The sequence below is a fragment of the Polynucleobacter sp. AM-26B4 genome (assembly GCF_018882285.1).
Classification (GTDB): Bacteria; Pseudomonadota; Gammaproteobacteria; order Burkholderiales; family Burkholderiaceae; genus Polynucleobacter.
In genome coordinates this window covers 571888-627817 of the sequence record NZ_JACVOT010000001.1, presented here as the reverse complement: position 1 = coordinate 627817, position 55930 = coordinate 571888, and the positions used below count along the sequence as shown (strand labels likewise).

Genomic DNA, 55930 nt, shown 5'->3' with positions numbered 1-55930 from the left:
AATCAAGCCATCTCGGACCGTGAGGCACAACTACAGGCATTAAGTCAGACTGTTACTGAACGCGATATCAGGATTGAGCACTTAAGTTCCGATATCCAAGGGTTAAATCAAGCCATCTCGGACCGTGAGGCACAACTACAGGCATTAAGTCAGACTGTTACTGAACGCGATATCAGGATTGAGCACTTAAGTTCCGATATCCAAGGGTTAAATCAAGCCATCTCGGACCGTGATGCTGAAATATTCTGGCTCAAAAATGGTTTGAAGAATTCAAGAGATGAAATTTTAGCAATTTTAAATACAAATTCATGGCGAATAACTAAACCATTGAGATTTATAAGGAAGAAATTCTATGATGAGCCAAAAATTTCTATTAGAAATTTTCTCATAGGTAGCGTAAAAAATTTATGGAAACTCATCCCCATATCAGAAACCAAAAAAAACAGTATTAAATATTATTTAAAAAAAGAAGTCTACAACGCTTTTTCAAGGGGGGGGGATGAACTGACTTCATCGCAGTATTGTGAGGACCTATTCCCATTTCAAGATGATACTGTTAGTAGATCTGGTTCTGAATTTATATCAATAAGTAATAAGTCGCCTTTGAATCTAAAGCCAGTAAAGTTAATTTGTTTTTACTTGCCTCAATTCCATGAAATTGAAGAAAATAATTTGTGGTGGGGAAAAGGATTCACAGAATGGTCAAATGTAAAGCCTGCCAAGCCTAACTTTCGTGGACATTATCAACCGCATATCCCTGGGGACTTAGGGTATTACAGTTTGCTTAATACTGATACTCAAAAAAATCAAGTTGAACTAGCAAAGCTTTATGGTGTTGAAGGGTTCTGTTTTTATTTTTATTGGTTTGGAGGAAAGCGCCTGCTTGAAACTCCTACATTAAATTTCCTGAACAATAAAGAATTGGACCTACCATTTTGTCTTTGTTGGGCAAATGAAAATTGGAGTAGGAGATGGGATGGCCTAGATGCGGATATCTTAATTGAGCAATGTCATTCACCCGAGGACGATATTGAGTTCATACAATACTTATCAAAGTATTTGATAGATGATCGTTATATTAGAATTGATGGTAAGCCTCTTATCTTAGTATATAGACCAAGCTTATTGCCTTCTGCATTAGATACAGCAAATAGATGGAGACAGTGGTGCAGGAATTTTGGTATTGGCGAAATCTATTTGGCGTATACCCAGTCATTTGAAAAAGATGATCCAAAGATATTTGGCTTTGATGCGGCTATAGAGTTTCCGCCTAATAATTCAGCTCCACCAAATTTAACTTCAAAAATTCAACCAATTTCAGAATCAAAATTTGCTGGAAATGTCTTTGATTGGAACATTTTTCCAAAAAGAAGTGAAAAGTACTCTGAGCCAGGATATACGTTATTTAGGACTGTTTGCCCTGGTTGGGATAATACAGCTAGAAGGGGGTGCAATAGTACGGTTTTTATAAATAACTCCCCTTCAGCCTTTAAGTATTGGCTTGAAAATGCAATAAAACATACGATTAACACTAAGAAAAATGAAGATGAGCGATTGGTTTTTGTCAATGCATGGAATGAGTGGGCTGAAGGGGCTCACTTGGAGCCAGATCAAAAAAATGGCTACGCCTATCTCCAGGCCGTTCGTGATGCAATGGAGAAAAACGTTACTCCAGTAAGTCACGATTCTCCTAAAAGAATTGTGATAGTTGCCCATGATGGATATCCTCATGGGGCACAATTTTTAGCTCTTAACATTGCCAAATCACTGTCACAAGATTTTGGAATCGAGGTTGATTTAGTATGCCTCGGTGATGGGCCGTTAATACTAGAATATAAAAAATGGGCTACAGTTCATAATTTATCTGGAGAGGACGCTCAAGGCTTAAAGGCAAAAAATCTTGCAAATAAATTGTACGAATTAGGGCATCGAACTGCAATTGTAAATACAACGGTATCTGGAAAATTTCTTGAGACATTATCAGGGGCTGGTATTAATTGCATATCCCTTATTCATGAGTTATCTGGAGTAATTGAGAAGAATAAGCTACAAGACTGTGTAAAGGCGATTACGAGTCATGCAACGAAAATAATATTTCCAGCTCATGAAGTTGCAGATTCTTTTCAGTATTACAGTAGATATTCAGTTGATAAAGCCATTATTCGTCCTCAAGGCCTATATAAGAGAAGAGATGCAAATAGATCTCGCGCTAAGGACCGCGATCAATTAAGAAAAGACCTGGGGGTAGCGTTTACTTGCAAGATAGTACTTGGAGTTGGATACGCTGATTATAGAAAAGGAATAGATTTATTTGTTAAAGCCGGCATAGATACCGCTAAATCTATAGAAGATGTTAAGTGGGTATGGATTGGTCATTGGGACCAAGAAATGCAAATAAAAGTTGATGAATTACTCAGTGCCAATAAATTGTATCGCGATATTTTTATATTCCCGGGGATACAGGATGAAACGGATATTTTTTTTGGAGGTGCAGATGTATTTGCGCTAACCTCAAGAGAGGACCCGTTCCCATCTGTGGTTCTTGAGGCTTTAGATGCTGGCTTGCCAGTTGTAGCGTTTAAAGATGCAGGTGGATTTACTGAGTTGCTTAAGGATTGCGGAGAGCTGGTTGAGCATGGAAATTCAAGCGCTTTTGCTCATGTAGTTACCTCACTTTTACAGAATCCAGAAAAAATCACGGGCTATGCGATTAATGGCTCTAATTTAATTAAAGAGAAATTTTCCTTTCGCCATTATTTATTTGATATTTTAGATCTGGCAGGAATAAAATTTCCACGACTAAGCGTAGTAATTCCAAACTATAACTATGAAAAACATTTGATCAAGCGCATTGAATCAGTAGTTAATCAAAATTACCCAATTTACGAGATATTATTTTTGGATGATTGCTCGGTCGATGGAAGCTTATGTCTTGCTGCTAATCTTTTAAATAAATCTAATATCGATTACAAAATCATTAAGAACGAAAAAAATTCAGGATCAGCTTTCTTGCAATGGAAAAAAGGTTGTGAATTATCATCTGGAGATTATATTTGGATAGCCGAGGCCGATGATTTTAGTGATGAAAATTTTATAAATACTGTAATTCAGCCATTTGAAAATAAAGAAGTAAATTTATGCTATTGCGAGAGCAAGCAAGTTGATGATAATGACAATATTATCGCCGAAAATTATATTGATTATGTTTCTGATATAGATCCTAATAACTGGAAAAAAAGCTATATTAGGGACGGTATTTTCGAAATTGAGAATTATCTGGCAGTAAAAAATACAATTCCCAATGTAAGTGCGGTAATTTTTAAGGGGCAAATAATTAGAGATATCCTTGAAACAGAAATTGACAATATCAAGAAATATAGAGTTGCTGGAGATTGGTATGTTTATACTAAAGTGCTAAGCAAAGGTAAAATCGCTTTCATAGCTGATACATTAAATAGTCATCGAAGACATCAATCTGGACTAACCATCAGTAACTTTAACGAGTCTTTACTATTGGAAATTATGAGTATGCAAAAATATATTATGGAAAAATTTACTGTATCAAAAGAAAAAATAAAAATTGCTGAAGATTACGTGATTTATTTAAAAAATCTTTTTAAAATCTAAATCTATCTATAAAGTTTAGATTTAATAATCGTGATAATGGAGCGATATTAATGATTAATAATAATGAGTGGTTTCGTATAGTCTGCGAAAGCTATGAGGGCAATAATTCTTCGTATGATGAATTGGCGCTCCCTAAATTTCCGCCAGAATCGATTCAAGTTAATACGACAGGCCTTTCAGGTAAGGAAGCATTGCGCGAGGCTTTTATTTTCTATGAGGATTGCACTAAAGCTTTTAATAAAGCAGGAAACGCAATTTCAAGAATTGATAAAATTTTAGATTTTGGTGTTGGGTGGGGTCGAATTGCTAGATTTTTTTAAGAGATATACCGCTGACAAACCTTTATGGCATTGATGTAATGGATGAGTTTGTTGAAATCTGCAAAGATACATTTAACTCCTCAAATTTCTCCATTACCAACCCATTTCCACCGACACAGTTTGAGAATAATTTTTTTGATTATGTAGTTGGTTATTCAGTTTTCTCGCATCTATCTGAACAAGCATGCCTAGAATGGATGAGAGAATTTTATAGAATTGTAAAGCCGGGCGGAATTGTCGCCCTCACAACACGTGGGCGACCTTTTTTTGATTATTGTGAGTCTTTAAAAGGTCAAAATAAGGGTCAGTATGCAGACTCACTGTCAACAATGTTCCCTAGCTTTGACGAAGCCAAAAAATCTTATGATGAAGGTCGGTTTGTCCATTCAAATGCTGACGGGGTAACTGGTAACGGCCAATCGCATGCATATTTTTATGGCGAGACTTTTATTCCTGAGGAGTATGCAAGGTCTGCATATGCAGAGTTATTTACCTTGGAAGAGTTTATATATGACTCTGAAAGACAATCACATCCAATTATGTTTTTCAAACGATTAGGCTAGTTTTGCTATGGAAAATAATCAAAATATATGGTTGGAATCAGTACCCTGGATAGATAGTCAGAATGCTGATATTGATCAGTTTTTGAGGGCTAAAAATTTAAGAAATGACTTCAATTTATATGAAAATTTAATTGAATGGAGGGATAGGGGGGTTGTTGTATTTAAGGATGTGGTCCCATTTGAATTGATAGAGGCCTTAGAATCAGACCTTGAATACTTGATAAAAAATTATATGGATTTTGACCTAATGGCAGAGGTTAAAGCTGTAATTAAGCCGATCAGCGAGTTTTCACCATTCGAGATAGTTGAAAGCAATGTGAAGTTTAATAGCATTCATGGTATTTCAAAAGCGGCTGTTATGCTAAGCCTTAATAGAAGTATCAGTCAATTTCTAGCCTGTGTTTTTGATGCCCCACCTGCTGTTCTCCAATCTTTAACTTTTTTTAAGGGAAGTCAACAGCCAATCCATATTGATTACCCATATGTAAGGACGCAAAAAAAGATTGCTCATCTTGCCGCTAGTTGGATAGCCCTTGAGGATATAGATCTCAATTCTGGGCCATTAATTTATTACCCTGGATCTCATAAAATTGAGATTTCTGGCTTTTATGATTGGGGTAATGGCTCAATAGTAATGGATGCGGATAGTAGAAGGGAGCCCATGGACTTCTCAAGATATCTAGAAAAGAGAGTGGCTTTATTTGGCATTGAGCCAGAAATTTTTTGCCCAAAAAAAGGGGATGCTTTGATATGGCACGGGAATTTAATGCATGCTGGATCAGCTGTTAATGATAAAAACTTAACTAGAAAATCTTATGTAACTCACTATACCTCTCTAGATTCTTACCCTGACGATTTTAAGGTAAGTGACGAAAATAAGTTTGTTCATCAAAATAGCGGTTATTGTTTTGAATATCCTTGGGTTATAAATTCCAAAAAACTACCATCATGGTGATTTGGAAAAATGAGATTTAATATTTCTTGCTTGTGATTAGTCAAAGCCATATATCAAATATTCAGGAGTGCTCTACCATTAATAAAATTAATCACTTAGATTCTATGGACTCCTTGCGCGGCATTGCAGCTCTAATGACGGTATTATTTCATCTAGTAGCATTTGCCGAGTTAACTGCCCCTTCGGGATTTGAGTTTATAGGTTCATATTTCGGGAAGGGCGTACCCCTTTTCTTCTGCTTAAGTGGATTTGTTTTAGCTTACGGTTATTCTAAAAAATTAGAAAAAAGTGGTAGCAATATAATTGACTTTTATCTAAAGAGATTTTTTAGAATTGCGCCATTATTTTATATTGTCTTAATCTGTTGGAGGGGTGTAGGCCATTTTCTTTGGATGTGGTCTGAATCTGCAACAGTATTATTTTTAAATTTTACCTTCTTGTTTGGGTTAGTCCCAACAGCCCATGAAAGCTTAGTAATGGCCAGATGGTCAATCGGGATTGAAATGCTTTTTTATTTAGCATTCCCAATAATTATTATTCTAATGGGGAACATTAAAAAATCTTTAATTATCTTTATTATTTCTCTGATCATGTCGTCAATTGTTTATCAAGTCTACTCTCAATTGGGGATGAATTCTTATGCTTACATGAATGCAATCACACAAGCCCCATTTTTCATAGCTGGTATATTGACCTTCAGGCTATGGGAGTATAGGGACTTTAAAAAATCAAAGTATGCATGGTTGTTATTGTTGCTTGCATTAACTTTAGTTTTTGTTTTGATAACTTCAAGTAAATTTGCAGGCCTATTAGACAGTGAAAAATTATTAGGCTCTGGCAGGAATATATGGGCAATAATTTTTTGCTTAATCATTTATAGCTGTTGCAATATTAAAATTCCATTCTTGACCAGTGGACCAATGGTTTGGATTGGCCAGAGAAGTTATAGTATTTATCTTTTGCATCCTATTATTTTGATTGCAATGGTAAAAAACAATTTGATAAATCTACTAAATAGTCATGAAGTTAACGGCGGTTTTTTTTATGGGGCTATTATTGTATTAGCGGCAACTCTACTAGCAAGTAGCATTACTTTTACTTATGTTGAAAAAATTGGTATAAGTTTTGGTAATAAACTAATTGCAAGAGATTTTAAATTCAAAGATAGTTTGAATTTTTTATATAATAGTTTTTGTTTCGAAAGAAGTGGAATTAAATATCTCAGCAACATCTCAATTGGTGGTGTCAGGATTGAGAGCTACAAATTATTAACGATCTTTTTATCTCTATTTGCATTACTTTATTCTTCTTGGGTTGCCATTAACTACAGTGCTCAACCACTTGTAGATATTCATGCGTTTCGACAGAGTCAAACAGCTCTAACATCATATTGGCTTGCTGTGAATGGATTTTCATTTGCATATGAGACTCCTGTTGCCGGCTATCCATGGTCTATACCATTTGAATTTCCGCTTTATCAATATATGGTATCAATTCTTGCTCTGATTTTTAACGCTTCTATTGAGCAAGTTGGCCGCCTTACAAGTTATCTTTTTCTCTTGAGTTGCATTTGGCCCGTAAGTCGAATATTGCGAATAGTGAATGCTCCCAAATTAACTATTTGGGTATTTAGTGCACTATTCTTATCGACTCCGTTATATATGTACTGGGGGCGTACATTCTTGATAGAGACTACAGCACTCTCATTTTCAATTTTTTCACTTTATTTTGGTCTCGAGATTATTCTTAAGCAGAGCAATAAAAGAAATATAATTTATTTTTTAGTTTTTTCCATACTAGCAATCTTACAAAAGTCAACAACCGAAGGCCCAGTATTACTGTATTTAATTGCATTAATATTCTTTGTGAATTTTTATCGATATCCAATTAAATTAGAATTCCTTAAGGCCTCATTTAAATTGTTGCCTTTGATATTAATTCCACTGTTAGTCGGACTAATCTGGGCTCACTATACTGACTTAGTAAAATCTAAAAATTTATTTGGATCGCAGTTATCTTCAAGCTCACTTTTTATTTGGAATTTTGGATCTATTTCGCAAAAATTTAGTCTTTCAACTTGGGATTTAATTATCTGGGAGAGAGTAATCAAGGGTAATTTTGGTGGTTATTTTGGGCTCTTGATATTGGCCTTGGCTCTTTTAACTCATAAGATTAGTAAAAAATATTCATTAATTTTACTTTCGTCTTTTATTCTATTTTTGTTACCACTGATTATTTTCACGAATTTAAATTATGTGCATGAATACTATCAAGTGGCATCAGTAATTTATTTAATATTTATGGGTTCCGTAATAATCACAGTAAGCCTGCCGCGGTATTTGCATACCAAAATCGTCATTCCTTTTTTAATGATTCCAATAATCACATTTAATTATTACAATTTTTCTAATTATTATGGTAATACTCTTTCTCGACCATTGGAGCAGCAGGACGTTAGGAGTGTTCAGGCCTATCAAATCGGCAAGTTTATAAATAAAAATACTCCTGAGAATTCTGCGATTGTCTTATTTGGACAGGATTGGAGTTCTGAAATAGCTTTTAACTCCAAGAGAAAATCATTTGCGGCTCCAGAGTGGTTTGCTGAATACGCTAAGTTATGGGAATCTCCCGAAAAATATCTTGGTGGAGTTCCCTTGTCAGCTATAGTTGTTTGTCCTAGCGAAAAAAATTTCCCTGATAAAAATGATATTGAACTTAAAACTCAAAATCAAAAATTTTGGAAAAAGGAAAGTGTGAGTGGATGTAGCGTTCTACTTAATCAGAGGCTCATACAGCCCTAATCTGACCTAATGAAAATTATCCTTCCTGGCGGAGCGGGGCTCGTCGGTCAAAATTTAGTAACTCGACTTGTTGATAAAGGCTATTCAGAAATAGTTGTAATTGATAAGCATGAAGTCAATTTGAGGGCCCTAAGGAGGTTGCATCCTTCGGTTCAAATTGAATGTGCTGATGTCTCTAAGTTGGGCGATTGGCAAAAGCATTTTATTGGCGCTGATGTGGTAGTAATGCTTCAGGCTCAAATTGGCGGATTATTTTATCAAGAGTTTGTGGATAACAATGTGTGCTCCACCAGTTTAATTCTTGATTTAGTGCGGTCGAATAATGTTCCCTACTTAGTTCATGTTAGTTCATCTGTAGTCGAATCAGCTGCGGTTGACTTTTATACACATAGCAAAATTGAACAAGAAAAAATTGTACTTGAAAGCGGTATTCCATGTCCCATCTTGCGACCCACCCTAATGTTTGGCTGGTTTGATCGTAAGCACTTAGGATGGTTAGCTCGCCTAATGCGAAAGATTCCTATTTTCCCTATTCCTGGGAGTGGAAAATTTATGCGCCAGCCGCTATATGTTGGTGATTTCTGCGGAGTGATTGTAAGTTGTATAGAGAATAGGGTTCCTTCAGGAATTTTTAATATATCCGGTCACGAAAAAATCGACTACATCGATATGATTCAGATAATTAAACGGGCTACAGGCGCCAAAGCTATTATTCTCAAAATTCCTTATCTACTCTTTTACAGCTTACTTTGGGCTTGGTCTTTATTTGATAGAAATCCGCCATTTACTACTCAGCAATTGCAGGCTTTGGTTGCTAAAGATGAATTTGAGGTGACTAACTGGCCAGAGACCTTTGGTGTTCCGTATACGCCTTTTGAAAAGGCGATTGAGGAAACATTTAATCATCCTGTGTATAGCAACGTAGTGCTCGAATTCTAAAGGGATACTAGCGTGGGAAAGAAAATAGCGGTCTTGGGAGCTGGCCCAATGGGATTGGCGGTTGCGTATCAATTGGCGAGGGATGGCCATCATCCTGTAGTTTATGAGGCTGATGATCGTATTGGTGGAATGACTGCTGCCTTTGATTTCTCCGGCTTAAAAATTGAGCGCTACTATCATTTCCATTGCATCTCAGATCATGCGTTTTTAAAGGTGCTTGATGAGTTGAATCTCTCCGACAAGATGAATTGGGTGTCTACGAAAATGGGTTACTGGTATCTAAATCAATTACAAGATTGGGGAAATCCAATTGCATTACTCAAATTTCGCGGCCTTAGTTTGATGGCTAAGTTTCGCTATGGCTTACATGCTTTTTTTTCCATCAAGCGTGATGATTGGAAGCCATTAGATAAGGTTGATGCTGTCAAGTGGATTCAGCGTTGGGTAGGTCCAGAGGCTTATGAGGTTTTATGGCGTAGATTATTTGATTACAAATTTTATGAGTACACAAGCAACCTCTCGGCAGCGTGGATTTGGAGTCGTATTCGTCGGATAGGGCGATCACGCTACAGCCTCTTTAAGGAAAGGCTAGGTTATCTTGAGGGTGGCTCCGAGACTTTGTTGCAAGGCATGTATTCGGATATTAAAAAAAATGGCGGAGAAGTGCGACTGAAAACCCCAGTAACTAAAGTCATTATTGAAAATGGCTCGGTAAAAGGCGTGGCAACTTTGCATGGTATGGAGCAATTTGATACTGTGATAAGCACAATTCCTTTGCCTTATATACCTAAAGTGATGCCAGATTTGCCAAATGAAATTTTGGCGCAATTTAAGTCTGTGAAAAATATTGCGGTTGTTTGTGTGATTGTAAAGTTGCGTAAACCGTTAACCGACAATTTTTGGCTCAATACAAATGATCCAGAGATGGATATTCCAGGAATAGTTGAGTACTCAAACTTGCGCCCACTAGATCACTCTATTGTGTATGTGCCATTTTATATGCCGGGGGATCATCCCAAATTTTCTGAGCCTGACGACGCTTTTCTTAAAAAAGTTATGGGTTACTTTAAGAAAATTAATCCTGACCTTGTTGATGAGGACTTCTTAGATATCCGAGCTAGTAGATATCGTTATGCTCAACCAATTGGTGTTCCTGGTTACCTAGAAACAATTCCAAATGCCAAACTTCCAGTTAATGGTCTTTGGGTTGCGGATACTTCCTATTACTACCCTGAAGATCGGGGGATTTCTGAGAGTATAGATTTCGGTCGGAAAATGGCTCAGGATGCTGCGAAGTGATTCACCAATTTTTTTCAAAGCAATTTATTAGTTTTTTAATTACAGGTGGAATTGCAGCTACTGTTAACTTTTTATCCCGTATTTTTTATAATCAGTATTTCAGCTTTTCTGCATCGGTAATTTTTGCCTATCTTACGGGTATGGTTGCCGCCTTTATTTTGGCAAAGATGTTTGTTTTTAAATCTAGCACGCAGACAATAAAGCAATCGGCAATTTTCTTTGCCTTAGTTAATGTTCTTGCTGCAGCACAGACTTGGGCGATTAGTATGGGATTAAATTTTTACATTTTGCCCGCACTAGGTTTCCAAAAATATGTGGCTGAAATTGCAAGTGCTGCTGGGATAGCTTTCCCGGTTTTTACAAGCTATCTTGGTCATAAGCGCTGGTCATTTAAGAAACCATCATGAAAATTGGTAAGGCCGCAATTGGATTTTTCTTGCTTACTTGTTTTTATTTAGGCCTCTTGCTTTGGGTTTATGCAAAAAATCATGTCTTAACCCAGATTAATTTGCTAGTTCATGCAATTCCATTTCTTTTAGGCATATCCCTTGTCTCCTATTTATTGCGCTATCTTCGTTGGTATTGGATCTTAGCTCGATCTGGATATCAAGTTAACTGGCTCTATGGATTTATTGCTTATCTTTCTGGCTTTGCATTCACTGCAACACCAGGTAAGGTCGGCGAATTAATTCGGATCCGATACTTTTCACGGGTGGGTGTGCCCGCTAATATTTCATTCGGCGCTTTTATTTACGAGCGAGCTCTTGATCTCATTGTTGTATTGTTATTAGCTTCATTAGTAATTAGTCGTTTTGACCTACTAATTCTTGCGCTTAGTTTTGTGGTAATTTTTATTAGTTTGTTGTTTGGCATTGCTATGAATCCAAGGTTCTTGACTCAATTAAGCACATTTCTTAACAGTTATTCTTGGTCTAGAATTGCAAGGTTGATTATGGTTGTGCGCGACGGACTATCCTCTTGCCGTCTTTGGTGCAAGCCTCTGGATTTGATTATCTCCATAGGTTATGGCGTACTTGCTTGGTCGTTAACTTCCTATGGCTTTATGTGGTTATTAAGTGACCTGGGTCTGTCAATTCAACCATTAGAGGCATTCACAATCTACCCTCTGGCTATGTTAGCGGGGGCCGCCTCCATGCTCCCGGGTGGAGTAGGCTCAACAGAGTTAACGATTATTTTGCTTTTGGGTGTCTATGGGGTCACAGTAAGTATTGCCACGATTGCAGCAATCGGTATTCGTTTTGCAACAATTTGGTTTGCGGTGTTGACCGGCTTTATTTGTATAGGAATTTTAGAAGTATGGAAACCAAAACTAGATAGCCCCAATATCTAACGTAAGTCTTACTTGCCTCACATCTAGATATTCATTTTATTGAAGATAAAGCTCGGTAGATGTTGTACCACCATCACGATAATTTGCCATTTGGCAGGCGTATAAATTACCGTCTTCTTAGACTCAATCCCAGAGATAATAGTCTTTGCAACGTCTTCTGGCGTGGCAAATTTCTCGCTACCTTGCATCGCGGCAGTCATAGGCGTATTGGTTGGGCCTGGTTTAATGAGTGAGACATTAACTCCGGTTCCTGCAAAGCGATGTTGTAACCCTTGTGCGTATCTAGTCACTAAGCCTTTAGCTGCGCCATATACGTAATTTGATTTGCGTCCGCGATCACCTGCGACTGATCCTATGATGGCTATAGATCCCTTATCTAGTTTGGCCATATGCTGCGCAAAGGCTTCCGCATAAAGCGTAGGTGAGATGCCATTAATTTCTAATGTGTTGTAGTTTAATGTCAAATTACTCTGGCAATCCAGTTGCTCTGGAAGAGTTCCATGTGCAATTAAGGCAATGTCGACAGGGGCGAATGCAAATAGAGCATCAACTGTTTTTTGGATGGCAGTTGGTTCAATAAAATCAGTCACCACTATTTCTATTTTGGTGTTTGGTGATCTCACTAATAAGTCGGCTGCAACTACCTCTAATTTTTGTTGAGCCCTGCCAACCAAAATTAATTCTACCGAGCTTTCTTGTGCCCATATTCTTGCGCAATGCTCAGCTATAGATGATGTAGCTCCAATAATGGCAATTCGTTTGGTGTTATTCAATTTAACTTCCTAGGAGACGGCGTGATAGTGATGAGCTAATGCCCGCATCGCGATATTTTAAGAATTCATTTAACTTTGGGTAGCCAGCTTCAAATAATTCGCGAGGCATACGGGCGTCTTTGGCAGGGTATATACGACCTTTTGCCTCCTTGACAATCGCATCTAAGCGGTCCAGGAGCTTGTGGGTAAGGGCGGCATGATTAGGAAAATCTAGCGCCAACGTCACTCCTGGCTGGGGAAAGCTGAGCATACCGATTGATTCTCTATTACCAAAAGTCTTTAATACGGCAAGAAATGATCCTTCGTCAGACTTTTCAATTTCTTTAAGCATTGCTTGAGTGGCGTCATGCCCTACACTTCTGGGTATAACGCTTTGGTATTGAAAGAATCCCTTAGGCCCATACATTCGATTCCACTCTAATAACTTATCTAATGGGTAAAAGAAGGGTTCGTAATGAGCGATGCCAGAGCCTGAATTAAATTTTCGAAGGTTATAGTAGGCGAAATTAAATGGGCGTAAGGTCAGCTTGTTAATTAGAGAAACGGGGGGTATAAAAGGCATTTTTTTCTCAGCCCTCATCCGTGGTGCTTCTTTTAAATCTTTATTTGGGTTGGCGCGCATGAAGATGCCTTGACCTTTATTGGACATGCAATCAATCCATGAAACTGTGTGCTCCCAATTCATTTCAGAGGAGTCAGCCAATTCAAAAAATTCAGATAAATTGGCGTAGGGGATTGTTTCGGTATCCAGCCAGGGGCCAAAAGTAGGGCGCAGTTGAATCTCCGCCTCCGTAATCACACCCGTAAGTCCCAAGCCCCCAATGGTGGCAGCAAACCATTCAACATTCTGTTTGGAGCCGCATTCAATTGCTGTGCCATCAGTTCGAATGAGTCTAATCTGTTGAACATGCTCTCCGAAAGATCCAAGCAGATGGTGATTTTTCCCATGCACATCGTTCGCAATAGCCCCACCTACAGTCACCATTTGACTGCCTGGTGTGACTGGTAATGACCATCCGCGAGGAATAAAAAGTCTTTGAATATCCCTCAAAAGTACACCAGACTCACACCTTAGACGGCCAGAAGATTCATCAAAATGGATGAGATGATTTAGGCCGGTGGTAAGCCAAAGAGGGCCATTTGGATTTAATGCTATATCCCCATAGCTACGCCCCATGCCATGAGCTATTCCAACTCGATCCCCTTGAATTTGATTTGCAACGCTATATTTGTTATACAAGGGGATAACATGATGATCTTCATGGCTTAGGCGCCCCCAAGAGGATATTGATTTCATTTAAGTATCAGATCTTTAAATATGATCGAAAAGGGCGAGTTTTTAAGGTCAGCAAGCATTTTGAATATTTTAAGGGCTTAAGGCCACCATTTATTAGGTGATGCTCAAATATATATCGATATTGAAATTAATGCGAAAATAAGCCCTATGTTAGTTATATATTCATTCGGATATCTCTCGACCCCATCTTATGCAAATTTCGACAACTACTTATAGCCTAAAGGATCGCATTATTGGGCTTATAAAGTTAATAAGACCAAAGCAATGGCTGAAGAATGGTTTTGTTTTTGCTCCCTTGATATTTTCAGGAGAATTGTTGAAACCGGATGCTCTTGAGCATACTCTTATAGCCACATTCTTTTTCTGTGTAGCATCTTCAGCTACTTATATTATGAATGATATTCACGATATTGAACTTGATCGTCGTCATCCTAAAAAGTCAAAGTCCCGTCCCTTAGCTTCCGGACTCGTCTCCAAAAATGCTGCTTTAGTTCTTTTGATAGTTCTATATCTCATTTTGGCTCTTGGCTACGCAGTCATGCCAAAAGTTATTTTGGTAGTTGCGTCATACTTATCTCTCAACTTGGCCTATACCTTTGTCTTAAAACATAAACCAGTCATCGATATCTTTACAATTGCTATCGGCTTTGTTTTACGTGTTATTGCGGGTGCAGCGGCACTTAATTTAGATCCTTCGGCATGGATGTGTGTGACAACTTTGTGTTTAGCTCTCTATTTAGCCGCAGTAAAACGTCGTCAAGAGCTGGCACAAAGTGGATCTGAAGGTCGCAAGGTTCTGGATAAATATTCTGTAGCTTTAGTAGATAGATATGCTGAAATGTCGGCTACTGGGGCTTTACTCTTCTATAGTATGTTTGTTATGTCTACCCGCCCAGGATTAGTTATTACTATCCCTATAGTTTTGTATGGCCTTTTTCGCTATTGGTATATTGTTGAAGTTCTTGATGGTGGAGAGTCCCCAACTGACGTACTATTTGCCGACTGGCAATTAATGGTTGTAGTGGCTCTGTGGGTTGCTGCTTGCGTATGGGTTTTGTCTGGATTCCATTTATGAAAGAGTATTTATATGTAGTGACCCCTTTTCTAGCTTGGTTGGTTGCTGGAATCTTGAAGTTCTTAATCAATAGTTTGAGGACACGTCGTTTTGCTTTTGACTTAATTGGTTATGGTGGTTTACCTAGCAATCACAGTGCTATCGTCTCAAGTATGGCTGCACTCATTGCCCTAAAAGAGGGCGTCAATACACCTGCGTTTGGTGTTGCTATCGCTTTAGCTTTTATTGTCATTTTGGATGCTGGCAGTTTACGCAAGCAGGTTGGTAAGCACGCAGCAGCTATTAATCAATTAAATTCTTTTGTGAAGAGTAATCAAATTGTATTGCGTGAACGCATTGGACATACTCGTATTGAAATACTTGTTGGAATACTGACTGGGACATCTGTAGCTTATCTAATTTTCATCTTCGCTAGTATATTTATCCCTTCTAAATAGCGCATTACGGTGTCAATTTTTGACCAGAGTCCGTTATTCATTGTCATTAGCATACTGCCGCGATAGACTTTAATAAATCTTGGATTGATCTGGCCCGCATAGAATGCTCGCTGATATGGTCAATCACTTCCTTCGGAAGTTTGGCATCTCTCGCTAATCTTTTAAAGATGCGATTAATTTGACTACTTTTTAACTAGCAGGTGGTATTAATTACATTATTAATGCCTCTAAATAGGTAATCATCATCTAATTTTTTTAATTTATTCATGCGATGATGGCATCTGGCAATCTTTCGGATGGGCGAATCCATCGGCCTTGCAATTCTTGATCGATTTTGCTCTTGCAAAGGCGTTTTTTCATTTGGGTTTTATTGTGTAGTCTCTTTAGATAGATATCTATCACTTTTAATTAGACTAGCTCACTTCTTCGACATATTTAGTTTATGAATACTAGATATGACCGCAACAATAACTCGGATGCTGGGAGATTTAAGCCCACTTTGACCAATTCAGCCCAGAACACGGTAGACTATAGGTGTTCAGGTAGTCAAGCTATCCACAGCCTTGTTTATTCTATTATTTCAGGGCATTTTGCTTGTCGTGGCGGTAAAATCAACAATTCTTTTGATATGGTTCACTATGCGTATTTGCTCACAAACCAGTATTACATCTAAATCCGCTATTTACTTGGGCAAGTGGCTCTTATTGGCTTCTGCTTTGCTAGGTTTGACTGCATGCCAAAGCTTCACCAAGTTCAACGAAGATTCCAAAAGCAAATTAGGTAAAGTTTTGAAGCCATATCGTCCAGATATGGTTCAAGGCAACTTTATTTCTAAAGAGCAATTAGAAAGACTCAAGCTTGGTATGGATCGAGAAGAAGTCAAAGTTATTTTGGGTACCCCATTGATCACGAGTGTGATGCACCCAAATCGTTGGGACTACGTGTTTGCATTTAAACGAGGCGACACTCAATTAGTCGAACAGCGTCAAGTGACATTGTTGTTTGAAAAAGATATATTGAAAAAAATTACCGCGGATGATTTGCCTACTGAATACGAGTTGATTGCAGAGATTGACGGTATCAAAGCTTCTCGTCGAGTGCAGCGCAAAGCAGTTGCGCCAGAGCTGGAAAGTCAGCATGCAGCCCCAACAGTGCAAACCGTGCCAAACCCAACGCAAGGCGTTGGAATCCCGCGTGGCGATACCAGAAATTAATCAAGTATTACTTTGTAACTAATGCATCAATAAAGAAACAAAAAGCGTAACAAAAACACAATAAAAATTAGTAGAGATATAAAATGACAACTTTGAAATTTGCCATTGCAGGTGCTTCTGGACGTATGGGGCGCATGTTGATTGAGACAGTCCTTAATAGCCCTGATGCTCAGTTGGTCGGTGCCTTGGATATTCCGGGCAGTTCGCAGCTTGGCCAAGATCCAGCAGCTTTTTTAGGAAAAAATACTGGCATCAAAATCACTGCAGAAGTTAAAGAAGGTTTGAAGGACGCTGATTTTTTAATTGATTTCACAAGACCTGAAGGTACTTTGGCTCACCTAGAGGTGGCGCAAACTTTGGGCGTGAAGATGATCATCGGTACGACTGGATTTACAGATGTACAAAAAGCTGAACTTAAAAAGGCCAGTGAAAAGATCGCGATTGTTTTTGCGCCAAACATGAGTGTGGGGGTTAATGCCACATTCAAGCTATTAGAAGTTGCTGCAAAGATATTGAACTCAGGTTACGACATCGAGATCATCGAAGCTCATCACAAGCACAAGGTGGATGCCCCATCAGGAACTGCGATTGGTATGGGCGAGGTGATCGCGAAGGCTTTGGGTAAAGAGTTGAAGGATTGCGCTGTTTATGCCAGAGAAGGTCACACTGGTGAGCGTGAAGAAGGCACGATTGGTTTTGCCACCATCCGCGGCGGCGATATTGTGGGTGATCACACGGTTATGTTCTGTGGCGATGGTGAGCGCATTGAAATCACGCACAAATCTGCCAGCAGAATGTCTTACGCACAAGGTTCTGTGCGAGCCGGGCGTTTTTTAGCCAATCAATCCAAAGGCCTTTTTGATATGCAAGATGTCTTGGGTTTGAAGCAAATCAAAATTTAATCGATTGCCAAATGATTGATTCGATTTATTCGATGTATTAATTTTTTATTTAATACATTTTTAAGCAATTTTCATTCTTAAGAAAAATACAAGGGTCTTGTTTTGAGTTCAGATGTAACAGCAGTGAGTAAAGATTACGATCACCGTGCCATTGAAGCTGCGGCGAATGCACAGTGGAAATCGGGCGATGTTTATCGCGTGGATGAGCAGGCCAAAGATCAAAAGGGCCAACTCAAGAAAAAATACTACGCTTGCTCAATGCTGCCTTACCCATCTGGAAAGTTGCACATGGGCCATGTGCGTAACTACACCATCAATGATGTGATGACTCGCCAGTTGCGCATGCAAGGCTATAACGTTTTGATGCCAATGGGTTGGGATGCTTTTGGTATGCCAGCTGAAAATGCCGCGCTCAATAACAATGTGCCGCCAGCTGCTTGGACCTACGACAACATCGCTTATATGAAAAAGCAGATGGATGCGATGGGTTTAGCCATTGATTGGTCTAGAGAAATCACCACCTGTAAACCAGATTACTATCGCTGGAATCAATGGCTCTTTTTGAAGATGTTGGAAAAGGGTGTGGCGTATCGCAAGACTCAGGTTGTGAATTGGGATCCGATTGATCAAACAGTCTTGGCCAACGAACAAGTGATTGATGGTCGTGGCTGGCGTTCAGGTGCTTTGGTTGAAAAACGAGAAATCCCTGGTTACTACTTGAACATCACAGCCTATGCTGAAGAGTTGTTAACTGGTTTGGAAGGTTTGGGTTGGCCTGAGCGCGTAAAGTTGATGCAGCAAAACTGGATCGGTAAGAGTTTTGGTGTGCGTTTTGCCTTTACTCATCAAATCAAAGATGACGCTGGTCAGTTGATCCAAGATGGAAAAATGTTTGTCTTCACCACCCGCGCTGATACGGTGATGGGCGTGACTTTCTGTGCAGTGGCTGCAGAACATCCTTTGGCGTTGCACGCTTCAAAAAATAACCCTGCTTTGGCAGCCTTCATTGAGAAATGCAAACAAGGCAGCGTGATTGAGGCGGATTTGGCGACTCAAGAAAAAGAGGGTATGCCCACTGGCTTGAAAGTCACTCATCCTTTGACTGGTGAAGAGGTTGATGTTTGGGTGGGCAATTATGTTTTGATGAGCTATGGCGATGGCGCCGTGATGGGTGTGCCAGCTCATGATGAACGTGACTTTGCATTCGCCTTAAAGTACAAGATTGCTATCAAGCCAGTGATGGCAATCGATGGTCAAACATTTAATGCCAGTGCTTGGCAAGATTGGTATGCCGATAAAGAAACTGTTAAGGCTGTTAACAGTGGCAAATATGATGGCTTGAGCCACTCTGAAGCGGTGCATGCAGTGGCCAAAGATTTGGCCGCCTTGAATTTAGGAGAATTGAAAACCACCTATCGCTTGCGCGATTGGGGTATTTCTCGTCAACGCTATTGGGGCACACCGATTCCAATCATTCATTGCGAGTCTTGCGGTGAAGTGCCTGTGCCTGAAAAAGATTTACCGGTTGTTTTGCCTGAGGATTGCGTTCCAGATGGATCAGGCAATCCGCTCAATAAGCGTGAAGACTTTTTAAAGTGCTCTTGCCCTAAGTGTGGCAAGCCAGCTCGTCGTGAAACTGACACCATGGATACTTTTGTTGATTCAAGCTGGTATTTCATGCGCTATACATCACCAGGTGCGAATGCCATGGTGGATGAGCGCAATGATTACTGGATGCCGATGGATCAATACATTGGTGGTATTGAGCACGCAATTCTTCATTTGCTCTATGCGCGCTTCTGGACAAAAGTGATGCGTGATTTAGGTTTGGTGAAGTTTGATGAGCCATTCAGCAACTTGCTCACGCAAGGCATGGTCTTGAATGACACGTATTACATCGATGAGCCGAATGGTCGTAAAACTTGGATCAATCCTGATGATGTGTTGGTTGAAACAGATGACAAAGGTCGTCCGCTATCAGCCAAACATAAAACATCTGGCAAAGCTGTGAATATTGGTGGCGTCGAGAAGATGGCCAAGAGTAAAAATAACGGTATAGATCCTCAGTCATTGATTGATCAATACGGTGCAGATACGGCTCGCTTGTTCACGATGTTTGCTGCTCCTCCTGAGCAACAATTGGAATGGTCCAGTTCTGGTGTTGAGGGGGCTTCGCGCTTCTTGCGTCGCTTATGGTCATATGGTGCTGCTCATGCAGCAACGGTTCACGCAGTTAATCAGAAAGCCAGTGACAAACTTTCAGCGAATTTGACTGAAGCAGATCAAGCTTTGCGTCTTGAAATCCACAGTGTTCTTAAGCAAGCGAATTTTGACTACCAACGCAAGCAATACAACACGGTGGTTTCTGCCACCATGAAAATGCTCAATGCTTTGGAGCAAGCAAAGACGATCAGTCCTGAAGTGCGTCGTGAAACACTGGGTATTTTGTTAAGAGTTTTATACCCAGTTGTGCCGCACATCACTTTCACACTTTGGAATGCTGCCGGTTATGCTCAGCAGTGGGGTGATTTATTGGATGCTCCATGGCCAGAAGTTGATGAATCAGCCTTGGTGCAAAATGAAATCACCATGATGATTCAGGTCAATGGCAAGTTAAGAGGCCAAGTTTTGGTGCCAACTGATGCTGATAAAGCAAGTATTGAAGCACTGGCCTTGGCCAGTGAAGCGGCCATCAAGGCAGTGGATGGTGCACCCCCTAAAAAGGTCATCATCGTCCCTGGCCGATTGGTCAATATTGTTGTTTAACAATGAATGTCAGCCATTGATTTTGAAACAGAGCATAAATAGAGCAAAATGAGCACATCATGAAAAAAACCACCTCCATTTATTCAATAGGGCGACGTCAGCTCTTAGGCGGTGGTTTATCAATTTTGGCCATGTGTGTTCTTGGTGCTTGTGGCTGGCGCTTGCGCGGCAAAGTCGATTTGCCTTATAAAAATATTCTGATCAGTGGTAATTTGACACAAGAATTGCGTGATGACTTGGATATGTTGCTTCGAGTCAACGATATTCAGATTGTTAAAGCCGCCAAAGATGCTGAACTTATTCTAGAAATTATTTCTGAGCAAAATGCTCGTCAAGTGCTTTCTTACAACAGTGCAGGTCAAATCACTGCTTATCGGATCATTTCTAGGGTTGTTTTTAGAGCCTTTGATCCGAATGGTATTGAGTTGATGCCTGAATCAGATATTTATTTGACACGTGACATTGACTTCAATCAGTCCAATATTCAAGCGTTTGATCAACAAGTCGCTGATTATGTCAAAGATATGCGCATGGATATTGTGAGTCAGTTGATGCGCCGTTTGGCATCAATCAAGCAACTACCTTCAAAACAAACTCCATCGGAGTCACAGCCAAAGAGTCGCTAAGCATGCAAAAGGCAGATGCTTTTGGCGCACATTTAGCACAAGCTAAAAAAACTGGACCGCATCCTCTGTATGTGTTGTGTGGTGACGAGCCTTTGCTTGTGATGGAGTTGCAAGACCAATTGCGCGCCATGGTGATTGCTCATGGACACACCGAGCGTGAAGTGATGATGCATGAGAAAGGTTTTGATTGGTCAGCGCTCATGAACGCAGGTCAAACCATGTCTTTGTTCGGGGACAAGCGTTATGTTGAGTTACGCATACCCACAGGCAAGCCTGGTCGTGACGGCTCTGATGCCATCAAGCAGTTTTGTGCCCAAATAGATGCTCAAGTAAAAGAGAAAAGTCCGGTTGATACAGTGACCTGTATCTTTTTACCAAGGGTAGATTTTCAGACACAGAAATCCGCTTGGTTCACCGCCTTGGATGAATCTGCCATTGCTGTGCGCATAGATCCTATCGATAGAACTCACTTACCTAACTGGATTGCTGGTCGTTTGAAGCAGCAGAAGCAGCAGGTTGAGGCAGGAGAAGCTGGACAACGCGCCTTGCAGTTCATGGCCAATCAGATCGAGGGTAATTTGATTGCAGCTCACCAAGAAGTTCAGAAGTTGGGTTTGTTATATCCAGAAGGAACGCTCACAGAAGAGAATATCCGTGACGCTGTTTTGAATGTTGCCAGATATGATGTTTTTCAACTGACTGAATCATTGTTGGCTGGAGATTTGGCACGCTTTAATCGCATGGTTGATGGCTTAGAAGGTGAAGGCGAGCCTTTGGTCTTGATTCTTTGGACAGTCACTGAAGAAGTGCGATTACTCAATCGACTGCGTCAGGCCGTTGATCGTGGTGATAATTTGCAAATGCTCATGAAGATGAATCGTGTTTGGGGTAATAAAGAGCGTTTGATTCCACAAGCACTTCAGAGATTAAGTGCCGATCGTTTGCAAAAAGCGTTGATGGTGACCAGTGGTCTCGATCAACAATCCAAGGGTTTGCAAATCCGCAAAGGGGCAGGTCCGATTTTAGAAAAACTACCCAGTGATCCATGGGATGGTTTGAGGATGTTGGGACGCTTGTTTGTTTAGTGGTTCATTTAACCAAGACGATACCAAGCGCCACGACCCTCTCCATGTTTCACCAATCTGCCATCGTGAATGAGTTTGCGAATGTGCTCTTTGAGGGTATTTCTATTTGATCCAGTCGCCTTGATTGCATCAGCCATGGTGATTCTTCCATGCTCACGAGCAAGTTCAATGATGATGAGCGAGTACCCTGGGAGTGCGGACAATACCAGATGCTCTCTTTCCACTTTTTTCTCTAAACGCTGCACTTGTTCTGCAAGAGATTTCATGAAAAAAATGATCCAAGGTTCCCAATGTGGCTTAGGCATCCTGATCGTGCCTTGTGTTTGTCGTAAGGCTAAGTAATAGGCTTCTTTATTTAATTCAATGATGCTCTCAAGTGAGCTGTAGGGTACATAGGCATAACCTGCTTGTAGTAAAAGCAGTGTTGTTAGAGCGCGACTCAGGCGACCATTGCCATCCTGGAATGGATGAATTTCTAAAAATACAACAACAAATATAGCAATAACAATCAATGGATGAAGTTGTTTGCTTGCCCGCATCTCTTCTACCCAATGAATTAATTCAGTCATCAGGCGTGGGGTATCAAATGGCGTTGCAGTATTAAACACAATCCCTATTTGTTGACCTTCTGCATTGAAGGCGGCAACGCTGTTGGTATTGGTTTTATAGTTACCTCGATGCCAGATGTCTTTTTCACTATGACGCAGCAGAATTTGATGTAACTGTTTGATATGGTTTTCAGTGAACGGAATATTTATCCAAGAGCTGAAAATCAAATTCATGAGTTCGGCATAACCGGCTACTTCTTGCGTGTCGCGAGATTCAAAAGATTTAATTTCTAAATTTGAAAGTAAGTTTTCAACTTCTCGATCTGAAAGTTTGCTGCCTTCAATGCGGGTAGATGAGCCAATACTTTCAATAGTGGCCACTTTACGCAATGCCAAAAGTCTATCTGGAGCTAGCGTCCCCAAGGCACGCCAAGCACCTTTGAACTCATCAATTTGACTGATGAGGTTTAAGAGCTCATTTTTAATGGTCAGATCATTGGTATTAAACATAGTTGAATTTTACACCCATTTTTTCACCCAATTACACCCATATTTTAGGTTTTCACCCATTTTTTCACCCAATTACACCTATTAATTTAAAAATTTAGTTTTAAATAAACTCTAAAGGTGTGAGTTCAATTGCTTGGAACAGTTCTAGGCTATCTCATTGAAAATCCTCAAGAATTCGTTCAAACCCCTAATTTCAGTTAAAGTAATGCCTATGAGCAATCAAAACAACACACATTCAGACGCAGTGACCCTGATGAAGGGCATTGGTCAAAAAGCCCGTTCAGCTTCGCGTGCGATGGCTCGCGCCAGCACAGCTTCAAAAAATGAGGCTTTGATTCACTTGGCAGCTTTAGTTAGAAAAAATGCAGAAGCTTTGAAAGTGGTGAATGCCAAAGATGTTGAGCGTGCAAAAGCCAATGGCCAAGATGCTGCATTCATTGATCGTTTGACACTCACGGATAAAACCATCGCCACCATGGCTGAAGGTTTGGAGCAAATTGCCAAGTTGTCAGACCCAATTGGTGAAATGAGCAATATTAGAAAAATGCCATCAGGTATTCAGGTGGGACAAATGCGTGTGCCTTTGGGCGTGATTGGCATCATCTATGAATCTCGTCCTAACGTGACGATTGATGCTGCTGCTTTGTGCTTGAAGTCAGGCAATGCAACTATTTTGCGTGGTGGTTCAGAAGCGATTGATTCAAACACGGCATTGGCCAAGTTGATTCAGGAGAGTTTGTCTTTGGCAGGCTTGCCATCAGACGCAGTGCAAGTGGTTGAAACAACCGATCGTGCTGCTGTGGGCGCCATGATCACGATGAATGAATATATTGACGTGATCGTGCCACGTGGTGGCAAGAGTTTGATCGAGCGTTTGATGGCTGATGCCAGAGTGCCAATGATCAAGCACTTGGATGGTATTTGTCATACCTACATCGATGTGTTGGCTGATCCAGCCAAAGCCATCAAGGTGTGTGATAACGCTAAAACTCAGCGCTACGCACCATGCAACACCATGGAAACATTGTTGGTGCATGAGGCTGCGATCAAAGATTCTTTATTACCTCTGTGCAAGATTTATCAAGACAAAGGTGTTGAGTTGCGAGTTTGTAAAAAAACCAAACAAGCTCTTGAAGCCGCTGGTGTGAAGAATTTAATCGATGCCACTGAAGAAGATTGGTCTACGGAGTATTTGGCACCAATTCTATCGATCAAAACTGTCAGCAATATGGATGAGGCGATGGAGCACATCAATCAGTATGGCAGTCACCACACTGATTGCATCATCACTGAAGATTATTCAGCCGGTATGCGTTTTTTAAGAGAAGTTGATAGTGCCAGTGTGATGATCAATGCCAGCTCTCGTTTTGCAGATGGTTTTGAATATGGCCTGGGTGCTGAGATTGGTATTTCAAATGACAAGTTACACGCCAGAGGACCAGTTGGTCTAGAAGGTTTGACTTCAATGAAATACATCGTGTTTGGACAGGGCGAAATCAGAACCTGAGTTAGAGCTTGATAGTTAAAGTAGTAACGTTAGTAAAAATTAATATCAGAAATGTAAACCAAAAGGGATGGTTGAGATGAGTGATTCAGTGAATGTGGTGATGGGCAGCGCGTATTTGTATGTGAAAGCATTTCACATATTATTTGTGGCTTCATGGTTTGCAGGCTTGTTTTATTTGCCGCGCATTTATGTGAACATGGCCCAAGAAACCAATCCTCAAGTTTTAGAGCGCCTTTTAGGTATGTCTTTTCGCTTGTACCGCTTCATGACCATCTTGATGGTCCCCGCAGTTATTTTAGGTTTGATACTTTGGTTGTATTACGGTGTGGGTAAAGGCCCTGGCTCTGGTTGGATGCACGCAAAGTTATTCTTAGTATTTATCTTATTGGGTTATCACCACGCTTGTGGTTCGATTTATAAAAAGTTCAAGGCTGGCATTAACAAGCGCTCTCATGTTTGGTACCGTTGGTTCAACGAAGTGCCAGTGATTATTTTCTTGATCGTGAGTATTTTGGTGGTTGTGAAACCTTTTTAAGCGACTAGCTAAAAAGAGTGAATCCATCGTTATCAAAACCAATAATCAGAATATTCAAGGTTAATCAATGAAGTTTTTTATTGTGTGTCCACGTGGGCTTGAGATTCCTTTGGCAGAAGAGCTAAAAGAAATTTCTGAGCGCTCTGAAGTCAAAGCTCTAGGCGCATGGGTCATTGATCCTCCGCCATTAAATAACACCGGTGGCTTGGGTGTTGCGGGGCCAATGTCCGTGGCCTTGGCGATTAACTTACATTCTCGGATTGCCAGTCGTTGTTTATTACAAATGACGCATGTGGCGTATCGCAAAGAAGACGATATTTATAAAGCTGCTCGCTCTTTGTCTTGGGAAGATTGGATCACTCCCGATCAAACCATGCGGGTTGATTTGACGGCGCATCGTTCACCACTCACGAGTTTGAACTTTGTCACCCTTAGAATCAAAGATGCGGTGTGCGATCGCTTGAGAGAAGTTAAGGGCGCACGCCCTAACATTGATACTGAATTGCCCGACGTTCGAGTGCAAGCCCATTTAACTGCGACTCATGCCACGGTTTATTTGGATACCAGCGGTCAGTCTTTGTTTAAGCGCGGTTGGCGTGATGACAAAGGTGCAGCACCCCTGAAAGAGAATTTAGCTGCCGGTATTTTGGCTTTGACAGGATGGAAGCCAGAGCAACCTTTGTTTGATCCTATGTGCGGTAGTGGTACTTTTTTAATTGAAGCCGCTTATAGAGGTTTAGGGATTCCATCGGGCTCGATACGAGCAGGGTTGATGAACCCTCAACAAGATGCAGCACAATCGGCGCAGGATCATAACCAAGCTGTGAAGTCTGCAGATAAATCCGAGCCTTCTAAATTTACCCGTTATCGTCCAACACGCGTTGATTTGGTGGGCGCTGATCAAGGGTTTGGGTTTCAGAGATTAAAGCCATTCAATACGCCTGATTTAAAAAAACAGTGGGATGGTTTGTGTATTGTTGCCAAGAAAAATATTGAGCAAGGTTTGGCCAATGCCAATAAGCTCAAGATGGCTGCTTGTGACATTAATGAGAACATGATCACAATCGTTAAAAATAATTGGAAGCGCGCTGGCTTACCAGCCCAATCAGGTGTTCTATCGAATGTTCGTCAAATTGATGCTTTGGTGGCCAAGTCACCGTTTGCAGAGCCAGGCGTGATGCTCTTTAATCCACCGTATGGTGAGCGTTTAGAGATCAAGGGTGGTCGTGATGGCAGTGAGCGTGTCAAAGGTCGTGGCGCACGTGATGCTTTGCCTAAGAACAATAACTCACCAGAGTTCATGGAGTTTTTAAATCAGTTTGGTAAGCATCTCAAAGATAACTTTCAAGGTTGGCAAGTGGATGTCTTAACAGCCGATATGGGTTTACCAGGTCAAGTGCGCATGAAAGAGTCTAAGCGTACCCCGTTATTTAATGGCCCCTTAGAGTGTCGCTTGTTCAGGTTTGATATGAAAAGACCGGATGCTTCTTCATCGGCCTCATAAAACTAAGCTGTAATAACTTATTTTTTCTAAGCCCAATCATTGTCAGATTTGTTGATTTGATTTGATGCTCTTTTATTTATAAAATCCATAATTGTTTGGTGGGTTGAGTAACAGTAAAAAGGCTAAAGTCTGTGATGGAAAAATCTATAGTTGATCTGCGGGCAGAGATAAAAGCTGACTTCGATGCTCTGGAGAGTCGCTTGAGTAAAAAGATTGTTGAAACAATCCATCGCCAAACTATGATCATTGGTCTGATGATTATCAGTTCTTTATGTCTTTTAAAGAGTCTTAGGTTTTTTGACCAGCTGCATTGAGTTTTGCTAAATATTTGTAAATTCCAAAACACCAGTAAAATAATTGAAAACAGGAAAGAGATCATGGAATTTAAAACTTATATGTGTTTGATTTGTGGCTGGGTCTACGATGAAGAGGCTGGCTTGCCTGATGAGGGTATTGCTCCTGGTACATTGTGGAAAGACGTTCCAATGAACTGGACGTGTCCAGAGTGTGGTGCACGCAAAGAAGATTTCGAGATGACTGTCATCTAAATCAACTAGATTCATAAAGCCACCTTCGGGTGGCTTTGAAGTTTTAAATGCACCATTTTTGATAGTTAAAGAATTTAAAGATATGAGCAAAAACGAAGAACTATTCCTCCGAGCACAAAAAACCACACCGGGTGGCGTGAACTCTCCAGTGAGAGCATTCCGTCAGGTGGGTGGCGTGCCACGCTTTATCAAGCGTGCACAAGGCGCTTATTTCTGGGATGCAGACTATAAGAGATATATCGACTGTATTGGCTCATGGGGTCCGATGATTGTGGGTCATGCTCATCCTGAAGTTGTGAAGGCTCTGCAAGAGGCTGCGGTTCATAGTTTTAGTTATGGTGCTCCAACTGAAGGTGAAATTGTGATGGCAGAGCGTATCTGCCAATTGGTTCCTAGTATTGAGCAAGTACGCTTAGTTTCTAGTGGTACAGAAGCTACGATGAGCGCTTTGCGTTTGGCGCGTGGGTTTACTGGCCGAGATCTGATCATTAAATTTGAGGGTTGCTACCACGGTCATGCTGATAGCTTATTGGTCAAAGCTGGTTCAGGCATGTTGACCTTTGCTGATAGCACGCAAAATGCACCATCATCAGGCGGTGTTCCACAAGATCTAGTGAAACACACATTGGTGCTGCCATTCAATGATGTGGAAGCTCTTGAGGTGGCTTTCAAACAAAATGCTGGCAAGATTGCAGCACTGATTGTTGAGCCAATTGCTGGCAATATGAATTTGATTCAGCCAAGCTCTGCCTTTGTTAAAGCAATGCGTGATCTGACCACCAAAGAAGGTGCTGTGCTGATTTATGACGAAGTGATGACTGGTTTTAGAGTGGCTTTAGGTGGCGCACAAAGTTTGCATGGCATTAAACCAGATTTAACTTGTTTGGGTAAGGTCATGGGCGGTGGTATGCCAATGGCTGCCTTTGGCGGTCGTGCTGACATCATGAATAAATTAGCCCCCTTAGGCAATGTTTATCAAGCAGGTACTTTGTCTGGTAATCCATTGGCAGTTGCAGCTGGATTAGCCAATCTAGATATCATCACTCGCCCTGGCTTTTTTGATTGCTTGACCACTCAGACTAAAAAGTTTGTGAATGGTATGCAAGAACGAGCTAATCAGGCAGGAGTTCCATTCTCAGTCGATAGCGTGGGCGGTATGTTTGGTTTGTATTTCTCTCAAGAGGTGCCAACTTCTTATACTGCAGTGACTGCCAGTGACATTGAAGCTTTCAAGAAATTCTTCCACTTGATGCTAGACAATGGGGTGTATTTGGCGCCATCTGCTTATGAAGCTGGTTTCTTATCAATTGCGCACGATGATGCAGTTCTAGATGAGATGTTCAACGCAGCAGAAAAATCATTTGCTTCTATGTAAGAAGGTCATAAAAGCCAGCAAGATTGTCATCATAGATAATGAGCTGGCACAAATAAATGTGGTCAATTTAGTGCCAAGATCGGCGATTGATTTTTCAAGACGAATTCCGACTAACTCAATTTTTTGATTCAGTTTAATGAGCATTAAATCAATGCTGTCTTCTATTTGAGTCACGTCTTTCGTTGTGGCTAGGTCTTGGTGAGAGTTAAATTTCATGATGTTTTTAATCGATGTAAGAAAAGCATCAGGCCAATCATCACTGTTTGTACACCAATGATGACACCCAATAGTTGCATGAACAAAGTGTGGATAGATCTTGCGAGATCTTCTTTTGTAGCTAGATGCTTTATTTCATCTTTTGTTGCTAGTTTTTCTATATCAAAGCATTCAAAGGCGCCGTAGGCGATACCTTTTGTTTGTTCTACAGAAAAATCCTTTTGTTCAAGGGAGTCCGCAAAGAGTAAAGAATTAAATTTCATTGAAGATTTGCTTGGTTATCAGAATAGCATCTTATGCTTTTTATAATAGAAAAACAAATCAACAAAATCATCACCCATTAAACTAAGGGGTATATGAACGATATATTTGCCATAGGAGATGTTCAAGGCTGCAATCAGCAGCTGAAGCAGCTCATCAAAAAATTACCCAAAGACTCAAAAATTATTTGTGTGGGTGATTTGGTGAATCGTGGTCCAGATTCCTTGGGTGCTTTGCGAACTCTTAAGGCATTGCAAGAGGCGGGACAAGCAGAATGCATTTTGGGTAATCATGATTTACATTTACTGGCCAGAGATGCAGGAATACGCGGTCCCAAATCATTGGATACCTTGGATGACATCCTCAAAGCACCCGATCGAAAAGAATTGATAGATTGGTTAAGACATCGTCCGATAGCTTTGTACAGTGGCAAAGAAAACCTAGACACTCTTTTTGTGCACGCAGGAATCTTGCCGCAATGGAGTGTCACTAAAACTCTCGAGTTGGCACATGAATTAGAAAAAGTCTTGCGACATAAAAACTATGCCAAGTCCTTGATTGAGATGTATGGCAACACACCAAATCAATGGAATGACAATCTCAAAGGTGCAGAGCGCTTAAGAGTCATCATTAATTCATTCACTCGCTTGCGCTTTTGTACTGCCAGGGGTGTGATGGAGTTTGAGAGTAAAGAGGGTGCTGGTGATGCACCCAAAGGTTATATGCCTTGGTTTGAGGTTCCGAGCAGGAAAACTCAAGATACCAAAATTATTTTTGGTCATTGGTCTACTTTGGGATTACTCAAGAAAAAAAATGTGGTCGGTTTAGATACCGGTTGTGTTTGGGGTGGTCAACTGACTGCCATGTCCTTGGATAAAAGGCCTCAGTTTGTTCAAGTGCCTGGATTACATAAGCCTATTGGACTTTAATTTGGTAATAGGCTCTTCCCAGCAGTTCTCTCATCGCAAATTCAAAATTTTTCATAGCAAAGGCGCTGGGTAAAAAGTCCAATATGGTAATTGTATTGGCCTCTACCTTGAAATCAACAGGATAGGGCTCAACTACAAACCCTTGTTTTTCAAATAGGCGTTTTGCGCGAGGCATATGAAAAGCAGAAGTTACCAAAATAATCTTATTCAGGTTTTTAGAAGTTAAAAGCTCCTTAACTGCCTTCGCCTCATCTTCTGTATTTTGGACTTCTTTCGTGATCTGAATAACGTTAGGATCAACCCCAAAATTTTTCGCATATTTTGCTAAGACTTCACCTTCTGTTGAATTAATTTTTTGCCACGGGAGCTTTCCTCCTGTGAAGATAAGCAGTGGAACTTTATCAGCGCGAATTAATTCAACGCCGCCAAAAAATCTATCAGGATCCAACCATTCAAAATCAAGACCCTTGCTGGTTTCAATTGTGGTGAGCATGCCACTAAGAACAACAATGGCATCGGCTTTTTGCACTTCATCAACTGGATTTTTTAATTGGCCAGCTTCAAGATAACCTATCATTTGATCTGAGATTAAAGGATTGCTGGTAATTAAAAATATTGTGGTTGCAACAATTAGTAGAACTCTCTTTTTTAAAAAAAGTCCTGCAATCAATAAAACCAGGATGATGGTTGTTGGGTAAATTAAATATGGAAGAATTTTATTGAGATAAATCATCATGTATTACGAAATTTATTGGGTGAATGTTTTATTCGGCAGACTCTTTTTTTACCACCGCGTACCTGATCAAGGTATTTTTTCTAGCCTCGTCATGTTGCACTATGGGTGGCGGATAATCTCGGCCCAAACGAACACCTGCAAGATCTAATTCAATATCACCTGCTAACCAAGGAGCATGAATCGCTTTTTTGGATAGTTTAGACAACTGCGGTAAATACTTTTTAATGAATTTACCTTCCCCATCAAATTTTTCAGATTGGGTGATGGGATTAAAGATGCGGAAGTAGGGTTGTGCATCACAGCCGCTTGAAGAGGCCCACTGCCATCCACCATTGTTTGCGGCAAAGTCAAAGTCATTGAGGTGGTCTGCAAAGTATTGTTCACCCCAACGCCAATCAATGCCTAAATCTTTGATCAAGAAGCAAGCCACGACCATGCGCAAACGATTGTGCATGTAGCCACTTTGATTGAGTTGATGCATCGCTGCATCTACTAACGGGTAACCAGTTTTACCTTCACACCAGGCTTTAAATAATTTTTGAGCTTTAGCACCGCTTTCCCAAAAAATCTTGTCGTAATCAGGTTTGAATGATTGATGTCCTGCTGTGCCGTGAATCAGTGATTTCTTTCCTAATGCTGGAGCGAGCCTTGGGTGATTGCTCAGAATCATGAAATAAAAGTCACGCCAAATCAGTTCTGATAACCAGATGGTGGCACCCATGCTGCCCGCCAACATGCGGTGATGCGCCTCGCGCACCAGCGCTCGAATAGAAATCGTGCCAAAGCGAGAGTGCACTGATAAATAACTGGGACCTTTGACTGCTGGAAAGTCACGGGTGGCATGGTATTGATCCATGCGATCTAAGAACTGCTCAAAGAGTTCGGATGCACCTGACATACCAGTGGGTAGATACGATTCAATCCCGGTGGGTTCAAAGCCCATCGCTTCCAGTGATGGGAAAGGTAGGTTTAATGCTTTTGGTATTGCTGCAAATTGGCCGCTATCTAAATCAACAGCATGCGCATCAAGATCGGTGGCTTGAAGTTTTTTAAGCCAAGCATTTTTAAATGGTGTGAATACGGAGAACACACCACCTTGTCCTGTGAGTACTTGTTGATGCTCAAAGATCACTTGATCTTTGTAGCCATGAAAAGCAATATCTTTTGCTTCAAGTGCGAGTGAGACCAAACGATCTCGTTCTATGGCTGCAGGCTCATAATCTTTATTGGTGTAAACCGCTTGAACACCTAATTCGGTGGCGAGCTGTGGAATGATGTCGACTGCTTTGCCATGGCGCACGATGAGTCCGCCGCCTTTGCTTTGCAGTTCGGCGTTGATTTCTTGTAAAGATTGCCAAATGAAATCAATGCGTCGATCTTTTGTAAGACCTCTATCTAAGAGGTGAGACAAGATGTCCGTATCAAATACAAACACCACCCAAACTTGCTTGCAAGCTTTCAGCGCCATGCGCATGGCATGGTGGTCGTGAAGTCTTAGGTCACGGCGAAGCCAGACCAAGCCTTTAGAACCAGAGCTATTGCTAGCAGTCATATTTTTTATCTCCTAAGGCATCATTATTGATAATTCATGATTCTCTTTGCCTTTGACTATCATTTTATAGAGATATCCAGGTTTATGGTTAGGGTGGGTAAGGCCTTAATCAGATAAAATCTAGTTATGACCCAAAAAACAGGGGATGTTCAGCATCTCGCCAATCAGTTCTTAATTGCTATGCCTGGCATGGTTGATGAGAACTTTGCTGGATCTTTGATTTACCTCTGTGATCATTCCTCTACTGGTGCCATGGGCTTGGTCATTAATAAACCCACGGATGTTGATTTGGCCACTGTTTTTGACAAGGTCGATCTCAAGTTAGAAATTCAAACCAAAGCCACTGAGCCTGTTTATTTTGGTGGCCCTGTGCAAACGGATCGTGGCTTTGTCTTGCATGAACAAAAGCGGGGTGAGTACACCACGCATTACAACTCCTCATTGAGAATTCCAGGGGGTTTGGCCATGACAACTTCTAAAGATGTTTTAGAAGAAGTGGCTGCTGGTCATGGACCCTCACGCTTTTTAATGACTCTTGGTTATGCGGGTTGGAGTGCAGGTCAGCTCGAGGATGAAATTGCTCGCAATGGTTGGTTGAATGTGCCAGCACCGACAGAAGAAATGGCCCATATCATTTTTGATACTCCGGATGAATATAAGTATCAAAATGTTTTAGGTTTATTGGGCATTGATCTTGGTTTTCTCTCAAGTGATGCGGGCCATGCCTAATGACAAAAACCATCTTAGCCTTTGATTTTGGTGAAAAGCGGATTGGTGTTGCTGTGGGTAACACCATCACCAAGACTGCTGAAGCTTTGAAGATCATTCAAGAAAAAAATCAAGACGAAAAATTTAAAGCAATCGATGCACTCATCCAAGAATGGCAGCCACAATTATTGGTGGTGGGCTTACCCACCCATCCGGATGGTGCAGAACATGACATGACTCTAAAAGCTAAACGCTTTGGCAATCAACTGCATGGACGTTTTCAAAAAGAAGTAGTTTGGGTGGATGAGCGCTATACCTCTGTTTCTGTTCAAGATGGTGATGATGCCCTCGCAGCACAACTAATCTTGCAGCAGTATCTGGATGCGCTGTAAGATAAAAATACAAGAAACATCAGAGTAAGATGCTTATATTGAGATTGTTGAATTAACACTAATTAACGGTAATCAACAGGCTGTACCTGAAGATAGTAAATAGTAAAAGCAATAGTAAAAGTAAAAGAAAACATTGAAGAAAGCTTATGTCATCCATTCCTAACGCAGAAGACCTTTATCAAACTCTTTTAAATCAATTAAGAGAGCAAAAGAAGATCAGCCCTGATTTTCAATTGGCTGGTTTGGCCAGCGGTGGTGCTTGGGTGGCTGAGCGCTTGGCCAAAGATTTGGGGTTATCTGCTCATGGCGTGATTAACGTGTCATTCCACCGTGATGACTATGCTGAAAAAGGCATCAAGGCTCTCAATAGCTCTGAAGGTATGTCTACCAAATTACCTTTTGAGGTGGAAGGTGCTCACATGATCTTGGTTGATGATGTTTTAGATACGGGTAGAACCGTTCGAGCAGCTCTCAATGAGTTATTTGACTATGGTCGTCCAGCCAAGGTTGATTTGGCTGTTCTAGCCGATCGCCATAGAAGGCAGCTACCAGTCGATGCCACATTCAAGGGTGCTAAGGTCAAAATGGCTGATAATCAGATTTTAGTTTTGGAGCAATTAGATGATGGGCGCTTTAGTTTCACCGCTGAGGCTCAATAAAGAATTAAGCGGAAGTGTCAATAAATACAGCCAATAATCAAAAAAGACAGCAAAAAGACAGCAAAAAGACAGCAAAAAGACAACATAAAAGCCAACAGAAAAGATTAAAATACTGACCTAAGATGCCAAAAACCTCTAAGACTGCCAGCCAACTCCAGCTCAATGATCAAGGCAAGCTCACTCATTTGCTCACCTTAGAAGGTTTATCCAAAGAACATATTCTTCATATCCTCGATACAGCCCAACAATTTGTGGCTGTGAGTGACTCAGATCGAGAGGTTAAAAAAGTTCCATTGCTGCGCGGCAAGAATGTTTTCAACCTCTTCTTTGAAAACTCAACCCGCACCAGAACCACTTTTGAAATCGCTGCTAAACGCCTATCAGCGGATGTCGTTAACTTAGACATTCAAACCTCATCAACAGCCAAAGGTGAGACGCTGCTCGATACCATTGATAACTTGGTGGCTATGCAGGCCGACATTTTTGTGGTGCGTCACAAGACCACTGGTGCTGCTGTAGAGGTTGCTCAACACTTACCACCGCATGTGCATGTGATCAATGCAGGTGATGGTACCAATCAGCATCCTACGCAAGGTTTACTTGATATGTACACTATGCGCCATTACAAGCAAGACTTTACAAAGATCAAAGTAGCCATCATTGGTGACATTGTTCATAGTCGTGTAGCTAAATCAAATATTCATGCACTGACCACTTTAGGTTGTCCAGAAATCAGAGCGATTGGTCCTGAGAGTTTGTTGCCTAAAGACCTGAATATGATGGGTGTCAAAATCTACAACAACATTGAACAAGGTTTAAAAGATGTGGATGTGGTGATGACCCTCCGTATCCAGAAAGAACGTATGGAGAGCCATCAGATCCCTCAGGGAGATCAATTCTTTAAGCAGTGGGGTCTAAACAAAGAAAGACTTCAGCTGGCAAAACCTGATGCGATTGTGATGCACCCAGGCCCAATGAATCGTGAAGTAGAGATTGCCAGTGAAGTAGCAGATGGTCCTCAAGCGGTAATCCTCAAGCAAGTCACCTTTGGAATTGCTGTACGAATGGCTGTGATGTCAATTGTCGCAGGGAATTGAGCTCACACTTTTTGGTTGGTCACACTATTAAAGCTTGTTAGCGAGCGTCAGAGAACATGATTTCATCTAGTCCGACATCAAAAGATACCCTTAAATCCTTGCTACGACGGTTATGGGCACATATTGGCATTCGTCGTCGTCGTCAGTTTTCTTTGCTTGCCGTCCTGATGGTGGTGAGCTCCTTTGCTGAGATGTTAAGTATTGGAGCAGTACTTCCTTTCTTGGGGGTGTTGGCTTCCCCCAACTTTGTCTATGACCATTCTCTCGCTGAGCCTTTTATCAGATTGTTCAATATTTCCTCCTCTGACCAGTTGCTTCTGCCGATTACTATTCTCTTTATAATTGCCGTATTGATGGCCTCAGGCATTAGGATGTTCTTGTTGTGGGCGACTACTAGACTTTCTTTTGCTATGGGCGCAGATCTTAGCTTAGAAATCTACCGCAGAACCCTTTATCAACCTTATGCTGTTCACCTATCAAGGAATAGCAGTGAGATTATTGACGGCATTTCAATAAAAATAAACAACACTATCTATAACGTAATCTTGCCATCGATTACTCTGGTGAGTAGTGCGCTATTAATTAGCTCCATATTAGTTGTTCTTTATCTTATGAGTCCGATGATTGCTTTAGTAACTTTAGGCGGCTTTGGTTCAATCTATGCGGTCATCATAATCCTAACCAAAAGAAAAATTCTGAGACACGGTCAAAGGGTCGCTAGTGAATCTAGTAGGCTAATCCAAAATTTACAGGAGGGTTTAGGAGGTATACGAGATGTGCTCTTAGATAGCTCACAGGAGGTCTACATTCAAACATACCAGGCTACAGATCAGGAGCTAAGGCGCTCTCAAGCTAGTAATCTTTTCATCAGTCAGAGTCCACGTTTTGGAATGGAAGCCCTTGGAATGGTTTTGATTGCCTTGCTGGCATATTGGATGAGTAATCAGCCAAGTGGTGTCTCCGCTGCAATACCACTACTCGGTGCCTTTGCGCTTGGCGCTCAGAGGATGCTTCCTATTTTGCAGCAGGCTTTTTATGGGTGGACTAATATCAGAGCAATGCAACCGACTCTTAAACTTGTTCTTGGATTACTTGATCAGACTTTATCTAATAATTTGGGTTGTGAAGGACAGCAAATTCTATTTGAAAAGAGTATCCGATTTAACAATGTCTCTTTCAAATACGATTCAACCGATAACCCAGTTTTAAGTCGATTTAATCTTGAGATTCCAAAGGGAAGCCGTATTGGATTTATTGGGGAGACTGGAAGTGGAAAGAGTACTTTGCTGGATATCTTGATGGGTCTTTTGAATCCGGTCTCTGGTAGCTTAGATGTTGATGGTGTTGAAATATCTGAGAAAAACAAGATTGCCTGGCAGAAGCATATCGCTCATGTACCTCAGACCATTTTTTTAAGTGATCGCTCCATAGCAGAGAATATTGCATTTGGTGTTGACATTGCAGAAATTGATTTGTTAAAAGTCAAGAAAGTCACTAAACAAGCGCAAATATCCGATGTGATTGAATCTCTACCTAACCAATATGATACAAAAGTCGGTGAAAGAGGTGTTAGGCTCTCAGGTGGTCAAAGGCAGAGGATAGGAATTGCTAGAGCGCTTTACAAGGAAGCGGATGTCATTATTTTAGATGAGGCAACAAGCGCTTTAGATAGTCACACCGAAGAAGCATTGATGAGGGCTATTGTTAGCTTGGATAAAAATATAACGGTATTCATGATTGCTCATCGTATTACTACGCTAAAAGATTGCGATATGATTGTAGAACTCGGTTCAGGCGGTGTCTTGAAGATTGTCTCTTTTGAGGATTTAATTTGATGATTTTAGAATATGGTTTAAAAGTATGTTGAAAAATTCATCGATTCTTATTACTGGTGGAACTGGTTCATTTGGGCACACATTCGTACCTATGACCCTAGCTAAATACGATCCCAAACGCTTGGTCATATTTTCTCGTGACGAGATGAAACAATGGGAGATGGCAAAGTTATATGGTGAAGATTCCCGTGTTAGGTTCTTTATTGGTGATGTGAGAGATAAAGATAGGTTATCTCGTGCGCTTCACGGTATTGATTATGTTGTTCATGCCGCTGCCACAAAGATTGTTCCAACAGCTGAATATAACCCATTTGAATGCGTTAAAACTAACATCAACGGGGCAATGAATCTAATCGATGCATGTATTGATCAGAGAGTAAAAAGAGTTATTGCTTTATCAACAGACAAGGCTAGTAGTCCTGCGAATTTATATGGCGCTACCAAGCTAGCATCCGATAAGCTTTTTGTTGCAGGAAATTCTTATGTTGGTAGTGACGCAACGGCATTTTCAGTTGTACGATATGGCAATGTTATGGGTTCCCGTGGCTCAGTTATTCCATTCTTTATGTCCCTCGCTGAAAAAGGTGTGCTCCCAATCACTGACCCCAGAATGACGCGGTTTATGATTACTCTTGAGCAGGGCGTTGAGCTTGTTTGGCATGCTTTTGAAGACATGGCTGGTGGTGAGATTTATGTCAAGAAAATTCCTTCAATGAATATTATTGATATAGCAAAAGCTTCAGCGCCTAAAGCTAATCATGAGGTTGTAGGTATTCGTCCTGGTGAAAAATTGCATGAGCAAATGATTGGTGCAGAGGACGCACTTTACACCTATGAGTATTCTGAACATTTTAAAATTCTTCCGGCAATCCATGGATGGTCAGATGATCCAAAGAGAATAAAAAATGGCAAACAAGTTTCGCCTGATTTTATTTATTCATCGGATAACAACAAAGAGTGGATGAGTGTTGCTGAATTAAAAGTGTGGATAGAAAAGAATAAAACTGTGGTTGGAACGCTATGATTCCATATGGTCGCCAAGATATTAACAAGGATGATATTGAAGCTGTTGTTGATGTGCTTCGTTCAGATTTCTTAACGCAGGGGCCGGTTGTCCCGGCATTTGAAAAATCAATTGCTGATTACTGCGGTGTACATTACGCAGTTGCAGTAAACAGCGCTACCTCCGCTCTTCATATTGCATGCCTAGCTTTGGGTGTTGGTGAGGGAGATGTTATTTGGACTAGCCCAATTTCTTTCGTCGCCAGCGCAAATTGCGCTCTTTACTGTGGTGCTGATGTTGACTTTGTGGATATAGATCCGCAAACTTTTAACATGAGTGTTGAGTGTCTATCTGTGAAGCTTGAGCAAGCGGAAAAGTTGGGCAATCTCCCTAAGGTTGTGATTCCAGTCCACCTATGTGGACAGCCATGTGACATGGAAAGAATTCATGCGCTCAGCCTTAAGTATGGATTCAAAATTATTGAAGATGCTTCTCATGCAATCGGCGCTAAGTATAAAAATAGGCCAGTTGGAAATTGTGAGTTCAGTGACATTACGGTATTCAGTTTTCATCCAGTTAAAATAATTACTACTGGCGAGGGTGGCATGGCAGTGACAAATAATGAAATTTTAGCTAAGTATTTGCGTTTATTGAGAAGCCACGGTATTACCAATAACTTGTTGGATATGCAAATTCATCCTACTGATGAGGTATGGAATTATCAACAAGTTTTATTGGGATTTAACTATCGGATGACCGATATGCAGGCGGCTTTAGGACTGAGTCAGATGAAGAGGTTGGATGATTTTGTTTCTACGCGACACCTCATTGCTGACAGGTATGATGAAACGCTTAGTAATCTACCTCTGCAACTATCAGAGCATTTGTATGAAGCGTATTCAGCTCATCATCTATATATTATTCGAATCAAAAAAAACAAAAGAAGCATTACTCAGCGCAAATTATATGATTTGATGAACGCTTCTGGAGTTGGTGTGAATTTACATTACATTCCTATTTATAGACAGCCCTATTATGAATCTAAGGGATTTAGTCCTGGCTATTGTTCTGAGGCAGAAAAGTATTACAAAGAAACCCTAAGCATACCCATCTACCCAACGCTAATTGATAAGCAACAGGAGAAAGTAATTTGCTGCCTTACCGAGATTTTTAAATGAGTCGTATTGCCCTTGGAACTGCGCAGTTTGGAGTTCCTTACGGTATAGCCAATCAAGTAGGTCAAGTTTCAAGAGTTGAAGCTAAATCAATATTGCATGAAGCCTATACGGGTAAGCTTGATACTGTTGATACTGCTATTGCTTACGGGGAAAGTGAGAGCTGTTTAGGTGAGGCGGGGATTAATGGCTTTAAGATTATTACAAAACTCCCAGGCATCCCTGCGGGGTGTAAGGATATAAGAGGGTGGGTGGAGCAGCAATTGGAGGCATCACTCTCTCGCTTATGTACTGACAAAATTGATGGTTTATTGCTCCATCGGCCGGAGCAGTTACTCGGCTCGAATGGAAATATATTGCATCAATCTCTAGAAGGTTTGAAAGACAAAGATCTGGTTAAGAAGATAGGTATATCTATTTACTCCCCGGCCGAGCTTGAATCCACCATAAATAGATTTCGCTTTGATATTGTTCAAGCGCCATTTAATGTTATTGATCGAAGGCTTTTGAGTACTGGATGGTTGCAACGATTAAAAGAAAGCGGTATTGAAATTCATACAAGATCTGTTTTTTTACAAGGATTGCTATTGATGAATCAGGATGCCATCCCCCCTAAATTTTTCCCTTGGAGTGGCATCCTTGAAAAGTGGCATGCTTGGCTTCGTGAAAATAATATCTCTGCCCTTCAGGCATCCTTGGCATTTTCACTTTCTTTTGCTCAAATTGATCGAGTGGTAGTTGGCGTAGATAGTAAAAATCAGCTACTTGAAATTCTGAAAGCGGAAAATTGTTTATTCAATACCGAGATCCCTAACTTTTCATCTGAAGATGAAAAGTTAATCAACCCAGCGAATTGGCCTACATTATGAAAGTGGTTGTAGTTGTTCAGGCTCGAATGGGATCAACACGTCTTCCTGGCAAGGTAATGAGGCTGATAAAAGGTGTTCCAATGATAGAGCTTCTTCTTGGTCGCTTAGCGAAGGCAAAAGAGGTTGATCAAATAGTAGTTGCTACTTCTATAGATGAAAGAAATCTGCCACTGATCAGGCATGTTAGAAGTCTTGGTTATGCCTGTGAGCAAGGTAGTGAAAACGACGTATTAGATCGTTATGTGCAAACTGCAAGAGCACATCATGCTGATATTGTGGTTCGCATTACCGGGGACTGCCCTGTGATTGATCCTGATTTGGTTGATGATGTAATCCGCAGATTTAAGGCTGCAAACGTTGATTATTTTAGTAATATAAGTCCGCCAAGTTATCCAGACGGCTTGGATATTGAGGCCTTTACTTTTAAGATCTTGGAAAAAGCTAGTATAGAAACTGCTGATCCATTTGATAGAGAACACGTCACTCCATACTTACGTAAGCCTGGTGTATGCACAACCCAATCTATTGCGCATACTGAAGATTTGTCTAAGCTTCGCTGGACCGTTGATGAGCTATTTGATTTTCAAGTGATTGAAAGAGTTTTTGACTACTTTTATCCAAAAACTGACTTTACATGGAGAGATATACTTGAGCTTCAAAGGCGGCATCCGGAAATATTTAGTATCAATCAGCATTTAGTGAGAAATGAGGGTTCAACGATGGGATCTGGTCAAAAACTTTGGAAACGTGCTAAGCAAGTAATTCCTGGTGGAAATATGTTGTTATCTAAGCGAGCAGAGATGTTTTTGCCTGATCAATGGCCAGCTTATTTTAGTAAAGCTAAGGGATGTAAAGTTTGGGATCTGGATGGAAACGAGTACATCGACATGTCCATTATGGGTATTGGCACTAATATTTTAGGGTATGGACATCCTGAAGTTGACGCAGCAGTTCAGAAAACAGTGATTGCGGGTAACATGTCAACTTTTAATTGTCCTGAAGAAGTCTATTTAGCAGAAAAATTGGTGGAGCTTCATCCATGGGCTGATATGGTGAGGCTTGCTAGATCAGGTGGTGAGGCAAATGCACTTGCTATTCGAATTGCCCGTGCTGCATCAGGTAAAGATAAAGTGGCTATTTGTGGATACCATGGTTGGCACGATTGGTACTTATCTGCAAATTTAGGGAGTGAAGTAGGCTTGGATGGCCATTTGTTGCCAGGATTGCAGCCCAATGGTGTTCCTCGAAATCTTAAAGGTACAGTATTTCCATTTAATTACAATAATTATGCTGAGTTAGAAGCATTAGTAAATACTCATGATATTGGTGTTATTAAAATGGAAGTGGTTCGCAATATGGGGCCTGAAGACAATTTCTTGCATAAAGTAAGAAAGTTAGCAACTGAACGCGGGATCGTACTGATTTTTGATGAATGTACATCTGGCTTCCGTGAAACTTTTGGTGGTTTGCATAAAAAATATGGGGTTGAGCCAGATATGGCAATGTTTGGTAAGGCGCTTGGAAATGGCTATGGTATTACTGCAACCATCGGCAAGCGCGAGGTAATGGAAGCTGCTCAAACCACATTTATCAGTAGTACCTTTTGGACTGAACGTATAGGGCCAACTGCAGCACTAAAAACTTTAGAGATAATGGGCCAAATTAAATCATGGGAAACCATTACACAAACGGGTTTAAATATTCGTAAAGCTTGGCAGGATCTCGCTGAAAAGCATGAGTTAAGCATTTCGCATTGGGGTTTAGCTGCGCTAACAGGTTTTACAATTGACAGCAAAAATTCGCTTGCATATAAAACTCTCATTACACAAGAAATGTTAGCCAAAGGCTACTTGGCAGGAAATAGCGTTTATGTTTGTATTGAGCATACGCCTGAAGTTATTAAAGGCTTTTTTGATGCGCTTGATCCCATATTTACACTAATCAAACAATGTGAAGAAGGTCGTGATGTAATGGGCTTGCTAAAAGGCCCTGTGTGCCACGGTGGATTTAAACGCTTAAATTAAGCGCTGATTTATGAATGTCGCCTTTCGTGCAGATGCATCTACTCAAATAGGTACAGGTCATTTTATGCGGTGCCTTACCTTGGCGGAAGAACTTAAAAATCAAGGTGCGAATGCACTTTTTTTAAGTCGAAATTTGCCATTATATTTAAGTGATATGCTTGTAGCAAAGGAGATTGAATATATTCCTTTGAATAATGATGACATCACGAACTCCATTGATGAATTAGCACATGCTCGTTGGTTAGCCGTCAGCCAAGCGCAAGATGCAAAAGCCACTGTTAGAGCTTTATCGGGGCGTAATTTTGATTGGATAATTGTAGATCATTACGCTTTAGATTTTCGGTGGGAATCTATAGTGCGTCCAAACGTTAAAAAAATAATGGTTATTGATGATCTTGCGGATCGAAGTCATGATTGTGACATTTTGCTAGATCAGAATTGCTATTTAAATATGCAAACGCGCTACAACGGTAAAGTACCCGTGCAATGTCAATTATTATTAGGCCCGCATTATGCAATATTGCGTGAGGAGTTTAGGGCGGTTCGAGAGCAGATAAAAATCCGTAATGGAGATGTTAAAAAAATACTAGTTTTTTTTGGTGGAGTGGATCAGCGTAACTATACATTAAAGACAATGGCCGCCTTAGCAGCAATGGATGTTGATGTTAGTGTTGACGTGGTAATTGGAGCACAGCATCCATTTGTAGATTTGATAAAGGATGCTTGTGCGAATTATGGTTTCATTTGTCATGTGCAAACAATCAGTATGGCTAAATTGATGATGGAAGCTGATTTAGCTATTGGAGCAGGGGGTTCTGCCAGCTGGGAGCGATGTTGCCTTGGGTTACCAGCAATTATAGTAGCTTTTGCTGAAAACCAAATTGAGATAGCTAGTGGTTTGGCATCGGTAGGAGCATGCGATTACTTGTTAGGTGAGTTGAGCACTTCATATATTCAGGAAAGAGTTAGACGTTTTTTGATGAGCCCCGCTTCCTTACAGTTAATGTCCTGTAAGGCCCATTCTTTAGTTGATGGGTGGGGCGCAAAAAGGGTAAGGGAGTATCTTTATGAAAAATAATAATATTTGTATATTGGTTGATAATGATTCTTGGATTTTGAGTTATGCGGAAAAACTGCAGTCAATCTTATCTGGGTTGGGATATGTAGCTTCTTTAGTACGAAAAGCTGAACATGTATCTGAGGGGTTTGTGAATTTCATGCTTGGGTGCACCAATATTGTTTCTAAAAATGTGCTAGAAAAAAATAAACATAATTTGGTGGTTCATGAAAGTGCCTTGCCATTGGGTAGAGGGTTTTCACCGATGAGTTGGCAAATAATCGAAGGAAAGAGTGAAATTCCTATTTGCTTGCTCGAGGCAGATGAAAATGTTGATGCTGGACAGATATGGATTCAGGATTCAATTGAGTTAAACGGAACAGAATTAGTTAACGACTGGAGGGCGCTTCAGGGAGAGAAAACTGTAGAGCTTTGCCTTCTTTTTTTAAAAAACTATGAGTCCTTAAAACCCATTTCACAAGCAGGCGTATCGACTTGGTACCGTCGTAGAACAACCATGGATTCTATCTTAGATATTAACAAAAGCTTGAGTGACCAATTTAATTTGCTTCGAACTGTTGATAATGAAAAATATCCTGCATTTTTTGAGTTTGCAGGTAAAACTTATCTCATTAAAATCGAGAAATTAGATAAATAAATGTATTTAGTGAATAGTCTTTATATTTAGGTCAATTTTATGAATAATCCAATTCGTATAGTTATTGCAACTCCTCATCCGAGATATGATTCACTTGAGTTTAATCTCGTTGAAAATAAAAATCTTGAAGTTCTTCGAGTAAGAGAAAAGTCTGATCTTGAAATACATAAGCTTTTAAAATTCAATCCTAAATATGTGTTTTTTCCTCATTGGTCCTGGATAATTCCAGAAGAAATACACATGAAATTTGATTGTGTGATTTTTCATATGACAGATTTGCCTTATGGACGTGGTGGAAGTCCACTTCAGAATTTAATAGTTCGAGGCCATACTGAAACTAAATTGAGTGCAATTCGATGTATTAAGGATCTGGATGCTGGCCCTATTTATTTGAAACGCAATTTGTCTTTGTTGGGAACAGCCGAAGACATTTTTTTAAGAGCGATCAGGTTAATGTCAGAAATGATTGAGTTAATTAGTTTTGATCAACCTGAACCAATACCTCAAAATGGAGTGGTGACAGAATTTAAACGCCGCTCAATTAATGATGGGGATTTATCTCGGCTTAAAAAAATAGAAGAGGTATATGATTTTATACGTATGCTAGATGCTGATGGTTATCCTTCTGCTTTTATTGAAAAAGGTCATTTTAGATTTGAATTTACCAGTGCCACTTTAAACTCAGAAGATGTTGTAGCGAAAGTGAAAATAACAAGGAGTGTGCAATGAAAACGGCATTAGTAGTTGCTGCTCATCCGGATGATGAGGTTCTTGGGTGTGGCGCGACAATTGCTCGTCTATCTCATGAAGGTTGGGAGGTACATGTTTTAATAGTTGCTGAAGGCTCAACAAGTCGTAAAGAAAAGCGTGATGTTGTATCTAGCTCAGAAGAGATTTCAGGCTTAGCAAAATGTGCTGAAGATGCTAATAAGATATTGGGGGTAACATCAGTCAGTTTACTTTCTTTGCCTGATAATCGAATGGACAGCATGGATTTACTCGATATTGTAAAAATTGTTGAAGGGTATATTGTCAAATATCAGCCGGCTCTAATTTTTACTCATCATGCTGGGGATGTAAATATTGATCATAAAGTTCTTCATGATGCAGTAATTGCAGCATGTCGTCCACAACCAGGTCATGTCGTTAAAGAATTATTGTTTTTTGAAGTGCCATCCAGTACCGAGTGGAGACCTGCATCGTCAGGAATGTACTTTACTCCAGATTATTTCTATGACGTATCTGAATTCATTTCAAAAAAGTTACAAGCTTTATCAGTTTATGGTTCTGAAATGCGAGAGTTCCCGCACCCAAGGTCAATTGATGCTGTCAACTATCTTGCTTGTTGGCGAGGGGCATCAGTTGGTTGCCAAGCTGCTGAGGCATTTATGCTAGGCCGTTGCATTATTTAATTTAGGATGAGTATGTTCATTGCCAAGAGAGAAATAGGAAAAAATAATCCACCATTTGTCATTGCTGAAATGTCTGGCAATCACAACCAATCTCTGGAAAGAGCATTGGAAATTGTTGAAGCTGCGGCTAAAACCGGTGCTGATGCGCTAAAAATTCAAACATACACCCCTGATACGATGACCTTAGATTTGGATGACGGGGAGTTTTATATAAGTGATTCTAAAAGCTTGTGGGCAGGAACTTCCCTATATAAATTATACGGCGAAGCATATACGCCATGGGAATGGCATAAACCAATTTTTGATCGTGCCCGACAGTTGGGGATGATTGTGTTTAGCACTCCTTTTGATGCTTCAGCAGTGGATTTTCTAGAGAGCTTAGATGTGCCTTGCTACAAAATAGCGTCATTTGAAAATACAGATTTGCCATTAATTCGTCGTGTGGCTACCACAGGTAAACCTTTGATTATTTCAACTGGCATGGCGACTATTGCTGAGCTTGATGATACGGTTAAAGCGGCTCGTGAAGCAGGTTGTAAAGATCTAATTTTGCTAAAGTGCACAAGTACGTATCCTGCGACAGCTGGCAATACTAACATTTTAACCATTCCTCATATGCGTGAACTTTTTGGCTGTGAGACTGGATTATCTGATCACACCATGGGTGTAGGTGTTTCAGTTGCTAGCGTGGCATTGGGAGCGACGGTAATTGAAAAGCACTTCACATTGAATCGTGCAGATGGAGGTGTGGACAGCGCATTTTCAATGGAGCCATCAGAGATGTTGCAGCTAGTCATGGAAACGAAGCGAGCTTGGGAGGCAATGGGTCAAGTTAGCTATGGTGTGACTGAGGCTGAGAAAAAATCAATTGTGTTTAAGCGATCATTATATATCGTGGAAGACTTGAAGGCCGGTGATGTTCTAACAATTGATAATGTAAGAGCTATAAGACCAGGTTTAGGTTTGGCGACAAAGTATTTGGATATCGTACTTGGTTCAAAACTTAAGCTTCCCGTAAAACGTGGAACAGCTTTAAGTTGGGATTTGTTGGAGTGAGTAAAGAAAAGCGTCATTTAATCGTAACTGCAGATGAAAGAACATGGAAGTTCGATCGCCCCGTCATTTTTTTAGGTGAGTGGTGCAGATCTTATGATAGAAAGCATATCTGGCAGTCAATGGACGCAATTGTTGCGGAGCCCTATGGATTGGGTTTGCTTAACAAAGATGTAGACTACGCTGAGGCGAGACATTTAGAGGAGAAAATATTCCCTTTATTGTGCGACATACTTAATACTCATCATAAAACTGAGTATAGTCAGCGTTTTTGGAGAATATTACTTGGACATTGGTTTCGTCGATATGTTGACGTGATCTTAAACCGGTTCCAAACGCTTCATATGTGCATGGTTACATGCGAGATTTCAGGCGTAACGGTATACAAAATCATGACTATTCTCTGGCCCCGCTGGATTCTTTATCTGCGATTTGGGCTTTTAATGACGATCGTTGGAATGATGCCTTGCTTTGTCGAATGTTAATTTTTATAGGGGACACTGGTTTTCCAGTAGAGTTTATCGACGGAAATGGTGATCTAGGATTCAGTATTGACAGAAAAAAATCATCACTAAAAAAAACATTTCTAAAGTGGGGGGTTGGGCAACTTACAAGGTTTTTAAGCTTGTTTGTAAAAAGAACAGACGCTTTGATTGTTAGCAGCTATTTGCCTGCAAAAGAATTAATTAAGTTGCAGTTAAGCCTTAGTCAATTTCCCCTACTGCATACCTCTAAAAATTTTCATAGTGAAAAAAAGCCTGATTTGGATCTCAGGAAGTCACTAGCTTCAAAAATTAGATACTCCTCAAACAAAAAACTAGAAGTTTTTTTGACAGAGATGCTGTTTTATTTATTGCCCGTGTGTTACTTGGAGGCATTTGAAGATCTGAATAGATTGGCAAAGACCAAGCCTTGGCCTAAGAATCCTAAATTTATTTTTACTAGTAATAGTTTTGATACAGATGAAATTTTTAAAATATCGGCAGCAAGTAAAGTGGAAGTTGGCTGTAAGTACTTCACGGGCCAGCATGGAAATAATTATGGCACCTATAGGTACATGAATCCCTCAATAGAGGAGATTACTGCTGATAAATTTTTGACATGGGGTTGGATTGATGGTTATATCCAGCATGTCCCTGCATTTATTTTAAAAACAGCCGGCATCAGAAAACGTCATTACAATCGTTTGGGCGGACTTCTCTTGATTCAGGTTTGCCTTGGTCATAGAGTTACAACTTGGGATATTTATGCAGAGTTTTATAATTACTTTGAGGACCAGTATAAATTCATTTCCGAACTTTCGGAAAGCCCCAAAGATAAGCTTGTGATCAGACTTCATTCGGGATTTCAAAGCCAAAAATGGTTTGAGTTAGATAGATGGCGTGATTTTGATGCCACTCTTAATATTGAACCTGGTAATCTAAATGTAAATGATTTAATTTCCAAAAGTAGGCTCGTCATATATAGTTATGACTCAACTGGAATTTTGGAGTCATTATCACAAAATATTCCTACATTGGCTTTTTGGCAGAATGGATTAGATCATCTTCGAGAGACTGCTAAACCTTATTATCAATTATTGGTTGATGTCGGAATTGTTCACTTTTCGCCGGAGTCTGCATCTGCTAAAACCAATGATATCTGGGATGATGTGGATAGCTGGTGGTTTAGTGGTGAAGTACAAAATGCTCGGGAGTTATTTTGTGATAGATTTGCAAGAGTTAGCGACTCACCAATTGCTGATTTAAAAAAATATTTCGGGATAGTTAATAATTTATAGATTGGAATTGCAAGTTGAATCTAACAGATGTTGTTTTTTGGGAAAACTATTGGAAGGGAATTAAGTTGCCTGTGAAGGTTGATTTCAATTTTTCTTTTGATAGGACTCTTGCAAATGCCTTAAGTAAATATCTTCCAGATAGTGGCCACGTTTTTGAGGTGGGCTGTGCGCCAGGAAAGTGGCTTTCTTATGCTTCTGAGTCTGCTGGGTTGCGAGTTGGTGGCATTGAATATAGTGAAGCTGGAACATCTGCGACGCATAAAAATCTTGAGCTTCTTGGTATCAACGCCGACGCTGTAATTTCAGGTGATTTTTTTTTAGTCGAGCCTGATAAATATTACGACGTTGTAATGTCCTTTGGTTTTATAGAGCATTTTGATGATGTTGATGAGGTTGTTAAAAAGCATCTTGCTTGGTTGAAACCAGGAGGAATCTTGATTCTCGGGATTCCTAATTTTTCGGGATTTAATGGTTTTATTCAATCCATCTTAGATAAAGAAATCTTAGATAAGCATAATTTAAATATAATGAATTTGGATTACTTTAAGCGTCTTGCTATCAAATGTAATCTTCATCCATTGCTTGTTGATTACATAGGTTCATTTGAGCCTGCCCTAGCTATACCCAAATATAAATTTGGTAATCCTATTCAATTTTTCACTAGATGTATTCTTTTTGGTATTCGATTTTTGAGAAAATTTGAATTTTTTGATGGTCTGAATAGTAAATATTTCAGCTCGTATATCTTGGCCATTTATAGAAAAGCTTGATGTCAGTGAAAAAATTATTTGTATTTACAGAAAATTATGAGCAAGGTGGTGGGAATAGATATTTAGTAGATTTGGTGAACTCAGTATCTTTTAAATTTGAAGAAATATTGGTGTTTTCTAATAAAAAAGGAATCTTTCATACTGATCTTTCTAGATTTAATCGCGAAGTAAATTTGGCTACTTTATTTTTTATTACATCTTCATTAATCTTAAATAAATTTAAGCATTTAAATTCAAGGTTACTAAACTTTTATAAAATTTTATTTAATTTTCTTGACCCAATTCTATTAGCGTTAAATGTAATTTTTTTTCTACTGCCCCTAATCAGATCGAAGCCGAATAAGGTTTTAGTTTGCAATGGAGGTTATCCCGCTTCAAGGGCGTGTTTGGCAATGGTTATTAGCTCAAAAATTCTCTGCATTCCTGTCGTAATGAGCATTGTTAGTGCTCCTTTGCAAAGAAGAGCATTTGCTTTTTATTATGAAAAAATAATAGATCTTTTAATTTGGAATTGTGTTTCAAAAGTTATTGTTAATGCTAACTTTATTGCAGACCAATTAGTGAAGCTAAGGGGGCTGGCAGAAGTTAAAATAAGTGTTGTATATAATGGCTTGGAAAATATTAAACCACCAATTTTTTTGAAGAAAAATCAAAAAAAATTGGTAATTGGGTGTATTGCAAGAGTTGATAAAGAAAAGGGTGTCTTTTATCTCTTGCATGCATTTAATGTATTGGTGTCTAGAAACCCTTTTTTAAAGTTAGTTATCATTGGTTCTGGTAGCGCATTTAATCAACTATCTACTAAAGTGGATTCTTTGGGTTTAACAGATAAAGTTTCACTACCAGGACATTATTCTGGTGATATAACTTTGCCTCTTTCTAATTTTGATATTTATGTCTTTCCTTCATTGTGGGAGGGTTTCCCCTACAGCATTCTTGAAGCTATGCGTTCTGGGTGCGCTATAGTTTCTACAAATGTGGGAGGTATACCTGAGGCAATTACAAATGGCGTTGATGGAATCTTAATTGAGCCCGCATCTTCAGCAGATTTAGTTTTAGGTTTGACAAGGCTTATTGAAGATTGCGAGCTCCGTTATAAGTTATCCAGCAATGCTAGAAAAAAATTTCAAGAAAACTTTACTTTAAATCAAATGGCGTCTGCCGTTAGAAAAATTTTGTAGGAATCGAGATGCGTTTATCGATATTAGGAGCGGGATTTATAGGTTTAAATTTCATTAGATCTCCTTCATCTAAAGAATTTGATATAACCGTTCTCGATAGTAATCCATGCCCCATTGATCTGATTGGAAAAGTTAATTGGATTCAGGGTGATTTTTTTTCACAAGATAAATTGCTTGCCGCAATAAAAAATTCAGAAACTATTTTCCATTTTATATCTACGACAGTTCCTGGGGATGAGGTCGACGAGGCTTCTGAACTTGGATCGAATGTTGGGCAGACTTTGGCATTATTAAAGCTATGCCTCAAAGAGAAAGTTAAAAGGGTTGTTTTTATTTCATCGGCATCTGTTTATGGAATTCAATTTAGTGCGCCAATTTCTGAATTGGCACCAACAAATCCAATTAGTTCACACGGCATCAGCAAGCTAACCATTGAAAAGTACCTTGAGTTTTATAAATATAATTACGGACTAGATTGCAAAATACTTAGACTCTCTAATCCTTATGGTCCAGGTCAGAATGTAAAGGGTAGGCAGGGGTTTATTGCAATTGCAATTGGTAAAATAATGTCGGGAGAAAAATTAATTGTTCGAGGTGATGGCTCGATAGTTAGAGATTATATCTATATTGAGGATGTATCATCTGCTTTAAGAGAATTATCTCTTACGACTTCCGATATTTCATTATTTAATATTGGAAGTGGCATTGGATATTCTTTGAATGAGGTTTTACAAAAGCTTTCAGCTTTGATGGGTAAGTCAATTTTAGTAGACTATGGAGCTAATCGCTTTGTTGATATTCCATCTAGTATTTTGGATGTCTCTAGAGCTGGTCGGGTTTTAAAATATAAAACTCATTACACTTTCGATCAGGGTTTGTTGCTAACATTAGAGCATCATAAAATCAAGGTAACGGTATAGTTTGGTACAGAATGAATATGTTAAATAGTTTTTCTGGAAAAAGAGTTTTAGTAACCGGGCACACAGGATTTAAGGGCGCTTGGTTATGCTCATGGCTTTTAGATTTGGGCGCTGAGGTAGTCGGTATAGCATTGGATCCAATAACTGCTCCTTCTCATTTTTCCGTTGCCAACCTGTCCTCTAAAATTAAAGATTTGCGTATAGACATACGTGATAGTAGATCTTTAACGAAGGCATTTGTTGATGTCCAGCCAGATTTTGTTTTTCATTTGGCAGCACAAGCCTTGGTAAGGCGTTCATATGATGACCCCATTGAAACATGGCACACTAATGTTATCGGAACTTTAAATGTGCTTGAGGCATTAAGGGCTCTTAATAAAAAATGTGCGGCTATTATTATTACCAGTGATAAATGCTACGATAATGTTGAATGGGTTTGGGGGTACAGGGAAACTGATGCAATAGGTGGTCCTGATCCATATAGCGCCTCAAAAGGGGCAGCAGAATTGCTAATAAAATCCCATATAAAATCTTTCTTCCCAAAAGAAACTAGCCTTGTCAGAGTTGCTTCTGCAAGGGCTGGCAATGTTATCGGCGGTGGTGATTGGTCAGTTGATAGGATTGTTCCTGATTGTGTGAAAGCTTGGTCTGCAGGAGATAATGTTGAATTAAGAAATCCGAATTCAACTCGTCCCTGGCAACATGTTTTAGAACCATTAAGTGGATATTTGGTGCAAGCCATTTCTCTTTACCAAAACCATGAATTGCATGGCGAATCTTTTAACTTTGGTCCAATTGCACAACAAAATCATAGTGTTTTAGATTTGGTTAAAGAGATGGCTAAGTATTGGGATAAAGTAAGATGGTCTGATATTTCTGATAATGGTGGCGCACCATATGAATCTGGTTTGCTGAAATTGAACTGTGACAAGGCATTACATTATTTGAACTGGTACGCCGTAATGAATTTCGAGGAAACCGTTAAGATGACTGCAGAATGGTATGAGGCCTATTATCAAAGAAGCTCAAATATGTTTGAGCTAAGTCGTTCCCAAATAAATCAATACACATTAATTGCCAAAAAAGAGGGTATCGAATGGGCAGCGTAAATGATGTGTTGATAACACCTTTGCAAAAAATTGAAGCCGAAGGTGGCGACGTATTACATGCAATGAAATCTACGGATATTGGTTTTCAAGGATTTGGCGAGGCTTATTTTTCATGGGTTACTGGCGGCTCTATAAAGGCTTGGAAACGCCATAACATGATGACGATGAATCTGGTGGTGCCTATTGGTAATGTTAGATTTGTTTTTTTTTCAATGAAAGAGTGTAGGTTTAGAATTGAGGATATTGGAAGCGATCGCTATGCTCGCTTAACAGTGCCGCCTGGAATTTGGTTTGGATTTCAGGGCTTGGCTTCATACAATAGTTTGGTGCTTAATTTGTCTAATATAGTTCACGACCCTGATGAGGTTAGCAGGATGCAGTTATCTGAAATTCAATATTCTTGGTAATCAAATATGAAAGTTATTTTATTGGCTGGCGGTTTTGGAACTAGGCTTTCTGAATATACTGATGTAATTCCAAAACCTATGGTTCCTGTAGGGGGAAAGCCAATTCTTTGGCATATTATGCGAACCTATGCAAAATTTGGGCATAAAGACTTTTATGTTGCTCTTGGATATAAGGCGGAAGTAATTAAAGATTATTTTCTCAATTACCGAGCGCTCAACGCTGACTTTACTATTGATCTTTCATCGGGGAATATTTCACCTCATCAAATTAATCCTACTGACTGGAAAGTTACTTTGGTGAATACAGGTGATTCATCAATGACTGGTGGCAGAGTGAAACGTATGCAATCATTTATTGGTAATGAAACATGTATGCTAACTTACGGCGATGGTGTTGCTGATATTGACCTTGACAAATTATTAACCTTTCACCGCAGTCATGGGAAGATGGTGACTGTTTCCGCAGTAAGACCCCCCGCAAGGTTTGGTGAGCTCGAAATCTCTGGCGACCATGTAGAAAGTTTTAAAGAAAAACCCCAGCTTCATGAAGGATGGATCAATGGAGGGTATTTCATATTTGAACCCGCTTTTTTTGACTTTATTGACGGTGATGAGACCTTGCTAGAGCGTGAACCTTTGGAGCGTGCAACAAATGCTGGTGAGTTAATGGCTTATCGGCATGATGGTTTTTGGCATTGTATGGATACGAAGCGAGACCATGAGCTTCTAGAATCTCTTTGGACAAAAGGTGCTCCTTGGGCCGCTTAGTCAAATAATGCGCGTACTAATAACTGGTGGTTATGGTTACATAGGTGGAAGCTTGGCCAAGCATCTTTTTCATAGTGGCTATGAAATTATTCTTGGATCTAGAAATTTACATCCAGCACCAAATTGGCTACCTGAAGCAAGAAATGTTTTAATTGATTGGTTTGATTCATCAAGTTTAGAGAATGCCTGTGAAAATGTAGATGTAATCATTCACGCTTCTGGAATGAATGCGCGTGATTCAGAAAAGAATCCGACTAAAGCGCTTGAAGTGAATGGATTGTTAACGGGCAAGTTGATTGAAGCTGCTAAATCAAAAAAAGTGAAACGATTTATTTATCTATCAACAGCACATGTTTATTTAAGCCCTCTTTTGGGAAATATATCTGAGGATGTATGTCCTAGAAATCTTCATCCATATGCAAGCTCACATCTGGCAGGTGAAAATTTATTATTAGCTGATAATCAACTTACTGGAATTGTTTTAAGATTATCAAATTCATTTGGAGCGCCGGTAAAAAAAGATACTGATTGCTGGACCCTTGTAATTAATGATCTATGCCGGCAAGCGGTTGAAAAAAAGAATATTACGATTCGGTCTGACACATCGCAGTTGAGAGATTTTATTGCTCTGTCAGATGTCACGCTAGCTATTGAGCACTTTATCAATTTGCCATTGAAAAATAATATAGATAATGTATTTAATTTGGGCGGAAACCTTGTGCTTAATTTGCGGGAGGTGTCTGAGCTCGTTGCGACTAGGTGTTCTGTAATCTTTGGTTATAAACCAGGCATTAAATATACAGATCAATCTAAAGAATTTTCAAGATGTTTTTTAAATTATCAAGTTCAAAAACTTTTATCAACTGGCTTTAATTTGAAAAATCCAATTGAAAAAGAAATTGATGACTTACTTCTCTATTGCAAGAAAAACTTTAGCCTAACCTTATGAGTGAAAAAGCACCTTTAGTTAGTGTGGTTGTTACAACTTTTAATAGATGTGAAATGTTGGCTCAAACCATTAATTCTATTCTTGAGCAGACTTTTTCAGATTTTGAGTTGATTGTTGTCGATAATATGTCCGAAGATGGAACCTGCGAATATATTAATGGAATTAAAGATGGCCGTATTAGGTTCTTTAGAAACCATAACCACGGGGTCATTGCTAAAAATAGAAATTATGGGATAAGAAAAGCTGGAGGTATTTATATTGCTTTCTGTGATGATGACGATTTGTGGGTCAAAAATAAGTTAGATGTACAAGTCGCCATGATGAAAAATAATCAAGATTATGTAATGTGCTACAGTCAGGCAGAGTCGTTTCTTGATCATAAAACCATTAAAAAAACAATGATTCGTAGAACAGTTAAGAAATCACATTTCATCAGCTTACTTCAGGGTAACTTCATCCCTAACTCGAGTGTTTTGATTAAGAGAGACATCTTTCAACAGCTTGGTTATCTAAATGAGTCTTCTGAATTAAGGGAGGACTACGAAATGTGGCTTCGAGTAACCAGAAATTTCTTAATCGTTGGTACAAAGCAGGTTCTAATAAAATATCGTATACATGGATCTAACAGCGCTGGAAGTAGGGTTGCTGAAACAGGCAGAGCAATTAGAACTTTACGTAGTCTCATCCATCCTTTACGAATTCCTGTTTATTTATATTTGCCAAATTTACTTATTCAGTATTTAAAGCTCCTTTTTTATAAAATAATGGCTGTTCATCGCTCAGTCTGGGGATAATTTAAATATGAAAGCTCTGGTAACTGGTGGTAATGGCTTTGTAGGTCAGTTGCTTGTAAAAAAGCTCTTGAATAACGGAAACTCAGTTCGACTTTTATCAAGATCTACATCGCCAATTACAATTGATGATGTAGAAATAGTGATTGGTGATTTAACATCTGATAGAGATTTATCAGAAATTGCAATTGGTTGTGATGTAATTTTTCATTGTGCAGGTGAGATTGCGAATCAAGATAAGATGTTTGCGCTTAATGTTGAGGGAACGCGCAAACTTATTGATGCTGTTCATAAAGGTTATACATTTGATAGAAAGCCAAAGCATTGGGTACAGCTAAGTAGTGTTGGAGCTTATGGACCTTCAGTTACTCCTGGTGCCGAAAGAATTGTTGATGAACTATCGGACTCAAAGCCCGTTGGTACCTATGAGATAACTAAAACATTAGCTGATGAAATGATTATGGAGTCTGTTAATAATATTGGGATGACATACACTATACTCAGACCATCTAACATCGTTGGAACTTCGATGTCAAATCAATCTTTTTTTGGGCTTTTAAAAGCCATTGAGAAGCGTAGATTCTTCTATGTTGGTTCAAAAAAAACAATTTCAACATACATTCATGTTGATGATGTTGTGGATGCTCTTATAATTTGTTCAGTTAATAAAAAAGCATGCAACCAAATTTTTAATTTATCAAATGATTGTAATCTTTCAGAGATTGTTGATAGCATTTCTCACCATTCGGGCTTTAACCACAATTTTTTATGTGTACCAGAAAAGCCACTAAGAATTTTTGTCGGGGCTCTTTCAGGGTTTTTTCGATTGCCTCTTACTAAGAATAGAATTGATTCTTTGGTATCTAGAACAACTTATCCGTGTACAAAAATAAAGGACATGCTGGGATTTTCTCCTAAAAAATCTATCCCTGAATTTTCTATTGAGTACTCTAGATATTTAAATGGATAATCACAAGCCAAAAATTTTTTTTGTTGCAACTGTTGAATTTGCGGTTAATGCCTTTTTGCTGAGTCATTTACAAAGGCTTTCATGTTTCTATG

The 55930-nt window shown here is 39.8% G+C and carries 54 protein-coding genes (1 of these 54 cut by a window edge); 47 read left to right on the top strand and 7 right to left on the bottom strand.

All coding sequences use genetic code 11. From position 1 onward, the window contains the following. From ICE88_RS03115 to ICE88_RS03075, 9 genes are all read left to right on the top strand, one after another. On the top strand, positions 1 to 3627 hold a 3627-nt coding region (locus ICE88_RS03115), incomplete at its 5' end, for a glycoside hydrolase family 99-like domain-containing protein (protein WP_216249255.1). Positions 3628 to 3677: 50 nt separating this feature from the next. After that, positions 3678 to 3947 (top strand): hypothetical protein, encoded by a 270-nt coding sequence (locus tag ICE88_RS03110; protein WP_216249253.1) that lies wholly within the window; start codon positions 3678 to 3680, stop codon positions 3945 to 3947. After that, positions 3938 to 4510, top strand: coding sequence for a class I SAM-dependent methyltransferase (locus tag ICE88_RS03105; protein ID WP_370624447.1), 573 nt, complete (start codon positions 3938 to 3940; stop codon positions 4508 to 4510). Before ICE88_RS03110 ends, ICE88_RS03105 begins: the two co-directional genes overlap by 10 nt. 7 nt (positions 4511 to 4517) lie before the next feature. Continuing rightward, a complete protein-coding gene (locus ICE88_RS03100) occupies positions 4518 to 5465 on the top strand; it encodes a phytanoyl-CoA dioxygenase family protein (protein WP_216249247.1) in 948 nt (315 codons plus the stop codon). Between the two features lie 104 nt (positions 5466 to 5569). Continuing rightward, entirely contained in the window at positions 5570 to 8266 is a 2697-nt protein-coding gene (locus tag ICE88_RS03095; protein ID WP_216249245.1) for an acyltransferase family protein, read from the top strand. Between the two features lie 9 nt (positions 8267 to 8275). After that, entirely contained in the window at positions 8276 to 9205 is a 930-nt protein-coding gene (locus ICE88_RS03090) for an NAD(P)-dependent oxidoreductase (RefSeq protein ID WP_216249243.1), read from the top strand. 12 nt (positions 9206 to 9217) lie between these two features. Continuing rightward, positions 9218 to 10504, top strand: a complete 1287-nt coding sequence (locus tag ICE88_RS03085) for an FAD-dependent oxidoreductase (RefSeq protein ID WP_216249240.1) — start codon at positions 9218 to 9220, stop codon at positions 10502 to 10504. Further along, positions 10501 to 10911: a GtrA family protein gene (locus ICE88_RS03080; RefSeq protein WP_216249237.1), complete on the top strand. Its 411-nt coding sequence runs from the start codon at positions 10501 to 10503 to the stop codon at positions 10909 to 10911. The genes ICE88_RS03085 and ICE88_RS03080 overlap by 4 nt, the downstream gene beginning before the upstream one ends. Further along, positions 10908 to 11855 (top strand): lysylphosphatidylglycerol synthase transmembrane domain-containing protein, encoded by a 948-nt coding sequence (locus ICE88_RS03075; protein WP_216249235.1) that lies wholly within the window; start codon positions 10908 to 10910, stop codon positions 11853 to 11855. Before ICE88_RS03080 ends, ICE88_RS03075 begins: the two co-directional genes overlap by 4 nt. A gap of 23 nt (positions 11856 to 11878) precedes the next feature. On the opposite strand, the gene ICE88_RS03070 is transcribed toward ICE88_RS03075, so the two are convergent. After that, positions 11879 to 12628 carry an SDR family NAD(P)-dependent oxidoreductase gene (locus tag ICE88_RS03070; protein WP_216249232.1) on the bottom strand — a complete coding sequence of 250 codons (750 nt, stop codon included), beginning with the start codon at positions 12626 to 12628 and terminating at the stop codon, positions 11879 to 11881. A 1-nt stretch (position 12629) separates the two neighbouring features. Further along, positions 12630 to 13925, bottom strand: a complete 1296-nt coding sequence (locus tag ICE88_RS03065; protein WP_216249229.1) for an FAD-binding oxidoreductase — start codon at positions 13923 to 13925, stop codon at positions 12630 to 12632. A gap of 190 nt (positions 13926 to 14115) precedes the next feature. Here ICE88_RS03065 and ICE88_RS03060 point away from each other — a divergent pair, with 190 nt between their 5' ends. The 7 genes from ICE88_RS03060 to holA all read left to right on the top strand — a co-directional run bounded on the left by ICE88_RS03060 (position 14116) and on the right by holA (position 22030). Next, positions 14116 to 15000 (top strand): decaprenyl-phosphate phosphoribosyltransferase, encoded by an 885-nt coding sequence (locus ICE88_RS03060; RefSeq protein ID WP_216249225.1) that lies wholly within the window; start codon positions 14116 to 14118, stop codon positions 14998 to 15000. Next, on the top strand, positions 14997 to 15437 hold the full coding sequence (locus tag ICE88_RS03055; RefSeq protein WP_216249221.1) for a divergent PAP2 family protein: 441 nt from the start codon (positions 14997 to 14999) through the stop codon (positions 15435 to 15437). The genes ICE88_RS03060 and ICE88_RS03055 overlap by 4 nt, the downstream gene beginning before the upstream one ends. Before the next feature lie 638 nt (positions 15438 to 16075). After that, positions 16076 to 16651 carry an outer membrane protein assembly factor BamE gene (locus tag ICE88_RS03050; RefSeq protein WP_216249218.1) on the top strand — a complete coding sequence of 192 codons (576 nt, stop codon included), beginning with the start codon at positions 16076 to 16078 and terminating at the stop codon, positions 16649 to 16651. 92 nt (positions 16652 to 16743) lie between these two features. Continuing rightward, on the top strand, positions 16744 to 17553 hold the full coding sequence (gene dapB / locus ICE88_RS03045; RefSeq protein WP_216251810.1) for a 4-hydroxy-tetrahydrodipicolinate reductase: 810 nt from the start codon (positions 16744 to 16746) through the stop codon (positions 17551 to 17553). Positions 17554 to 17676: 123 nt separating this feature from the next. Next, on the top strand, positions 17677 to 20319 hold the full coding sequence (gene leuS, locus ICE88_RS03040) for a leucine--tRNA ligase (protein ID WP_216251808.1): 2643 nt from the start codon (positions 17677 to 17679) through the stop codon (positions 20317 to 20319). 59 nt (positions 20320 to 20378) lie between these two features. Continuing rightward, positions 20379 to 20945 (top strand): LPS assembly lipoprotein LptE, encoded by a 567-nt coding sequence (gene lptE, locus ICE88_RS03035; protein ID WP_216249215.1) that lies wholly within the window; start codon positions 20379 to 20381, stop codon positions 20943 to 20945. A gap of 2 nt (positions 20946 to 20947) precedes the next feature. Then, positions 20948 to 22030: a DNA polymerase III subunit delta gene (gene holA, locus ICE88_RS03030; protein ID WP_216249213.1), complete on the top strand. Its 1083-nt coding sequence runs from the start codon at positions 20948 to 20950 to the stop codon at positions 22028 to 22030. Between the two features lie 8 nt (positions 22031 to 22038). Here the strand turns inward: holA and ICE88_RS03025 are convergent, their stop codons facing one another. Continuing rightward, entirely contained in the window at positions 22039 to 23088 is a 1050-nt protein-coding gene (locus ICE88_RS03025) for a Fic family protein (protein WP_216249210.1), read from the bottom strand. 253 nt (positions 23089 to 23341) lie between these two features. Between ICE88_RS03025 and ICE88_RS03020 the strand changes: the two genes are divergently transcribed. The 5 genes from ICE88_RS03020 (at position 23342) to hemL (ending at position 28557) form a co-directional block, all read left to right on the top strand. Beyond that, positions 23342 to 24595, top strand: a complete 1254-nt coding sequence (locus ICE88_RS03020) for a glutamate-5-semialdehyde dehydrogenase (RefSeq protein WP_216251807.1) — start codon at positions 23342 to 23344, stop codon at positions 24593 to 24595. 76 nt (positions 24596 to 24671) lie between these two features. Next, on the top strand, positions 24672 to 25130 hold the full coding sequence (locus tag ICE88_RS03015) for a CopD family protein (RefSeq protein WP_255535181.1): 459 nt from the start codon (positions 24672 to 24674) through the stop codon (positions 25128 to 25130). A 67-nt stretch (positions 25131 to 25197) separates the two neighbouring features. Further along, positions 25198 to 26634: a class I SAM-dependent RNA methyltransferase gene (locus ICE88_RS03010; RefSeq protein WP_216249209.1), complete on the top strand. Its 1437-nt coding sequence runs from the start codon at positions 25198 to 25200 to the stop codon at positions 26632 to 26634. Positions 26635 to 27011: 377 nt separating this feature from the next. Further along, positions 27012 to 27182 (top strand): rubredoxin, encoded by a 171-nt coding sequence (locus tag ICE88_RS03005; RefSeq protein WP_088812539.1) that lies wholly within the window; start codon positions 27012 to 27014, stop codon positions 27180 to 27182. A gap of 82 nt (positions 27183 to 27264) precedes the next feature. After that, a complete protein-coding gene (gene hemL, locus ICE88_RS03000; protein WP_216249207.1) occupies positions 27265 to 28557 on the top strand; it encodes a glutamate-1-semialdehyde 2,1-aminomutase in 1293 nt (430 codons plus the stop codon). On the opposite strand, the gene ICE88_RS02995 is transcribed toward hemL, so the two are convergent. Next, positions 28540 to 28773 (bottom strand): hypothetical protein, encoded by a 234-nt coding sequence (locus ICE88_RS02995; RefSeq protein WP_216249205.1) that lies wholly within the window; start codon positions 28771 to 28773, stop codon positions 28540 to 28542. The genes hemL and ICE88_RS02995 overlap by 18 nt on opposite strands. After that, on the bottom strand, positions 28770 to 29036 hold the full coding sequence (locus tag ICE88_RS02990; RefSeq protein ID WP_216249189.1) for a hypothetical protein: 267 nt from the start codon (positions 29034 to 29036) through the stop codon (positions 28770 to 28772). The genes ICE88_RS02995 and ICE88_RS02990 overlap by 4 nt, the downstream gene beginning before the upstream one ends. Before the next feature lie 93 nt (positions 29037 to 29129). Here ICE88_RS02990 and ICE88_RS02985 point away from each other — a divergent pair, with 93 nt between their 5' ends. Next, on the top strand, positions 29130 to 29963 hold the full coding sequence (locus ICE88_RS02985) for a symmetrical bis(5'-nucleosyl)-tetraphosphatase (protein WP_216249186.1): 834 nt from the start codon (positions 29130 to 29132) through the stop codon (positions 29961 to 29963). Here the strand turns inward: ICE88_RS02985 and ICE88_RS02980 are convergent. Next, entirely contained in the window at positions 29950 to 30699 is a 750-nt protein-coding gene (locus tag ICE88_RS02980) for a YdcF family protein (RefSeq protein WP_216249183.1), read from the bottom strand. The genes ICE88_RS02985 and ICE88_RS02980 overlap by 14 nt on opposite strands. 28 nt (positions 30700 to 30727) lie before the next feature. After that, the gene (locus ICE88_RS02975) at positions 30728 to 32251 is read right to left on the bottom strand and encodes a deoxyribodipyrimidine photo-lyase (RefSeq protein ID WP_216249181.1); all 1524 of its coding nucleotides are present in this window, start codon (positions 32249 to 32251) and stop codon (positions 30728 to 30730) included. 126 nt (positions 32252 to 32377) lie between these two features. Between ICE88_RS02975 and ICE88_RS02970 the strand changes: the two genes are divergently transcribed. From ICE88_RS02970 to ICE88_RS02850, 25 genes are all read left to right on the top strand, one after another. Beyond that, positions 32378 to 32980 carry a YqgE/AlgH family protein gene (locus ICE88_RS02970; protein ID WP_216249178.1) on the top strand — a complete coding sequence of 201 codons (603 nt, stop codon included), beginning with the start codon at positions 32378 to 32380 and terminating at the stop codon, positions 32978 to 32980. Next, complete coding sequence (gene ruvX, locus ICE88_RS02965) at positions 32980 to 33351, top strand: Holliday junction resolvase RuvX (RefSeq protein WP_216249176.1); 372 nt, start codon at positions 32980 to 32982, stop codon at positions 33349 to 33351. Before ICE88_RS02970 ends, ruvX begins: the two co-directional genes overlap by 1 nt. 146 nt (positions 33352 to 33497) lie before the next feature. Next, positions 33498 to 34010 (top strand): bifunctional pyr operon transcriptional regulator/uracil phosphoribosyltransferase PyrR, encoded by a 513-nt coding sequence (gene pyrR, locus ICE88_RS02960; RefSeq protein WP_216249173.1) that lies wholly within the window; start codon positions 33498 to 33500, stop codon positions 34008 to 34010. Between the two features lie 122 nt (positions 34011 to 34132). Continuing rightward, a complete protein-coding gene (locus ICE88_RS02955; protein ID WP_216249170.1) occupies positions 34133 to 35107 on the top strand; it encodes an aspartate carbamoyltransferase catalytic subunit in 975 nt (324 codons plus the stop codon). A 56-nt stretch (positions 35108 to 35163) separates the two neighbouring features. Next, the gene (locus tag ICE88_RS02950) at positions 35164 to 36942 is read left to right on the top strand and encodes an ABC transporter ATP-binding protein (RefSeq protein ID WP_216249167.1); all 1779 of its coding nucleotides are present in this window, start codon (positions 35164 to 35166) and stop codon (positions 36940 to 36942) included. 25 nt (positions 36943 to 36967) lie between these two features. Continuing rightward, a complete protein-coding gene (gene pseB, locus ICE88_RS02945; protein ID WP_216249163.1) occupies positions 36968 to 37966 on the top strand; it encodes a UDP-N-acetylglucosamine 4,6-dehydratase (inverting) in 999 nt (332 codons plus the stop codon). Beyond that, a complete protein-coding gene (pseC, locus tag ICE88_RS02940; protein WP_216249161.1) occupies positions 37963 to 39123 on the top strand; it encodes a UDP-4-amino-4,6-dideoxy-N-acetyl-beta-L-altrosamine transaminase in 1161 nt (386 codons plus the stop codon). Before pseB ends, pseC begins: the two co-directional genes overlap by 4 nt. Further along, positions 39120 to 39989, top strand: coding sequence for an aldo/keto reductase (locus ICE88_RS02935; RefSeq protein ID WP_216249159.1), 870 nt, complete (start codon positions 39120 to 39122; stop codon positions 39987 to 39989). The genes pseC and ICE88_RS02935 overlap by 4 nt, the downstream gene beginning before the upstream one ends. Beyond that, entirely contained in the window at positions 39986 to 42013 is a 2028-nt protein-coding gene (locus ICE88_RS02930; protein ID WP_216249157.1) for an aminotransferase class III-fold pyridoxal phosphate-dependent enzyme, read from the top strand. The genes ICE88_RS02935 and ICE88_RS02930 overlap by 4 nt, the downstream gene beginning before the upstream one ends. 10 nt (positions 42014 to 42023) lie before the next feature. Beyond that, positions 42024 to 43091 carry a UDP-2,4-diacetamido-2,4,6-trideoxy-beta-L-altropyranose hydrolase gene (gene pseG, locus ICE88_RS02925; RefSeq protein ID WP_216249155.1) on the top strand — a complete coding sequence of 356 codons (1068 nt, stop codon included), beginning with the start codon at positions 42024 to 42026 and terminating at the stop codon, positions 43089 to 43091. Continuing rightward, entirely contained in the window at positions 43081 to 43728 is a 648-nt protein-coding gene (locus ICE88_RS02920; RefSeq protein WP_216249154.1) for a formyltransferase family protein, read from the top strand. Before pseG ends, ICE88_RS02920 begins: the two co-directional genes overlap by 11 nt. Before the next feature lie 39 nt (positions 43729 to 43767). Next, positions 43768 to 44457 carry a hypothetical protein gene (locus ICE88_RS02915; protein WP_216249152.1) on the top strand — a complete coding sequence of 230 codons (690 nt, stop codon included), beginning with the start codon at positions 43768 to 43770 and terminating at the stop codon, positions 44455 to 44457. Then, complete coding sequence (locus ICE88_RS02910; protein ID WP_216249149.1) at positions 44454 to 45140, top strand: PIG-L deacetylase family protein; 687 nt, start codon at positions 44454 to 44456, stop codon at positions 45138 to 45140. The genes ICE88_RS02915 and ICE88_RS02910 overlap by 4 nt, the downstream gene beginning before the upstream one ends. A gap of 12 nt (positions 45141 to 45152) precedes the next feature. Continuing rightward, positions 45153 to 46196, top strand: a complete 1044-nt coding sequence (gene pseI / locus ICE88_RS02905) for a pseudaminic acid synthase (RefSeq protein ID WP_370624421.1) — start codon at positions 45153 to 45155, stop codon at positions 46194 to 46196. 355 nt (positions 46197 to 46551) lie between these two features. Beyond that, on the top strand, positions 46552 to 47973 hold the full coding sequence (locus ICE88_RS02900; protein WP_216249143.1) for an LIC12162 family protein: 1422 nt from the start codon (positions 46552 to 46554) through the stop codon (positions 47971 to 47973). A gap of 14 nt (positions 47974 to 47987) precedes the next feature. Next, positions 47988 to 48743 (top strand): bifunctional 2-polyprenyl-6-hydroxyphenol methylase/3-demethylubiquinol 3-O-methyltransferase UbiG, encoded by a 756-nt coding sequence (locus tag ICE88_RS02895; RefSeq protein WP_216249142.1) that lies wholly within the window; start codon positions 47988 to 47990, stop codon positions 48741 to 48743. Next, positions 48743 to 49924, top strand: coding sequence for a glycosyltransferase family 4 protein (locus ICE88_RS02890; protein WP_216249139.1), 1182 nt, complete (start codon positions 48743 to 48745; stop codon positions 49922 to 49924). Before ICE88_RS02895 ends, ICE88_RS02890 begins: the two co-directional genes overlap by 1 nt. 8 nt (positions 49925 to 49932) lie before the next feature. Continuing rightward, positions 49933 to 50844: an NAD-dependent epimerase/dehydratase family protein gene (locus ICE88_RS02885; protein ID WP_216249133.1), complete on the top strand. Its 912-nt coding sequence runs from the start codon at positions 49933 to 49935 to the stop codon at positions 50842 to 50844. 11 nt (positions 50845 to 50855) lie between these two features. Beyond that, a complete protein-coding gene (rfbG, locus tag ICE88_RS02880) occupies positions 50856 to 51953 on the top strand; it encodes a CDP-glucose 4,6-dehydratase (RefSeq protein ID WP_216249130.1) in 1098 nt (365 codons plus the stop codon). Next, the gene (locus ICE88_RS02875; protein ID WP_216249126.1) at positions 51941 to 52360 is read left to right on the top strand and encodes a dTDP-4-dehydrorhamnose 3,5-epimerase; all 420 of its coding nucleotides are present in this window, start codon (positions 51941 to 51943) and stop codon (positions 52358 to 52360) included. Before rfbG ends, ICE88_RS02875 begins: the two co-directional genes overlap by 13 nt. Before the next feature lie 6 nt (positions 52361 to 52366). Beyond that, positions 52367 to 53128 (top strand): glucose-1-phosphate cytidylyltransferase, encoded by a 762-nt coding sequence (rfbF, locus tag ICE88_RS02870; protein WP_216249123.1) that lies wholly within the window; start codon positions 52367 to 52369, stop codon positions 53126 to 53128. Further along, entirely contained in the window at positions 53109 to 54077 is a 969-nt protein-coding gene (locus ICE88_RS02865; protein WP_216249120.1) for an SDR family oxidoreductase, read from the top strand. The genes rfbF and ICE88_RS02865 overlap by 20 nt, the downstream gene beginning before the upstream one ends. Next, positions 54074 to 54871, top strand: coding sequence for a glycosyltransferase (locus ICE88_RS02860; RefSeq protein ID WP_216249117.1), 798 nt, complete (start codon positions 54074 to 54076; stop codon positions 54869 to 54871). Before ICE88_RS02865 ends, ICE88_RS02860 begins: the two co-directional genes overlap by 4 nt. 7 nt (positions 54872 to 54878) lie before the next feature. Further along, positions 54879 to 55838 (top strand): NAD(P)-dependent oxidoreductase, encoded by a 960-nt coding sequence (locus ICE88_RS02855; RefSeq protein ID WP_216249116.1) that lies wholly within the window; start codon positions 54879 to 54881, stop codon positions 55836 to 55838. Next, positions 55831 to 55930, top strand: partial view of a glycosyltransferase gene (locus tag ICE88_RS02850; RefSeq protein WP_216249113.1) — the beginning only. The gene runs 1043 nt beyond the window's last position; only the first 100 of its 1143 coding nucleotides appear in the window; the start codon lies at positions 55831 to 55833; the stop codon falls past the right edge of the window. Before ICE88_RS02855 ends, ICE88_RS02850 begins: the two co-directional genes overlap by 8 nt.

Coding starts and splice junctions, on each gene's coding strand:
- ICE88_RS02930 (WP_216249157.1), top strand. CDS start 39,986: ATGAAAGTGGTTGTAGTTGTTCAGGCTCGAATGGGATCAACACGTCTT.
- ICE88_RS03090 (WP_216249243.1), top strand. CDS start 8,276: ATGAAAATTATCCTTCCTGGCGGAGCGGGGCTCGTCGGTCAAAATTTA.
- ICE88_RS03095 (WP_216249245.1), top strand. CDS start 5,570: ATGGACTCCTTGCGCGGCATTGCAGCTCTAATGACGGTATTATTTCAT.
- ICE88_RS02915 (WP_216249152.1), top strand. CDS start 43,768: ATGAATAATCCAATTCGTATAGTTATTGCAACTCCTCATCCGAGATAT.
- pseG (WP_216249155.1), top strand. CDS start 42,024: ATGAATGTCGCCTTTCGTGCAGATGCATCTACTCAAATAGGTACAGGT.
- ICE88_RS03110 (WP_216249253.1), top strand. CDS start 3,678: ATGATTAATAATAATGAGTGGTTTCGTATAGTCTGCGAAAGCTATGAG.
- pseC (WP_216249161.1), top strand. CDS start 37,963: ATGATTCCATATGGTCGCCAAGATATTAACAAGGATGATATTGAAGCT.
- pseB (WP_216249163.1), top strand. CDS start 36,968: ATGTTGAAAAATTCATCGATTCTTATTACTGGTGGAACTGGTTCATTT.
- ICE88_RS02955 (WP_216249170.1), top strand. CDS start 34,133: ATGCCAAAAACCTCTAAGACTGCCAGCCAACTCCAGCTCAATGATCAA.
- ICE88_RS02935 (WP_216249159.1), top strand. CDS start 39,120: ATGAGTCGTATTGCCCTTGGAACTGCGCAGTTTGGAGTTCCTTACGGT.
- ICE88_RS02920 (WP_216249154.1), top strand. CDS start 43,081: ATGAAAAATAATAATATTTGTATATTGGTTGATAATGATTCTTGGATT.
- rfbF (WP_216249123.1), top strand. CDS start 52,367: ATGAAAGTTATTTTATTGGCTGGCGGTTTTGGAACTAGGCTTTCTGAA.
- ICE88_RS02855 (WP_216249116.1), top strand. CDS start 54,879: ATGAAAGCTCTGGTAACTGGTGGTAATGGCTTTGTAGGTCAGTTGCTT.
- holA (WP_216249213.1), top strand. CDS start 20,948: ATGCAAAAGGCAGATGCTTTTGGCGCACATTTAGCACAAGCTAAAAAA.
- rfbG (WP_216249130.1), top strand. CDS start 50,856: ATGAATATGTTAAATAGTTTTTCTGGAAAAAGAGTTTTAGTAACCGGG.
- ICE88_RS02950 (WP_216249167.1), top strand. CDS start 35,164: ATGATTTCATCTAGTCCGACATCAAAAGATACCCTTAAATCCTTGCTA.
- ICE88_RS02990 (WP_216249189.1), bottom strand. CDS start 29,036: ATGAAATTTAATTCTTTACTCTTTGCGGACTCCCTTGAACAAAAGGAT.
- ICE88_RS02875 (WP_216249126.1), top strand. CDS start 51,941: ATGGGCAGCGTAAATGATGTGTTGATAACACCTTTGCAAAAAATTGAA.
- lptE (WP_216249215.1), top strand. CDS start 20,379: ATGAAAAAAACCACCTCCATTTATTCAATAGGGCGACGTCAGCTCTTA.
- ruvX (WP_216249176.1), top strand. CDS start 32,980: ATGACAAAAACCATCTTAGCCTTTGATTTTGGTGAAAAGCGGATTGGT.
- ICE88_RS03055 (WP_216249221.1), top strand. CDS start 14,997: ATGAAAGAGTATTTATATGTAGTGACCCCTTTTCTAGCTTGGTTGGTT.
- ICE88_RS03060 (WP_216249225.1), top strand. CDS start 14,116: ATGCAAATTTCGACAACTACTTATAGCCTAAAGGATCGCATTATTGGG.
- pyrR (WP_216249173.1), top strand. CDS start 33,498: ATGTCATCCATTCCTAACGCAGAAGACCTTTATCAAACTCTTTTAAAT.
- ICE88_RS03025 (WP_216249210.1), bottom strand. CDS start 23,088: ATGTTTAATACCAATGATCTGACCATTAAAAATGAGCTCTTAAACCTC.
- ICE88_RS02900 (WP_216249143.1), top strand. CDS start 46,552: ATGCGAGATTTCAGGCGTAACGGTATACAAAATCATGACTATTCTCTG.
- ICE88_RS03010 (WP_216249209.1), top strand. CDS start 25,198: ATGAAGTTTTTTATTGTGTGTCCACGTGGGCTTGAGATTCCTTTGGCA.
- ICE88_RS02995 (WP_216249205.1), bottom strand. CDS start 28,773: ATGAAATTTAACTCTCACCAAGACCTAGCCACAACGAAAGACGTGACT.
- ICE88_RS03020 (WP_216251807.1), top strand. CDS start 23,342: ATGAAGGGCATTGGTCAAAAAGCCCGTTCAGCTTCGCGTGCGATGGCT.
- ICE88_RS03075 (WP_216249235.1), top strand. CDS start 10,908: ATGAAAATTGGTAAGGCCGCAATTGGATTTTTCTTGCTTACTTGTTTT.
- pseI (WP_370624421.1), top strand. CDS start 45,153: ATGTTCATTGCCAAGAGAGAAATAGGAAAAAATAATCCACCATTTGTC.
- ICE88_RS03015 (WP_255535181.1), top strand. CDS start 24,672: ATGAGTGATTCAGTGAATGTGGTGATGGGCAGCGCGTATTTGTATGTG.
- ICE88_RS02890 (WP_216249139.1), top strand. CDS start 48,743: ATGTCAGTGAAAAAATTATTTGTATTTACAGAAAATTATGAGCAAGGT.
- ICE88_RS02975 (WP_216249181.1), bottom strand. CDS start 32,251: ATGACTGCTAGCAATAGCTCTGGTTCTAAAGGCTTGGTCTGGCTTCGC.
- ICE88_RS02910 (WP_216249149.1), top strand. CDS start 44,454: ATGAAAACGGCATTAGTAGTTGCTGCTCATCCGGATGATGAGGTTCTT.
- ICE88_RS02980 (WP_216249183.1), bottom strand. CDS start 30,699: ATGATGATTTATCTCAATAAAATTCTTCCATATTTAATTTACCCAACA.
- ICE88_RS02985 (WP_216249186.1), top strand. CDS start 29,130: ATGAACGATATATTTGCCATAGGAGATGTTCAAGGCTGCAATCAGCAG.
- ICE88_RS02860 (WP_216249117.1), top strand. CDS start 54,074: ATGAGTGAAAAAGCACCTTTAGTTAGTGTGGTTGTTACAACTTTTAAT.
- ICE88_RS02970 (WP_216249178.1), top strand. CDS start 32,378: ATGACCCAAAAAACAGGGGATGTTCAGCATCTCGCCAATCAGTTCTTA.
- ICE88_RS03065 (WP_216249229.1), bottom strand. CDS start 13,925: ATGAAATCAATATCCTCTTGGGGGCGCCTAAGCCATGAAGATCATCAT.
- ICE88_RS02885 (WP_216249133.1), top strand. CDS start 49,933: ATGCGTTTATCGATATTAGGAGCGGGATTTATAGGTTTAAATTTCATT.
- ICE88_RS03100 (WP_216249247.1), top strand. CDS start 4,518: ATGGAAAATAATCAAAATATATGGTTGGAATCAGTACCCTGGATAGAT.
- hemL (WP_216249207.1), top strand. CDS start 27,265: ATGAGCAAAAACGAAGAACTATTCCTCCGAGCACAAAAAACCACACCG.
- ICE88_RS03050 (WP_216249218.1), top strand. CDS start 16,076: ATGCGTATTTGCTCACAAACCAGTATTACATCTAAATCCGCTATTTAC.
- ICE88_RS03005 (WP_088812539.1), top strand. CDS start 27,012: ATGGAATTTAAAACTTATATGTGTTTGATTTGTGGCTGGGTCTACGAT.